Source organism: Propionivibrio soli (assembly GCF_025770765.1).
Taxonomy (GTDB): domain Bacteria; phylum Pseudomonadota; class Gammaproteobacteria; order Burkholderiales; family Rhodocyclaceae; genus Propionivibrio; species Propionivibrio soli.
This window is the reverse complement of record NZ_JANZKY010000020.1, coordinates 1-51091: the sequence shown is the minus strand read 5'-3', so window position 1 is coordinate 51091 and position 51091 is coordinate 1. Positions and strand designations below refer to the sequence as shown.

General features: G+C 59.4%; 51 protein-coding genes. 24 read left to right on the top strand and 27 right to left on the bottom strand.

The features are described 5' to 3' along the window. Positions 1–215: 215 nt before the first annotated feature. The 5 genes from NZ453_RS20135 to NZ453_RS20115 all read left to right on the top strand — a co-directional run bounded on the left by NZ453_RS20135 (position 216) and on the right by NZ453_RS20115 (position 6883). Positions 216–926 (top strand): glycine zipper 2TM domain-containing protein, encoded by a 711-nt coding sequence (locus NZ453_RS20135; RefSeq protein WP_263771397.1) that lies wholly within the window; start codon positions 216–218, stop codon positions 924–926. Between the two features lie 163 nt (positions 927–1089). Then, complete coding sequence (locus tag NZ453_RS20130; protein WP_263771396.1) at positions 1090–2361, top strand: O-acetylhomoserine aminocarboxypropyltransferase/cysteine synthase family protein; 1272 nt, start codon at positions 1090–1092, stop codon at positions 2359–2361. A 113-nt stretch (positions 2362–2474) separates the two neighbouring features. Further along, positions 2475–3383, top strand: coding sequence for a GGDEF domain-containing protein (locus NZ453_RS20125; protein WP_263771395.1), 909 nt, complete (start codon positions 2475–2477; stop codon positions 3381–3383). Positions 3384–3726: 343 nt separating this feature from the next. After that, positions 3727–4716, top strand: a complete 990-nt coding sequence (locus NZ453_RS20120) for an EAL and HDOD domain-containing protein (RefSeq protein WP_263771394.1) — start codon at positions 3727–3729, stop codon at positions 4714–4716. Beyond that, on the top strand, positions 4709–6883 hold the full coding sequence (locus NZ453_RS20115) for a putative bifunctional diguanylate cyclase/phosphodiesterase (RefSeq protein WP_263771393.1): 2175 nt from the start codon (positions 4709–4711) through the stop codon (positions 6881–6883). The genes NZ453_RS20120 and NZ453_RS20115 overlap by 8 nt, the downstream gene beginning before the upstream one ends. A 122-nt stretch (positions 6884–7005) precedes the next feature. Here the strand turns inward: NZ453_RS20115 and NZ453_RS20110 are convergent, their stop codons facing one another. The 13 genes from NZ453_RS20110 to NZ453_RS20050 all read right to left on the bottom strand — a co-directional run bounded on the left by NZ453_RS20110 (position 7006) and on the right by NZ453_RS20050 (position 17908). Then, on the bottom strand, positions 7006–8619 hold the full coding sequence (locus NZ453_RS20110) for a methyl-accepting chemotaxis protein (protein ID WP_263772735.1): 1614 nt from the start codon (positions 8617–8619) through the stop codon (positions 7006–7008). Between the two features lie 287 nt (positions 8620–8906). Next, positions 8907–9296, bottom strand: coding sequence for a DUF2237 family protein (locus NZ453_RS20105; RefSeq protein ID WP_263772734.1), 390 nt, complete (start codon positions 9294–9296; stop codon positions 8907–8909). Beyond that, on the bottom strand, positions 9293–9487 hold the full coding sequence (iscX, locus tag NZ453_RS20100) for a Fe-S cluster assembly protein IscX (RefSeq protein ID WP_263772732.1): 195 nt from the start codon (positions 9485–9487) through the stop codon (positions 9293–9295). Before iscX ends, NZ453_RS20105 begins: the two co-directional genes overlap by 4 nt. Before the next feature lie 11 nt (positions 9488–9498). Further along, complete coding sequence (gene fdx / locus NZ453_RS20095; protein ID WP_263772731.1) at positions 9499–9840, bottom strand: ISC system 2Fe-2S type ferredoxin; 342 nt, start codon at positions 9838–9840, stop codon at positions 9499–9501. After that, positions 9837–11750, bottom strand: a complete 1914-nt coding sequence (hscA, locus tag NZ453_RS20090) for a Fe-S protein assembly chaperone HscA (RefSeq protein ID WP_263772729.1) — start codon at positions 11748–11750, stop codon at positions 9837–9839. Before hscA ends, fdx begins: the two co-directional genes overlap by 4 nt. A 33-nt stretch (positions 11751–11783) precedes the next feature. Then, positions 11784–12311 carry a Fe-S protein assembly co-chaperone HscB gene (gene hscB, locus NZ453_RS20085; protein WP_263772728.1) on the bottom strand — a complete coding sequence of 176 codons (528 nt, stop codon included), beginning with the start codon at positions 12309–12311 and terminating at the stop codon, positions 11784–11786. Between the two features lie 131 nt (positions 12312–12442). Beyond that, complete coding sequence (gene iscA / locus NZ453_RS20080) at positions 12443–12766, bottom strand: iron-sulfur cluster assembly protein IscA (RefSeq protein ID WP_263772726.1); 324 nt, start codon at positions 12764–12766, stop codon at positions 12443–12445. Between the two features lie 37 nt (positions 12767–12803). Next, on the bottom strand, positions 12804–13187 hold the full coding sequence (gene iscU / locus NZ453_RS20075; protein ID WP_263772724.1) for a Fe-S cluster assembly scaffold IscU: 384 nt from the start codon (positions 13185–13187) through the stop codon (positions 12804–12806). A gap of 23 nt (positions 13188–13210) precedes the next feature. Further along, positions 13211–14422, bottom strand: coding sequence for an IscS subfamily cysteine desulfurase (locus NZ453_RS20070; protein ID WP_275983312.1), 1212 nt, complete (start codon positions 14420–14422; stop codon positions 13211–13213). A 49-nt stretch (positions 14423–14471) separates the two neighbouring features. After that, positions 14472–15629, bottom strand: a complete 1158-nt coding sequence (locus NZ453_RS20065; protein WP_263772722.1) for a cysteine desulfurase family protein — start codon at positions 15627–15629, stop codon at positions 14472–14474. Positions 15630–15632: 3 nt separating this feature from the next. After that, positions 15633–16127, bottom strand: coding sequence for a Fe-S cluster assembly transcriptional regulator IscR (gene iscR / locus NZ453_RS20060; protein WP_263772721.1), 495 nt, complete (start codon positions 16125–16127; stop codon positions 15633–15635). A 58-nt stretch (positions 16128–16185) separates the two neighbouring features. Then, entirely contained in the window at positions 16186–16938 is a 753-nt protein-coding gene (gene cysE, locus NZ453_RS20055) for a serine O-acetyltransferase (RefSeq protein ID WP_263772720.1), read from the bottom strand. A gap of 199 nt (positions 16939–17137) precedes the next feature. Then, positions 17138–17908, bottom strand: coding sequence for an RNA methyltransferase (locus NZ453_RS20050; protein WP_263772719.1), 771 nt, complete (start codon positions 17906–17908; stop codon positions 17138–17140). Positions 17909–18047: 139 nt separating this feature from the next. On the opposite strand from NZ453_RS20050, the gene NZ453_RS20045 reads away from it, so the two are divergent. Further along, positions 18048–18857 carry an inositol monophosphatase family protein gene (locus NZ453_RS20045; RefSeq protein ID WP_263772718.1) on the top strand — a complete coding sequence of 270 codons (810 nt, stop codon included), beginning with the start codon at positions 18048–18050 and terminating at the stop codon, positions 18855–18857. Between the two features lie 230 nt (positions 18858–19087). After that, entirely contained in the window at positions 19088–21676 is a 2589-nt protein-coding gene (gene mutS / locus NZ453_RS20040) for a DNA mismatch repair protein MutS (protein ID WP_263772716.1), read from the top strand. An 81-nt stretch (positions 21677–21757) separates the two neighbouring features. On the opposite strand, the gene aroD is transcribed toward mutS, so the two are convergent. Continuing rightward, the gene (aroD, locus tag NZ453_RS20035; protein ID WP_263772715.1) at positions 21758–22540 is read right to left on the bottom strand and encodes a type I 3-dehydroquinate dehydratase; all 783 of its coding nucleotides are present in this window, start codon (positions 22538–22540) and stop codon (positions 21758–21760) included. Positions 22541–22579: 39 nt separating this feature from the next. On the opposite strand from aroD, the gene NZ453_RS20030 reads away from it, so the two are divergent. Further along, the gene (locus NZ453_RS20030) at positions 22580–23620 is read left to right on the top strand and encodes a metallophosphoesterase family protein (protein WP_338051206.1); all 1041 of its coding nucleotides are present in this window, start codon (positions 22580–22582) and stop codon (positions 23618–23620) included. 105 nt (positions 23621–23725) lie between these two features. On the opposite strand, the gene NZ453_RS20025 is transcribed toward NZ453_RS20030, so the two are convergent. Together NZ453_RS20025 and NZ453_RS20020 are read right to left on the bottom strand one after the other, a co-directional pair. Further along, positions 23726–24220 carry an FKBP-type peptidyl-prolyl cis-trans isomerase gene (locus tag NZ453_RS20025; protein ID WP_263772713.1) on the bottom strand — a complete coding sequence of 165 codons (495 nt, stop codon included), beginning with the start codon at positions 24218–24220 and terminating at the stop codon, positions 23726–23728. After that, positions 24217–24687 (bottom strand): peroxiredoxin, encoded by a 471-nt coding sequence (locus NZ453_RS20020; protein ID WP_263772712.1) that lies wholly within the window; start codon positions 24685–24687, stop codon positions 24217–24219. Before NZ453_RS20020 ends, NZ453_RS20025 begins: the two co-directional genes overlap by 4 nt. 211 nt (positions 24688–24898) lie before the next feature. Between NZ453_RS20020 and NZ453_RS20015 the strand changes: the two genes are divergently transcribed. Beyond that, positions 24899–25603, top strand: a complete 705-nt coding sequence (locus NZ453_RS20015; protein ID WP_263772711.1) for an SIMPL domain-containing protein — start codon at positions 24899–24901, stop codon at positions 25601–25603. Between the two features lie 38 nt (positions 25604–25641). Here NZ453_RS20015 and ftsB read toward each other — a convergent pair whose 3' ends face one another. The 4 genes from ftsB to NZ453_RS19995 all read right to left on the bottom strand — a co-directional run bounded on the left by ftsB (position 25642) and on the right by NZ453_RS19995 (position 29917). After that, on the bottom strand, positions 25642–25971 hold the full coding sequence (gene ftsB, locus NZ453_RS20010; protein ID WP_263772710.1) for a cell division protein FtsB: 330 nt from the start codon (positions 25969–25971) through the stop codon (positions 25642–25644). A 98-nt stretch (positions 25972–26069) separates the two neighbouring features. Continuing rightward, positions 26070–27353, bottom strand: a complete 1284-nt coding sequence (gene eno / locus NZ453_RS20005; RefSeq protein ID WP_263772709.1) for a phosphopyruvate hydratase — start codon at positions 27351–27353, stop codon at positions 26070–26072. A 96-nt stretch (positions 27354–27449) separates the two neighbouring features. Beyond that, entirely contained in the window at positions 27450–28286 is an 837-nt protein-coding gene (gene kdsA / locus NZ453_RS20000) for a 3-deoxy-8-phosphooctulonate synthase (RefSeq protein ID WP_263772708.1), read from the bottom strand. Then, positions 28283–29917 carry a CTP synthase gene (locus tag NZ453_RS19995; protein ID WP_263772707.1) on the bottom strand — a complete coding sequence of 545 codons (1635 nt, stop codon included), beginning with the start codon at positions 29915–29917 and terminating at the stop codon, positions 28283–28285. The genes kdsA and NZ453_RS19995 overlap by 4 nt, the downstream gene beginning before the upstream one ends. A gap of 184 nt (positions 29918–30101) precedes the next feature. Between NZ453_RS19995 and NZ453_RS19990 the strand changes: the two genes are divergently transcribed. Beyond that, positions 30102–30764, top strand: coding sequence for an ankyrin repeat domain-containing protein (locus NZ453_RS19990; RefSeq protein ID WP_263772706.1), 663 nt, complete (start codon positions 30102–30104; stop codon positions 30762–30764). Positions 30765–30803: 39 nt separating this feature from the next. Here the strand turns inward: NZ453_RS19990 and lexA are convergent, their stop codons facing one another. Next, positions 30804–31406, bottom strand: a complete 603-nt coding sequence (lexA, locus tag NZ453_RS19985) for a transcriptional repressor LexA (protein WP_263772705.1) — start codon at positions 31404–31406, stop codon at positions 30804–30806. Between the two features lie 173 nt (positions 31407–31579). Here lexA and NZ453_RS19980 point away from each other — a divergent pair, with 173 nt between their 5' ends. Both NZ453_RS19980 and NZ453_RS19975 read left to right on the top strand, forming a co-directional pair. Continuing rightward, the gene (locus NZ453_RS19980) at positions 31580–31996 is read left to right on the top strand and encodes a cyclic nucleotide-binding domain-containing protein (protein WP_263772704.1); all 417 of its coding nucleotides are present in this window, start codon (positions 31580–31582) and stop codon (positions 31994–31996) included. Positions 31997–32126: 130 nt separating this feature from the next. Next, positions 32127–33773, top strand: coding sequence for an electron transfer flavoprotein-ubiquinone oxidoreductase (locus NZ453_RS19975; RefSeq protein ID WP_263772702.1), 1647 nt, complete (start codon positions 32127–32129; stop codon positions 33771–33773). A gap of 51 nt (positions 33774–33824) precedes the next feature. On the opposite strand, the gene NZ453_RS19970 is transcribed toward NZ453_RS19975, so the two are convergent. From NZ453_RS19970 to NZ453_RS19960, 3 genes are all read right to left on the bottom strand, one after another. After that, positions 33825–34682: an HDOD domain-containing protein gene (locus NZ453_RS19970; RefSeq protein WP_263772701.1), complete on the bottom strand. Its 858-nt coding sequence runs from the start codon at positions 34680–34682 to the stop codon at positions 33825–33827. 132 nt (positions 34683–34814) lie between these two features. Next, positions 34815–35744, bottom strand: coding sequence for an electron transfer flavoprotein subunit alpha/FixB family protein (locus NZ453_RS19965; protein ID WP_263772700.1), 930 nt, complete (start codon positions 35742–35744; stop codon positions 34815–34817). A 1-nt stretch (position 35745) separates the two neighbouring features. After that, a complete protein-coding gene (locus tag NZ453_RS19960) occupies positions 35746–36495 on the bottom strand; it encodes an electron transfer flavoprotein subunit beta/FixA family protein (RefSeq protein ID WP_263772699.1) in 750 nt (249 codons plus the stop codon). Between the two features lie 272 nt (positions 36496–36767). Here NZ453_RS19960 and NZ453_RS19955 point away from each other — a divergent pair, with 272 nt between their 5' ends. The 3 genes from NZ453_RS19955 (at position 36768) to NZ453_RS19945 (ending at position 40393) form a co-directional block, all read left to right on the top strand. After that, positions 36768–37883 (top strand): alginate lyase family protein, encoded by a 1116-nt coding sequence (locus tag NZ453_RS19955; RefSeq protein WP_263772698.1) that lies wholly within the window; start codon positions 36768–36770, stop codon positions 37881–37883. Further along, complete coding sequence (locus tag NZ453_RS19950) at positions 37880–38341, top strand: methyltransferase family protein (RefSeq protein WP_263772697.1); 462 nt, start codon at positions 37880–37882, stop codon at positions 38339–38341. Before NZ453_RS19955 ends, NZ453_RS19950 begins: the two co-directional genes overlap by 4 nt. 135 nt (positions 38342–38476) lie before the next feature. Next, positions 38477–40393, top strand: a complete 1917-nt coding sequence (locus tag NZ453_RS19945; RefSeq protein ID WP_263772696.1) for a diguanylate cyclase — start codon at positions 38477–38479, stop codon at positions 40391–40393. A 42-nt stretch (positions 40394–40435) separates the two neighbouring features. Here the strand turns inward: NZ453_RS19945 and NZ453_RS19940 are convergent, their stop codons facing one another. Both NZ453_RS19940 and cysB read right to left on the bottom strand, forming a co-directional pair. Beyond that, a complete protein-coding gene (locus tag NZ453_RS19940; RefSeq protein ID WP_263772694.1) occupies positions 40436–40789 on the bottom strand; it encodes a hypothetical protein in 354 nt (117 codons plus the stop codon). Beyond that, entirely contained in the window at positions 40773–41720 is a 948-nt protein-coding gene (gene cysB / locus NZ453_RS19935) for an HTH-type transcriptional regulator CysB (RefSeq protein WP_263772693.1), read from the bottom strand. Before cysB ends, NZ453_RS19940 begins: the two co-directional genes overlap by 17 nt. A gap of 130 nt (positions 41721–41850) precedes the next feature. Between cysB and NZ453_RS19930 the strand changes: the two genes are divergently transcribed. The 6 genes from NZ453_RS19930 to cysN all read left to right on the top strand — a co-directional run bounded on the left by NZ453_RS19930 (position 41851) and on the right by cysN (position 47965). Next, positions 41851–42627 carry a sulfite exporter TauE/SafE family protein gene (locus NZ453_RS19930; protein ID WP_263772692.1) on the top strand — a complete coding sequence of 259 codons (777 nt, stop codon included), beginning with the start codon at positions 41851–41853 and terminating at the stop codon, positions 42625–42627. A 21-nt stretch (positions 42628–42648) separates the two neighbouring features. Beyond that, positions 42649–44352, top strand: a complete 1704-nt coding sequence (locus NZ453_RS19925; RefSeq protein WP_263772691.1) for a nitrite/sulfite reductase — start codon at positions 42649–42651, stop codon at positions 44350–44352. Next, complete coding sequence (locus NZ453_RS19920) at positions 44345–44863, top strand: DUF934 domain-containing protein (protein WP_263772690.1); 519 nt, start codon at positions 44345–44347, stop codon at positions 44861–44863. Before NZ453_RS19925 ends, NZ453_RS19920 begins: the two co-directional genes overlap by 8 nt. An 11-nt stretch (positions 44864–44874) precedes the next feature. Further along, the gene (locus tag NZ453_RS19915) at positions 44875–45654 is read left to right on the top strand and encodes a phosphoadenylyl-sulfate reductase (protein ID WP_263772689.1); all 780 of its coding nucleotides are present in this window, start codon (positions 44875–44877) and stop codon (positions 45652–45654) included. A gap of 116 nt (positions 45655–45770) precedes the next feature. Next, positions 45771–46685 carry a sulfate adenylyltransferase subunit CysD gene (gene cysD / locus NZ453_RS19910; protein WP_263772688.1) on the top strand — a complete coding sequence of 305 codons (915 nt, stop codon included), beginning with the start codon at positions 45771–45773 and terminating at the stop codon, positions 46683–46685. Further along, positions 46685–47965, top strand: coding sequence for a sulfate adenylyltransferase subunit CysN (gene cysN / locus NZ453_RS19905; RefSeq protein WP_263772686.1), 1281 nt, complete (start codon positions 46685–46687; stop codon positions 47963–47965). Before cysD ends, cysN begins: the two co-directional genes overlap by 1 nt. A gap of 78 nt (positions 47966–48043) precedes the next feature. Here the strand turns inward: cysN and NZ453_RS19900 are convergent, their stop codons facing one another. Further along, positions 48044–49054: an integron integrase gene (locus tag NZ453_RS19900; protein ID WP_263772684.1), complete on the bottom strand. Its 1011-nt coding sequence runs from the start codon at positions 49052–49054 to the stop codon at positions 48044–48046. Positions 49055–49207: 153 nt separating this feature from the next. Here NZ453_RS19900 and NZ453_RS19895 point away from each other — a divergent pair, with 153 nt between their 5' ends. The 3 genes from NZ453_RS19895 to NZ453_RS19885 all read left to right on the top strand — a co-directional run bounded on the left by NZ453_RS19895 (position 49208) and on the right by NZ453_RS19885 (position 50892). Then, the gene (locus NZ453_RS19895) at positions 49208–49726 is read left to right on the top strand and encodes a tetratricopeptide repeat protein (RefSeq protein ID WP_263772683.1); all 519 of its coding nucleotides are present in this window, start codon (positions 49208–49210) and stop codon (positions 49724–49726) included. Positions 49727–49934: 208 nt separating this feature from the next. Further along, complete coding sequence (locus NZ453_RS19890) at positions 49935–50264, top strand: hypothetical protein (protein WP_263772682.1); 330 nt, start codon at positions 49935–49937, stop codon at positions 50262–50264. 40 nt (positions 50265–50304) lie between these two features. Continuing rightward, positions 50305–50892, top strand: a complete 588-nt coding sequence (locus NZ453_RS19885; RefSeq protein ID WP_263772681.1) for a hypothetical protein — start codon at positions 50305–50307, stop codon at positions 50890–50892. The last annotated feature ends 199 nt before the right edge of the window (positions 50893–51091 follow it).

Sequence of the window (51091 nt, the reverse complement as noted above, 5' to 3'; positions counted from 1 at the left end):
GCTTCGCATTACCAAGAGGTAAAAAAAACGCCTCGGGCTATCCGAGGCGTTTTTTTTCGCCGCCGGCCCTTATCGAACTACCGGGTCTCGTACTCACCTCTTTTCAGGCCTCGCCGTAACGGCGGCCCCAAAGTTGTAATCGTTTGTTTCCCCAGTCGTCCTGGGGCTCGGCCTGTTCGTTGTTTGCTCAGTACCAACCACAGCGTGAGGCCACAATGGAAAACCAAACCCGCAGACCGCACCCGATGATTATCGTCGCCGCGACCGCCGTAACGATCGCAAGCTTGACGGCCGCTGCTTCGTTCGCCGGCTGGATTCCCCAAAGCGGAGCAACGACCACTCAGATGGAACCGCTCGCGGCTGCTCCCTCCGTACCCGTCGTTCCGGCCGAGCCACCGGCCAAAGCATCGGTAAAGGCCAAGACAACCGCTCCCGTACGGCAAACCGCCACCCGTGAGCCGATTCGCGAACGTCCGGCTGGCTACGTCCGCACATCCGACGAGCAACGCCCGGCCACGTCCCCGAGCTACCCGATCAACGATAGCGGCATCTATGTAGAAAACAGCACGTCGAATCCGTCGTACGCGAATACTTGCCGCGATTGTGGCGTCGTAGAGAATGTGCGCGAAGTGAAACAGAACGGGGACGGTACCGGCCTCGGCGCAGTCGGCGGTGGCGTTCTCGGTGGATTGCTTGGTAATCAGATCGGCGGCGGTCGTGGCAAGATCGTCGGTGCCGTGGTCGGCGCCGTGGGCGGAGCCTACGCGGGGAACGAAGTCGAAAAGCGTGTGCGCAGCACGACACAATATGAAGTAACGGTACGTCTTGAAAATGGCAATACGCGTCTCTTCACTCAATCGCAGGCGCCGACATGGCAGCGTGGTGACCGCGTACGGATCAGCAACGGCCAACTCGTCGCGCTGTAAAATCGCCCTCGGGCCGCAAGGAGGCCCGAACCGCAAAAAAGCGCCCCAGCGGGGCGCTTTTCCTTTATAGAGGCGGTAATTAGGATATGCATTCTCGTTCTATTTGGACGCGAAACCGAATGCTAAGATGCGGCCCTCCCCCACTTTCGCCAAGGGATGAAGAATGAAAATCGAAACCCTCGCCATCCATGCCGGATACTCTCCCGAGCCCACGACAAAAGCCGTCGCTGTGCCGATTTACCAGACGACCTCGTACTCGTTCGACAACACACAGCACGGAGCCGATCTTTTCGACCTAAAAGTCGCCGGCAACATTTACACGCGCATCATGAATCCGACGCAGGACGTATTGGAAAAGCGTGTGGCCGCGATGGAAGGCGGGGTCGGCGCTCTGGCCCTCGCTTCGGGTCAGGCGGCTGTAACCTACACGATCATGACGATCGCCGAGGCCGGCGACAATGTCATCTCGGCCTCGACTTTGTACGGCGGCACGTACAACCTCTTCGCGCATACGCTCCCGCAGTACGGAATCGCCGTCCGCTTTGCCGACTATCGCGATCCCGCGACGTTCGAGAAACTGATCGACGAGAAAACGAAGGCCATCTACTGCGAATCTGTCGGTAATCCGCTGGGCAACATCACCGACTTTGAAAGGCTGGCCGACATTGCCCACCGCAACGGCATCCCTCTAATCGTCGATAACACCGTGCCGTCCCCCTACCTTTGTCGCCCGTTCGAGCACGGTGCGGACATCGTCGTCCATTCGCTGACGAAATATATCGCCGGGCACGGCAACTCGATTGGCGGCATCATCGTCGACAGTGGGAAATTTCCATGGGCTCAGCACAAAGCGCGTTTCCGGCGGCTCAACGAGCCGGATGTGTCTTACCACGGCGTCGTGTACACCGAGGCTCTCGGCGAAGCGGCCTTCATCGGCCGTGCACGCGTCGTCCCGTTGCGTAACATGGGCGCGGCGATTTCCCCATTCAACGTATTCCTGATTCTGCAAGGACTGGAAACGCTGGCCCTGCGCATGGAAAGGATCTGCGAGAACTCGGTCAAGGTCGCCGAGTTCCTCAAAACGCATGCGAAAGTTTCCTGGGTAAATTACGCAGGACTCCCGGACCACAAGGACCATGGGCTGGTCCAGAAATACATGGGTGGTCATGCCTCGGGTGTTCTCACCTTCGGCGTCAAGGGCGGCTTGGCTGGTGGCGCCCGTTTTCAGGACGCGCTCAAGCTGTTTACCCGGCTCGTTAACATCGGTGATGCGAAATCGTTGGCGTGCCACCCGGCCTCGACGACCCACCGGCAACTCTCTCCCGAAGAGTTAGTGAAGTCCGGCGTATCGGAAGACATGATCCGACTGTCGATCGGCATCGAGCATATCGACGACCTGCTTGAAGACCTCGATCAGGCGCTCGCCGCCGCCTGACGCCGCTTGGCGCTGGGCCCTGCGATGAAGTGCAGACAACTGCACACGCAGCCGGGGCAATTTCGGTTACCCTAGTGCTATTACTAAAGTAATAGCACTAGACGTAATTCTTCATGACTTTGGCCACTCCACCCGAGCCCCTCCCCGGAAAACATGCCGACGATGACGAAATCAAACGCTACGGCATTCTCCTCGACATCCTCGGCATAGGACTGTCGGTCCACGCAGCTGACGCAACTCCCTTGTGGCGCAATGCCACCGCCGAGAAGCTCCTGCACGACCCAGCTCTCGCCTGGGAAAACGAAAAAAACGAATCACTCTCGGACGACGAGATGCCATTGTGTTCGGTTCTACGGACAACACAGCCTGTGCTGGAGAGAATCGTCGCCGTCCGTGACAACGAAGGCCATGTAACCTGGCTCAATACCAATGCCTTACCCATCCTTGACGATCGCGGCACCATCCGGCGAGCCCTGCTCGTGCTCGCCGAGATCACCGAGCAGAAATTCCTGGAGAGCCGACTTGAACGCCTTTCAGTACACGATTCCTTGACTGGCGTATTCAACGAGCGGCAAGTGATGCGTTTGCTGGAAAGCGAAGTCCAGCGAGGGCGCCGCTACGGCACCCCCTTCACGCTCGCGCAAATCGATGTCGATCACTTCCATGAACTCGCGGCTACGCGGGGTCAAAGCGTGGCAGATGGCATCCTAGCGGCACTTGGCTACCTGTTGTCAAAAGCTCTGCGCGAAACCGACATCGTGGGCCGCATCGGAACCGATGAGTTCTTGCTGATTCTGCCCAATACCCATCTTACCGACGCGCTTGGCGCGCTGGAAAGGCTACGTGCGCTCATCGAGACTGAGATACTCGCCAAGACCGGCGAGCGCATAACGATAAGCGGCGGCATCACGGAATTCACCGGCGAACACGGCGCGGCGTTGGTCGAGCGCAGCACGGCCTTGCTGGTTCACGCACGGGATACCGGTCGCAACCGTTTCTGCATCGATGACGGGGCCATATAGCCGCGGTCAGCAAATGACCAAAGATTTTTAGGGCGGGCAACTCGTTGATGCCGAAACGATATTTGCGTTCCCTCCTACACATGTAACCCCTGTTCTTCCGCTCGTTGAACCCCGTTCGTAACTGCTCGTCAGTACACGCGGTACGGTTTGGCGGTTTTTCTTCAAGCGCCCAGGGTCCGGCCAGTGTATATTTGAGAAAAGGAACCAAGCGGGGTGATAGCGAGACTCTACGGTTACAACTTTGAGTTTTTTTGCCGTAGGCGACCGTAACTTGTGTTTCATCGCCCAACCTCATTAACAACGAAGACCGAGACGCGACGGCAGACGCAACTACGAGAGCGCTATGAGCGACGTGCCCATACTTCATGTCGAACTACTGGCTGATCGCAACTTGCAGCCAGCAGCCGCCCTCCTCGACGCAGGAAGTGGAGACCTGAACGAATGGTCGCCGCTTATCGACAATACCCGTTTCTCGGCATTCGCGACCGAGTTTCCCTGCTTCATCGCTCCTGGCCTGATGGCAAGGCTGCCTGAGGGGCTTCTTCACTTGGCAACTGCGGCGGGGTGCCAAGCGCTCAATAAACAATCACTCTATCGCTCCGAAGCACGCGGAAAGCCTACCTTTCCCGATTCCGCCCTATGGCTGGCGGGCAGCTGGCCCTTCAATCCCCCAGTGCATGTATCCAGCGCGCAGAGCGCCTCCCGCATCCTGTCGCTCAAATTGCTGCATCTTGTCGCAACGGACGCGGAGACGGGCGAGATCGAAGCTCTTTTCCGTCAGGATCCTGTCCTCGCTTACCACCTCATCCGCCTTGTAAATTCGCTGGGCGTGAGCATGGCCCGGCGGATTTCCAGCTTTTCGCAGGCCATTCTTATCCTCGGTCGTCAGCAGCTAAAGCGTTGGCTTCACCTCATGCTTTTTGCTGCCAGCCGCGACGATCACCGCTCTGCCATGCTGACCGCGCACGTTGCCGTACGCGCACGCACGACTGAACTCGCCGCTGAATTCGTTGGTCTGGATCGCTCCGCGCAGGAACAGGCATTCATGGCCGGGATGTTTTCGCTCATCGGTGTTTTGTTTGGAATGCCGCTCGCTGATGTGCTCGTGCCCCTGAAGCTGCCAGAGGGGCTGGCCTCCGCCGTGCTCCATCACGATGGTCCGATCGGTCGCCTGCTGAAGATCACGGAGCTCCGTCAGCAAGAGGACCAAAAGCTGGCGATAGAACTGGACCAAGCCGGCATACCCATATCGCGCTATAACGAGCTTGTGCTCTCCGCGCACCTTTGGATGCTCGGCGTGCTGCACGACAAGCGGGACGAGGCCGATGACTGACGCGCGCATCGATCGCTGTCTGGACCTCTGCGCCATGGCCCGGCAAGCGCAAGGCGACGATCTCGCGCAAACGCTCGACTCACTCAAGCAAGAACTCGAACTATTGAGTCACGACCGCAATGGGGTTCCTGCCGAGTTCCTGAGCGGTCCCGAGAAACAGTGGATCAAAGAACCGCTGATTACGACCGACTTGGCCGGCTACGTTACCGGCTGGAATCGTGGTGCTCAGATGCTCTTCGGATACACGCCCGAAGAAGCAATCGGGCAACATATCCTGTTCCTGTATGCCGACGAACCGGCAGACCGTGACAATGGGATCCACGAGCTCTTTCTCGACCACGGCAGTTCGCTGATGGAAGTGCGCCGCCGGAAGAAATCGGGTGAGACCTTCCGGGTCAACCTTTCGCTCGGGCACGTACGCGACGAGAACGGGGAACCCGTCGGCATGACGGCTCACTATTACGAAATCGAGGATCGCCTGTCCGCTGAAGAAAAGCGTCGCCTGCACGCCAGCATTATCGAGAACAGCGAAGAAGGCATCATGATCACCGACACGAACAACCGGATCGTCTCGGTGAACGCCGCCTTCACGCGCATTACGGGATACACGGCCGCCGAAGCCATCGGCCAGACACCGGACCTCCTCCGTTCCGGTGTCCACAGCGCCGATTTCAGGGCCGAGGTAATGTCGGCCATGCGCGGCGCCGGCGCCTGGCACGGAGAGATTATTGGCAAGCGGAAGAACGGCGAACTCTTTCCGCAGTCAGTATCGATTGGCGTCGTGCGCGACGCTGAAGACCGGATTACTCACGCCTTCTCCATTTTCTCCGATATCAGCGTCCTTCGCGCCGCCGAAGAGCGCATGCAGCGGATCGTCAACTACGACAGTCTGACCGGTCTGCCCAACCGTACCCTCTTCCAACAACTCGTCGAGCAGGCGTTGACGACCGCCCGCCGGAATAACGATCACGGCGCCCTGCTGGTCATCGATCTCAATAGATTTGCCACGGTAAATGACACGTTGGGCCACGAAGTTGGAGATGAACTCCTCAAGCAGGTAGGTCATCGGTTCCGTGAAGTGCTGCGCGAAGAAGATATCCTCGCGCGCTTCGGCGGTGATCAGTTCGTTGTTGCGCTATTCACGATCCACAAGCGCGAACACAGCGGCCTAGTGGCCGAAAAGCTGCTCGCGTCGCTGGCAACCCCGTTCATCATTGAATCGCATGCGGTCCATATTGGGGCCAGCATCGGAATCGCGATCTACCCCGAGGATGGACTGCATACCGCCGCCCTGTTGCGCTTCGCCGATGTGGCTATGAAACGCGCGCACGCCAGTGAATCCAGCCACCTCTTCTATAGCCCCGAAATGAATGTGCTGGCGAAGGAGCAATGGCAGTTGGAGACCGAGCTCAGGCAAGCGCTCGCTGCCCAGCAACTCCTGCTGCACTTCCAGCCAAAAGTGAGCTTGCGTACCGGGCGCATTGTCGGGGCCGAAGCCTTGGTCCGCTGGCGCCACCCCAAACACGGTATGGTTCCACCGGCCAAGTTCATCCCGCTAGCAGAAGAAACAGGGCTGATCCTTGATCTGGGAGGTTGGATTCTCGACGCCGCCTGCCGACAGATCCGTACTTGGCTTGATGCGGGGCTCGACTTGGTTCCGATCGCGATCAACTTGTCCGCTCGGCAATTCGATGCGCAGTTGCCTGAGCGGCTAAAGGTGGCGACCGAGCGCTACGACATTCCGTGCGAACTATTACGGCTTGAAATTACCGAGAGCCTACTGGTTCGCGATCCGGAGAAGATGATCCCGCTGATGAACGATTTGGTCGCCCTGGGTTTCACTCTTGCGCTCGATGACTTCGGCACCGGCTACTCAAGCTTGGCCTACCTCAAGAAGTTTCCGATCACCACGCTGAAGATCGACCGCACATTCGTCATCGGTGTCCCCGACGACGAGAACGACTGCGCTATTGCTCAAGCCATTGTGACCATGGGCAAACAGCTACGCCAGGAGATCGTTGCCGAAGGGGTGGAAACACATGCGCAAATGAATTTCCTGCGCAACCTCGGGTGCGATCAGCTGCAAGGCTATCTCTTCAGCCCGCCCGTCGCACCGGAAGCCTTCGAACACCTGTTGCGGCAGGGGCACCGGCTATCGCTCGATTGAGCCCCCTAGCTGGCCCGCCCGCGCGCCGCCCCGTTCCGTAGTCTCTGGCCGTAGGCTTGCCTGGCCGCGGGTTTGGATTTCCCGCGGCCCTTTCGTTTGCCGAGAGTCAGGTCGTCGGTCGTCTAGACCTTATACACCGCCAGGGCCTGGGCGATCTCGCGGCTCATCTCGCTCATGCGATGCACGGCCTGGGCGGTGCTCTCGGCCGCCGCGGTGTTGCGCTCGGTCATCTGGGCGATCTGTTCGATGCGCTGGGAGATGGAGGTGCTGGCAGCGCTCTGTTCGCGCACGGCTTCGCTGATCTCTTCGACGGCGCCAACGACGGAGTTGGAGCCTTCTTTGATGCTTTGGATGGATTCGCCGGCGCGTTGGGCGTTCTCGACGCCGACGTCGACTTCGCGTACGGCGGCGACCATGCTGTCGACGGCTTGTTTGGCGCTGCCTTGCATCTGTTGCAGGAGGGTGGAGATCTCTTGCGTGGATTTGGAGGTGCGTTCGGCGAGTTTGCGCACTTCGTCGGCGACGACGGCGAAGCCGCGCCCTTGTTCGCCGGCGCGGGCGGCTTCGATGGCGGCGTTGAGGGCGAGGAGGTTGGTCTGGTCGGCGATCTCTTTGATGATGTTGGCGACGGAGGAGATGCTTTCGCTGTCGTTGCGCAGGGCTTCGATGCGGCCGGAGGCTTCGCGCACGGAGTCGGAGATGGTCTGGATGCCGTGGACGGTGGAGAAGATGACGTCGGCGCCTTGGTCGGCTTTGTCGCGGGAGGCTTGGGTGTTGTGGCTGGCGTCCTGGGCTTGGTTGGCGACCATGGAGATGCTGACGGTGAGTTCTTCGATGGCGGCGGCCATGCCGGAGGAGGCGTCGCTCTGGGCTTGGGAGTTTTCGGCGATTTCGCTGGAGGTGGTGTTGACTTCGTCGGTGATGGCGGCCATGCGGGCGGCGGCGGCCTGAACTTCGCTGAAGCTGCTGCGTAGGCGGGTGAGGAGTTCGTTGTAGGCGTGCAAGGTGCGGCCGACTTCGTCGTTGGAGGTGACGGCAATGGTGTCGCGGAAGTCGAGTTCGTTGGCGGTGCGGGTGATGGCGCGTTGCATGGCGCCAAGCGGGCCGGTGATGGAGCGGCCGAAGAAGAAGCCCATGACGCCGATGACGGCGACGCCGAGTACGGCGGCGGAGAGGGTGATGGCCAGGGTCCGCGTGAAGGCCGATTCGGCGGAGGCCGCCACGGCGTTGACGTTGGTGACGTTGATCTTCACGAGTTCGTCGAAGGCGGCGGAGAGGCGTTGGTGGAGAGGGCCGAAGTCACGCTGGATCATATCCATGGCAAGTTGGGTCTCTCCCGTGCCGGCAAGCGATCCGATCGAACGCATCCGTGTAACGAACGAAATGAGGCCCATCTTGGCCTCGTCCAGAGCCTTCTTTTCCTCTTCGTTGGTCACATGTTCCCCAAACTCGCCGATCTGCTTGAGGAGGTTCTGATTCCCGGCTTCAATCTTTTCTTGCAGGCCTTTGCCCTTCTCGTCCGCGCCTAGGCTCGCGCGCTCGTACAACTGGGGGATAAGGGCAAGATAGTCGCTCCGCATGCTGCTGACCTTCATCAGCGCGGGAACGGATGTTCCGGCGACCTCGACCATGTTCGAATTGACGCTCTTTAGCCCGTACAGCCCAAACGTCGAAACGGCGCCGCACGTCGCCATCGCAATCCCGACCAAAAGCCATACTTTCCTGCTGATCAACATTTGCAGCCCCCTGTGTTTCCTTGTGAACGCTCGGTTTTTCCCCAACGCGTCGATGGTCTTGATGCCGCGCTGAGCAATCCGGGGCATCGTACCCCATCCATCCGCCGCGCACTAGTCGCGGCAAGCAATTGACACAATCACGACACAAACCGGCCGGACTTTATAGCGCTTGTACCGAATATCCCAACGGCGCAGAGACAGAAGCGGCGGCAGCACAATGCACGCACTTTCGAAATTCGATGCCGAGGAAAGCAAAACGGCAGGACGCCGTCGTGACCCGCTGCAAGCTACGATAAATCGATCGCGTAGCGCTTCAAGTCTTCGAGACGCACGACTTCGAGCGCCGCTTCATTCGTCGCGTTCAGCACCACGCGAGGCGCTTTACCGGCCACTAGCGCTTCTTGCCACCGAGCCGCACACAGGCACCACCGATCGCCCTCTTTCAGACCTGGAAACTCAAACTCAGGACGCGGCGTCGAGAGGTCGTTGCCCCGGGCCTTGGAAAACGCCAGGAACTCATCAGTAAGCAGCACGCAGACCGTGTGACTTCCAATGTCCTGTGGGCCGGTATTACAGCAGCCGTCGCGAAAAAAACCGGTCATTGGCCGGTTACTGCATACGCCAAGCGGACCGCCCAGAACGTTGCGTTGAACGCCGCCAAACTCGTCGGACTTCATGCCACTTCGTCGATCCAGGCTTGCTGAATCGCCTCGAGAATTTTCTCACCGCAGTATTTTGTATCGTCGTTGAATCCAGGCAAGGCGGCCACCCAATTCATGAGGTCCACAAAATTGACTTTGAGGGGGTCGACGTCGGGATGCGCTTCGGAGAGTTCGACGGCAAGCTCTTGAGTATCTGTCCATTTCATCGCTATGACTCCTATCGCTTGCCTTCTTTCGCCATGTTGATCGAGTACCGCGGAATCTCGACAACGAGAGGTGTTTCATTGACGATGGTCTGGCAGGACAACCGCGAATTTGGCTCCAGACCCCATGCCTTGTCCAGCAAGTCGTCTTCTTCTTCCTCGGACGGCTCAAGCCCAGCAAAGCCTTCGCGCACAATCACGTGACAGGTCGTGCAAGCGCACGACATCTCGCACGCATGCTCGATAGCAATTCCGTTTTCCAACAAGTTTTGGCACAACGACTCGCCGGCGCGGGCCTCAATGACCGCTCCTTCGGGGCAAAGCTCGACATGCGGCAATACAACCACTTGCGTCATGCGTGCTCTCCCATGTGTTTGTTGTCTTCCGATTCACTGATCACCCCGATCTCGTCGACCGTCTTGCCGGCAAACGCACGGCGAATCGATTTATCCATTCGCCGTGCAGCAAAGTCGCGCGTCGCGACTTCCACCGCGTCCATCGCCAGCGTTATGTCGCGGCGCTCCTCGCCGAGCATGGCCGCCTGCAATTTGGCGATCGCTGTCTCGATCGCCGACTGTTGCTCGGCTACCAGCAGATCCGCATCGTTCTTCAATGCAGAGCGAACCGCCTCGATCAATCGCTGCGCCTCTACCTGCGCTTCCTTCAAGGCGCGGCGTTGCGCGTCGTCCTTGGTGTGCGCGAGCGAATCCTTCAGCATATTCGCGATTTCGTCGTCTGAAAGGCCGTAGGACGGCTTGACCGTAACGCTCGCTTCCGCGCCCGAGGTCGAGTCGCGAGCGCTGACGGACAACAGGCCGTCGGCGTCTACTTGGAACGTGACACGAATGCGGGCGGCACCGGCGACCATCGGTGGAATCCCGCGCAGTTCAAAGCGGGCTAGCGAACGGCAGTCGGAAACGAGTTCGCGCTCCCCCTGCACGACGTGGATGGCGATCGCCGTTTGCCCATCCCTGAATGTCGTGAACTCTTGCGCCCGGGCAACCGGAATGGTCGAGTTGCGCGGGATAATGCGCTCGACCAGCCCCCCCATCGTCTCAAGCCCCAGCGAAAGCGGGATTACGTCGAGCAGCAGCCACTCATCGCCAGCCGCGCGATTACCGGCAAGCAGATTGGCTTGGGCAGCCGCACCGAGTGCAACGACCTTGTCCGGGTCAAGGTTATTGAGCGGTTCTTGCTTGAAGAATTCGCCCACAGCCCGTTGAATCTGCGGCATGCGCGTCGCCCCGCCTACCATGACCACGCCTTTGACGTCGTCCACAGTAAGGCCGGCATCACGCAGAGCCTTCTTGACCGGCTGGATCGTCTTGGTGACGAGCGTCCGGGTAATCTCGGTAAACACTTCCGTCGTCAATTTGAGATCGACGATTTCACCGCTATTCAGGCGCGCTCTGATCGGGGCCACGCCATGCTGCGTCAGGTATTCTTTGGCTTCACGCGCACAGGTTAGTAGAACATGGGCATCTTCGGCGGACAGCGGCTGCAATTTTGCAGCTTCAAGAATCCAGCAGAAAATGCGCTGGTCGAAATCGTCGCCGCCAAGGGCGGAATCCCCCCCCGTGGACATAACCTCGAAGACGCCGCGCGACAGGTTGAGAATCGATATGTCGAAGGTACCGCCGCCGAGGTCATAGACGGCGTAGACCCCCTCGGCCGCATTATCAAGTCCGTACGCGATCGCTGCCGCCGTCGGCTCATTGAGCAGGCGAAGCACCGATAAGCCCGCGAGCTTCGCCGCGTCCTTGGTCGCTTGCCGCTGCGCGTCGTCGAAATAAGCCGGAACGGTAATTACCGCGCCGACAAGCTGGCCACCAAGCGATGCCTCCGCGCGTTCACGAAGAGTCTTGAGAATTTCGGCGGACACTTCGACCGGGCTTTTGCTGCCCGCGACGGTACGCACCCTAACCATGCCGGCGCTGTCTTCGAAATCGTAAGGCATCGACTCACGGTGGGCGATGTCTTTCAGTCCTCGCCCCATGAAACGCTTGACCGACGAAATGGTATTACGCGGGTCAAGCGCCTGGGCGTCCTTGGCCTCGTAGCCAACCTTGGCAGGAACATCGTCTTGAAGATAACGCACCACCGACGGCAACAACGGTCGCCCGAGTTCGTCGCTGATGACCACGGAGAGTCCACTACGTACGGTGGCGACTAGCGAGTTCGTTGTACCGAGGTCGATACCGACCGCGAGTTTGTGCTGATGCGGCGCCGCCGATTGCCCCGGCTCTGCGATTTGCAAGAGTTCCATGCCGTGTTTTTCTTTCCGATTGTATGCCGCGGTCTACGCTTCGAGCGCGGCCATCGCGTCGTCGATTTCTGCCAGCAGCTTTTCGAGAAACATCAGACGGCGCAGCCGATCCGCCGCCGCCGCGTACTTGCGTTGATCGTCGAGCAGATTGGCCAGCTGCTCATAGCGGCTGTTCATCCGCTGTTTCACACGATGATGAAGTTGCTCGAGCTCGTCCAGGTCCCGGGCAAGGCGCGCCTCGGCCACGGCTTCGCGCCATTCCATCTGTTCCATCAGGAACTCCGGCGGCATCGCCGTATTGCTCTCTGTATCCAGATCGTGCCCCGCCAATCCCAGGAGGTATTGGGCCCGCAACAACGGCTTCTTGAGCGTCTGGTAGGCCTCGTTTACTCGTGTCGCATTCTGCAGGGACAGGCGGCGTTCCGTGTCGCCGGCACTCGCGAAACGGTCAGGATGCACTTGTGCCTGGATTTCGCGATAGCGCTTGTCGAGCCCCGCATCGTCAAGCCGGAAAGTCTGCGGAAGCCCGAACAGCGAAAAATGATCGGCCGAAAAGTCCATGGTCGTATTATGGTGTTATTACTTGACTGCGATCTGCCTCGGTAGCCTAGGCAGGACAAAACGTCGCTATATCCCCGCAGGCTGGACGCGTTGGCATTCTGGTCGCCACCAAACAGCCGCGCTGCGCATCGTCAGACGCTAAAGCTCTCTCCGCAACCGCACGCGTCCTTGACGTTCGGGTTGTTGAATTTGAATCCCTCGCTCAAGCCTTCGCGCGCATAGTCCAGTTCCGTTCCGTCAAGGTAAGGAAGGCTTTTTGCATCGATCAGAATCTTTACGCCATGAGACTCGAACTCGACATCGTCGGGTTCGGCCGCATCGGCAAACTCCAGCTTGTACGCAACACCGGAACACCCGCTTGTGCGTACACCAAGGCGCAGGCCAATCCCCTTACCCCGCTTGGCCATGTAGGAGGCTACGTGTTTTGCCGCCTTTTCGGAAAGCGTTACCGCCATTTGCTTTATCTCCTTATGAAATACCAGCCACCGGGACTTACTCGGTGTGCTTCTTCTTGTAATCCGCAACGGCCGCTTTGATCGCATCCTCGGCAAGGATCGAACAGTGGATCTTCACCGGCGGCAAGGCAAGTTCCTCGGCGATTTGAGTGTTCTTGATTTCGAGGGCTTGATCGATTGTCTTGCCTTTTACCCACTCGGTGACCAGGGACGACGAAGCGATCGCCGAACCACAGCCGTAGGTCTTGAACTTCGCGTCCTCAATCACTCCATCCTTGCCGACCTTGATCTGGAGTTTCATTACGTCGCCACACGCCGGCGCACCGACCATCCCGGTGGCCACGCCCTCCTCTTCCTTGCCGAAAGAGCCTACGTTGCGCGGATTCTCGTAATGATCGAGGACTTTTTCGCTATAAGCCATTGCCAATTCTCCTGTGTTTCAAATCAGTGCGCCGCCCACTGCACGGTGTTCAGGTCGACGCCTTCCTGCACCATTTCCCACAACGGCGAAAGCTCGCGCAACTTGCCGATCTTCTCGCGCAGCAACTTGATCGCATAGTCAACTTCTTCCTCGGTGTTGAAACGGCCGAGCGTGAAGCGAATCGAGCTATGCGCGAGTTCGTCGTCACGGCCAAGGGCCCGCAGGACATACGACGGTTCGAGCGACGCCGAGGTGCAGGCCGATCCCGACGAAACGGCGAGATCCTTGATCGCCATCAGCATCGACTCACCCTCGACATAGGCAAAGCTCACGTTGAGGTTATGCGGAATGCGATGTTCGAGGTCGCCGTTGACGAACACATGGTCGATGTCCGAAAGGCCTTTCAGCAAGCGGTCGCGTAGCGCGCCGATACGTTTATTCTCGACCGCCATTTCCTCACGGGCAATGCGGAAGGCCTCGCCCATACCGACAATCTGGTGCGTCGGCAACGTTCCAGAGCGGAAGCCGCGCTCGTGACCACCTCCGTGCATTTGAGACTCCAGCCGTACGCGCGGTTTGCGCCGCACATAGAGCGCACCGATACCTTTCGGTCCATAGGTTTTGTGGGCCGAGAAGCTCATCAGATCGACCTTCAACTTACCAAGATCGATATCCACTTTGCCAGTCGCTTGAGCCGCGTCGACATGGAAGATGATTCCCTTCTCCCGACAAATCTCGCCGATCTCCTCAATCGGCTGGATAACGCCGATCTCGTTGTTCACGAACATCACCGAGACAAGGATCGTGTCGTGGCGCAGCGCCGCCTTGAACGTATCGAGGTCGATCAAACCATTTTCCTGCACGTCGAGGTAGGTTACTTCGAAACCTTGGCGCTCGAGTTCCCGGCAGGTATCGAGGACGGCCTTGTGCTCCGTCTTCACCGTGATGACGTGCTTGCCCTTGCTCGAATAGAAATGAACCGCGCCCTTGATCGCGAGGTTGTCGGACTCGGTCGCGCCGGAGGTCCATACGATTTCCTTAGGATCCGCATTCACCAGACGCGCCACCTCCTCGCGCGCCTCCTCGACGGCGGCCTCGGCTTCCCACCCGAAAGCGTGTGATCGCGAGGCGGGATTGCCGAATTTCTCAACGAGGTAAGGAATCATCTTTTCCGCGACCCGAGGATCAACCGGAGTCGTTGCCGAATAATCTAGGTAGATCGGCAGTTTCAACATTGTTTTAGCTCCATTCATTATTGGTATTACTTTCCGTTGGTGCGCCCTTTCAGGCCACGAGGGCGGTCATTCCATGCAGTTTCGCCACCGTTTCCCGCAACGTGTCCAAAAAACCCTGTACGTGCTTGTCATTGTTCCCCGCTCCCAGGCTTACCCGCACCGCTCCGCGCGCAAGCCCCGGCTCAATGCCCATCGCCCTCAGTACGTGCGACGGTTCCGGATTGGCACTTGAGCACGCCGCACCGCTGGCTACGGCGTATCCGGCCCGGTCCAACTGGCCAACCAGCGTCTCCCCGTCAATGTTCGGCAACGAGAAATAGGTCGTGTTCGGCAGGCGCAGAGCACCGGACCCGAATAACATCGCCCCCATCCTCAAGAGTCCATCCTCCAAGGCGCCTCGCAGGTCGGACAACTGCCGTTGCGTCACTGCCAAGCGTTCTGCGGCGAACTCGCATGCCGCCCCAAAGCCAACGATCGCCGCGACGTTCTCGGTACCCGAGCGCAAGCCACGCTCATGACCTCCGCCCGCGATAAGTGGTTCAAGCTCCAGCCGTTTGTCCATCACCAAGGCACCGGCCCCTTTCGGACCGCCGATCTTGTGTGCCGAAAGCGTTAGCGCGTACACGCCGGCCGCGTTCAGCGCGCGAAAATCAATCGGAATCTTTCCGAAAGCTTGCACGGCGTCCGTGTGGAATACCGCGCCCGCTTTTCGTGCCTCGGGCGCCAAACTGGCTACGTCCTGCAAAACACCTGTTTCGTTGTTCGCCGCCATGACGGACACCAAGACCGGCTTCTCGGCCAACACGGCGGAGTAGTCGCCGGCCTGAACTCGTCCTTCGGCGCCCACTCCGATCCGGCGCAATGTCCAGCCATGCCGCGCCAACTGCTCAGCGGGTCTCATGACACAGGGGTGTTCAATGGCGCTCACGGCAACGATTCCCGGCCTGTACCAAGCAGCCGCACCTTTGATGAACAGGTTGTTTGCCTCTGAACCACCGCTTGTGAAAACAATTTCGGTGGAATGAGCGCCAACAGCCGCAGCAACCTGCTCACGCGCTTCGTCGATGGCCCGCCGCGCTGCACGCCCATATTCATGCCGGCTCGATGCATTACCGAATTGCTCACTCAGCCACGGTCGCATACGCTCCAGCACCCGTGGATCTATAGGCGTCGTAGCGTTGTGATCGAGGTAAACCGGAGCAAACATGACTTACGCAGCGGCAGCGACCGTCCTGCTGCTGCCGACATTCGGATGCGTTCCGCGTGCGTCCTTCAGGACCGCAACATCACCGCTTACCTTACTCAGTTGTTTCTGCACGAGGTCTGCCAGAGTTACCGAGGTAAGGTATTCGTACATCTTGAAATTGAGGGTCGACCACAGTTCATGGGTCATACAACGGTCCTCATCGCGACAATTCTCCTTGCCGCCGCACTGCGTCGCATCGAGCGACTCATCGACTGCCCGGATGATGTCCGCAACGGTCATTTGTTCCACCGGGCGCGCAAGGCAATATCCGCCGCCGGGGCCCCGCACGCTTTCTACGAGATTGTGCCGACGCAGCTTGCCGAACAACTGCTCCAGGTAAGACAGCGAAATCTTCTGTCGATCGCTGATGCCGGCCAGCGTTACGGGACCGTCGCTGCCGTGCAGCGCAAGATCGATCATCGCGGTAACGGCGAAACGCCCTTTCGTGGTCAACCTCATAGAGTGCCTCCTGTCAATACCCGATAAGACCAGTCAACTATGCGACAAGTTCGACTCATTAGTCAACTATTTTACTCAGGTATTTTGGATCAAACGTGTCGGCTGTTGCCAATTCATCCTCGGTACATACACCACGACTTTCGAGTTTCTTGACCAGAACCTCCAGCCGTCGATCAGTTTCCACCGCGTGGTCGAGCAAACCGTGGATCGCCTTGGCCAGTGGATCGTCATCGTTACCTGAAAGTGCGTACGCGGAAAAGCCCATCTGTGTTGCCTTCTCTTCCCGCTTCTGTGCCTGGCCGGGCTCGATGATGCGGGCCGGGTTGCCAACCGCCGTAGTTCCCGGAGGGACTTCCTTGACCACCACCGCGTTCGACCCAACTTTTGCTCGGGTACCCACCGTTATCGGGCCGAGGACTTTTGCCCCAGCTCCAATCACCACACCGTCCTCCAGGGTCGGATGCCGACGGCCTTTGTTCCACGACGTTCCGCCGAGGGTCACACCGTGATAGAGCGTCACATCGTCTCCGACGATGGCCGTTTCGCCGATTACTACACCCATTCCGTGGTCGATGAAGAACCGCCGACCGATCGTCGCGCCGGGGTGAATTTCTATTCCGGTGAAAAAACGCGCCAGATGCGAAACGAAGCGACCGAGCCAACGCAACCGACGGAGCCAGAACCAATGGGCCAAGCGATACATCAATACCGCGTGAACGCCCGGATAACAGGTGAGCACTTCCCACGTGTTGCGCGCTGCAGGGTCGCGCGCAAATACCGAGCGGATATCTTCACGCAGGCGGCTGAACATGAGTCTGATTCTCCATTTGAGCCTAATGGGTAATTCTAGAATACCCGAGTGATTTGATCAATCATTCCACCGAGAACCGGGGTTAATCGGCCTTGCCGAGAGGGGAACAAGCCATTGGCCGCCGGAATAAGAACGAACAGCACTCGAAAACACGCGATAACCGTCGCCTTTGTCCGCCGGCTTGCTGAAACTATCGAGATCAGTCGGGAAGGCACTTTTCCACGGAGTCGAGGATGCCCCGTAGGATGTTCATTTCATCGCGCTCCACGGCGGCGCGTCCAAAAAGACGACGCAGCTTCGACATCAAGCGCCGTGGCTGCTGCGGATTGAGAAAACGTGTTCTCACCATGACCCGCTCAAGGTGCGCATAGAAACGCTCGAGGTCATCATTACCCGCGAGCGGCGAGGAAAATGGCACAGCCTTCGTAACAATCGGGGGCTTTCCGGCAAATGCCGCCTGGCGGAGTTCATAGCAGAGCACCTGAACAGCGGCGCCTAGATTCAAGGAACTGTACTCAGGGTTGGCTGCAATGAAAGCGGTTTTCTGGCAGCGCTGCACCTCAGCATTCGACAGTCCTGCCGTTTCGTTGCCAAAAACGAGTGCCACGTCGCCTCGCTCCGCGGCGGCCAGCAACTCCGGCCCTGCATCGCGGGCTGACACGGGTTCTGGGCCCAAATTACGGTGACGAGCGGACACAGCGACAGCAAAAATCGTCCCGGCTAGCGCCTCGTCCAGGCTCGCGCAAACGGTCGTGCGAGATAGCACGTCATCGGCACCCGCTGCACGCGCGGAGGCTTGCACATCGGGGAAAGATTTCGGGTTCACCAGAAAGAGACGAGAGAGCCCCATCGTCTTCATTGCGCGCGCGGCGGCACCGATGTTTCCCGGATGGCTGGTATGGGACAAAACGATGCGTACCCGGGCAAAGAGTTCAGAACGGAGGGAGATATTGATGTTGGTGTGCGGCATGGATACGGCTACGGAAACAGCCCAAAGGGTGACCAGAGAGACGAAGGGGGTCGGTTCATATTAAAATACGCGATTCCGCACAACGACTTCGGCAGCCCCGCCCTAGATGGCTGCCAGCGGCTTTTTCTAGAAGACACCCATGCATCCAGCTCTGAACATCATGGTCAAGGCCGCGCGCCGGGCCAGCCAGATCATCAACCGCGCTTCACAGGATGTGGAGCATTTGAAGGTCACCGCCAAACGGCAAAGCGACTTCGTTACAGAAGTAGACAAGGCCGCGGAAGCCGCGATTATCGAGGTGTTGCGCGAGGCGTATCCCGACTACGGGATTCTAGCAGAAGAGTCGGGCAGCGCAGACGGCGTGGGCTCGGGCAGCGAGTATCAATGGATCATCGATCCGCTCGACGGCACCACCAATTTCATTCACGGGTTCCCGCAATACGCGGTTTCAATCGCCCTTGCGCACAAGGGACAGCTCAACCAAGCCGTTATTTACGACACCCTGCGCAATGAAATGTTCACGGCCAGCAAGGGCGGCGGGGCCTACTTGAATGAACGTCGCATCCGCGTGAGCAAGTGCTTAAAGCTCGAAAGCGCGCTGCTCGGTACGGGGTTCCCGTTCCGCGTTTTCGACCATATCGATCCGTACCTCGCCACGTTCAAGGAGTTCACGCAGCGATCCTCCGGCGTGCGCCGTGCCGGGTCAGCTGCGCTCGACCTCGCGTATGTTGCCTGCGGGCGGCTAGACGGATTCTGGGAGTTCGGCCTCATGCCTTGGGACGCCGCCGCCGGCTGCCTGCTTATCACCGAGGCCGGTGGGCTGGTCGGCGACCTTGCGGGCGGAGACACCCACCTCAAGACCGGGAATATCATCGCCGGCACACCGCGGATCTTCTCGCAGATATTGCAGGTGATCGACAACCACCGTACGCCTGCGCTCACGGCTTGAGGCTTTAACGACGCGGACTCTTTGCGCCAGCCATCCCGCGAAGCTTTAACCGTGACGGCTGAGACTTGGCGAGACCGCAAGCGTAGCCGATTGAATACAGCACCGCCTTGCGGCGCGGCTTGCCATTCGAGGTATCGCGGCCAATAATCTTGGCCTTTTTCTCGGCATTCAGGCGGCATGACCCGTCTCTCCCCGAGAGGATCAGGATTGCTCAACGCCAGAAAGCGGCCATGAGGGACAGCGTGCAGAAGCCACAAACCGACGAGTTCGAAAAGCATACGCCGATGATGCAGCAGTACTTGCGGCTCAAGGCGCAATACCCGGGCTTGCTGCTGTTCTACCGTATGGGGGATTTTTACGAGCTGTTCTACGACGACGCGGAAAAGGCGGCGCGACTGCTCGACATCACGCTAACGACCCGCGGGCAGAGTGCCGGTGTGCCGATCAAGATGGCCGGCGTCCCACATCATGCGCTCGAGCCGTATCTCGCGCGGCTCGTCAAGCTCGGTGAATCGGTCGTCATCTGCGAGCAGATCGGCGATCCAGCCACATCGAAAGGCCCAGTCGAACGAGCGGTCTCCCGCATCGTAACCCCCGGCACGCTGACGGACGCCGCGCTGCTGGATGAAAAACGCGACGTACTTCTGCTGGCTGTCGCTTTGTCTCGTCAAACCGCTGGGCTCGCCTGGCTGAACTTGGCGAGCGGCGAATTCCGCGTTTGCGAGGTCGCACATGACAAACTTGCACCGACGCTCGATCGAATCCGGCCGGCAGAAATCGTCATCGGCGAAAGTACGGAGCTGCCGATCGATCCCGATGCAACAGTCACACGCCAACCCGACTGGCACTTCGACAGTGAAGCGGCGGTGCGCGACCTCTGCACCCACTTCCGCACCGCCTCGCTGGCTGGCTTCGGAGCGGACGGTCTGCGCCCGGCGTTGGCAGCGGCCGGCGCACTCCTGCGCTATGCTCAGGCGACGCAGGCGCGGGCACTGCCGCACGTGCAAGCGCTAATCGTCGAATGCGACGGCACGTTTCTCGGCATCGATACAGCAACTCGGCGCAACCTTGAACTGACCGAGACCCTTCGCGGGCAACCCGCACCTACGTTGTGCAGCTTGCTTGACGTTTGCGTCACGTCGATGGGTTCGCGGGCACTGCGTCACGCCCTGCACCATCCTTTCCGCGATCCGGCGATTCCATCCGCTCGCCACGCAGCGATAGAAGCGCTGATCGATGAGAACGGCGTTCCCCTGCGCGAACTGCGGCAAACACTGCGCGGCTTCGCCGACGTCGAACGCATTGCCGGTCGCATTGCGCTCTACAGTGCTCGTCCGCGCGATCTTTCCAGTCTGCGCGACAGCCTCGCACGCCTTGCCGAACTCCGGCGGCCGATCGCCGAAACACCCGCGCCGCTGCTGGTGGAACTGCATGGAGAACTGGCAACACCGGAAAGCGCGCTCGACCTGCTCGGCCGAGCCATTCTTGCCGAGCCGGCGGCGCTGATTCGCGACGGTGGCGTCATAGCCCGCGGGTTCGATACCGAACTTGACGAATTACGCGCCCTGAACGAGAACTGCGGCGCTTTCCTCGTCGATCTTGAAACTCGCGAACGAGAGCGTACGGGCATTGCCAACCTGAAAGTCGAATACAACCGCGTACATGGTTTCTATATTGAAATCACGCATGCCAACACGGCCAAGGTTCCCGACGACTATCGCCGCCGGCAGACGCTGAAAAACGCCGAGCGCTACATCACGCCCGAACTGAAGACCTTCGAGGACAAAGCGCTCTCGGCACAGGACCGGGCGCTCGCGCGTGAGAAGATGCTCTACGACGGAGTGCTCGAGGCGCTGCAAAGCGAACTGCAAACCCTACAGCGTATCGCACGCGCGATCGCGCACCTCGATCTGATTGGCACCTTTGCAGAAATCGCCGTCACGCGTAACTACTGTCGTCCGCTGTTTTCGACTGAGCCGGGACTTTTCGTCGAAGCCGGCCGCCACCCGGTCGTCGAAGGCGAACTCGCAGGCGGCGAGAGCTTCATCGCCAACGATACGAAGCTCGGAGACGGACGCCGCCTGCTCCTTATCACGGGTCCGAACATGGGCGGCAAATCGACGTACATGCGGCAGACGGCGCTCATCGCGCTAATGGCGCATGTGGGGGCCTTCGTCCCGGCCCGTCGCGTCGTGCTTGGCCCGATCGACCAAATATTCACGCGCATCGGCGCCTCAGACGACCTCGCCTCCGGACGTTCGACGTTCATGGTCGAAATGACGGAATCTGCCGCGATCCTGCATCACGCCACCGAAAAGAGCCTCGTGTTGATGGACGAAGTTGGACGCGGAACGTCCACGTTCGACGGCATGGCTCTGGCATTCGCGATCTGCCGCCACCTCGTCGAGAAGAATCGCGCGCTCACGCTGTTTGCCACGCACTACTTTGAATTGACGTTGCTCGCCAACGAATACGCCGAACTCGCCAACGTTCATCTCGACGCGGTCGAACACGGCGAGCGCATCGTATTCCTGCACGCGGTCGAGGAAGGACCGGCTAACCAGAGTTACGGAATTCAGGTCGCGGCGCTCGCTGGTATCCCGGTGTCCGTCGTCAAAGCCGCGCGGCGGCAATTGCGGGAATTCGAACAGCGTGCGTCGATCAATCCATTGCAACCCGATCTATTCGCCGCTGTTCCTGAACCGGCGGAAGAACCGCCGCATCCCGCACTGGAACGGCTATCGGGGATCGATCCCAACGAGCTGACCCCCAAGCAAGCGCTCGACGCCCTTTACGAGTTAAAGAAACTCGCCTCTTAAGCAGAGGAAAAGGGAGCGCGCCTGCGGCAGCGCTCCCCGGCGGAACCAGGACCCAAGGCGAGTCACCAGATAGAAACGGATTCAGGCGCCGGTCACGGCTTTGCGTACCGTCGACAAGACCAAGCGCAAATCCTCGATGGCGACCTGCCCCGGGGCCGAACTGCTCTTGCCGACCGCAAATGTCGCCGCTGATCCGTACACCCATCCCATCATGCGCGAAAGCGACCCAACGCCGCCCATCGACATCGTGATCAGCGGCAGACGGATCGCTTGGCTGGCGCGAGACGTAGCCTCCAGGAGCGCCAGCACATCGTTGGGATTCTGCGGCATGACGGCGACCTTCGCGACGTCGGCGCCGGCCTTCTCTGCGGCGGCAAACTTGCCATCCAGCGTGGCAGCATCCGGCGTCATCTGAAAGTTGTGGTACGACGCAATCATGGTGATGCCATGCGCGGACGATACGTCGCGCAGCCGCTTGAAGTCTTCCTGTGCGTTGGAGAGCTCGTAGTCGATCAATTCGACGCACTCCGCCTCGCAGGCCGCAACGTACATCGCCAACACTTGCGGCTCGCCGATCGGGATAGGGTTGCCCCCCTCCGTCACATTGCGACGCGTGAGGAGAACGGGTATGTCGTGAGCGGCACGGCGTATGGCAAGCGCCGTTTCAACCACGACCTGGGGCTCACCAATCCTTTCAAAGAAATCAACCCGCCATTCGAGCAGATCCGGTTTTTTTGGCACAATGGCGGCGACCTCGTCCAGGATCCCCGCTTGGGTCTTGCCCACGAGCGGCGTAATGATGACGGGCAGCGTCCCATCGCCGAGCGGCCTGCCGCGAACGCAGATCGGTTTTGGCTGCTTCATACCTCGTTCCCTCCCTATCCTCTGTAAATAACGGTCCTGATGTCCGATTCTACCTCGCCCGGATTTGCCACGCGCGCACGCGCCAACGCCATCAAAGAACGTTTCGCTCGATACGGCTCAGCAATCACTCCCCAGGAAATGCTGCGCCTTGCCTTGCTCGCCTTCTGCTTGTGTTTGCCGGTACTGTCTCCGGCCGAGACTTGGCGATTCGCTGCGATTGGGGATATTCCTTATAGCGATTACGAGCGCCGGGAACTACCGCGCATGATCGACGAAATCGCGGCTGAGTATCCCGAACTCATCGTCCACGCAGGCGATATCAAGCACAGCAATGAACGCTGCTCCGACGAGCTTTTTCGCGACCGCCATGCTGTCTTTGACGCTTCGCCCGTTCCGTTCATTTTTGCTCCGGGCGACAACGAGTGGACGGATTGCAGGCGGGTGATCGCGGGCGGTTACGACGAATTGGAGCGTTTGGACAAACTGCGAGAAATCTTCTTCTCGCAACCTTACTCGCTCGGAAAAAAACGTATTCCGGTCACCCAACAGCCCGGAATGCCCGAGCATATGTCATGGCGCCTGGGCCCTGTGCTTTTTGTATCTCTCAATGTTCCCGGGCCGGACAACAATTTCGGGCGGCGGAAAGTGCCCGCGCGTGAATTCAAGACGCGGAACCCGAAGGTCATTGACTGGATGAAGGGCGCCTTCTCGGATGCTCGGGGCGAAAAGCTGGCGGGCATCGTTATTCTGATGCAAGGGAATCCGAGCTTTGATCATTTTGCGGCCGGACTGCCTCATGAAGGCTATCGAGAGTTGCTCGAGACCTTGCGCCGGGAAACCCTCGCGTTTTCAGGACAAGTCCTGCTCATCCACGGCGACACCCATTGGCAACGCATCGATCATCCTTTACGACACCCGGGTACCCACCAACCTATCGCAAACTTCACCCGCCTCGAAACGTTTGGTTATCCGTTCATGGGATGGGTAAAAGTATTTATCGACACCGACGCATCGGGCCTATTCAGATTTGAAGTGCGCAGCTATACGCCGCGCCAAGGTACAGGGGCACGAGCCGACTGAACTGGGTCTGAACGGGCCTAAAAAACGACCCCCTTACAGCTCCCGAGCACCGGCAATCGGGAAGAATCTCCTTTAACCCCAGACGCGCCGGGCGCCGGTCGACGTTCAGTCGTCGTGGTCGCAGTCTCCATCGTGCAGGTGGCCGTGCGCGATCTCATCAGCACTTGCCGGCCGAACCGACGTGACGGTGCACGTAAACACAAGCGCCATGCCGGCGAGCGGGTGATTGCCATCCAGCACTACTCGGTCGTCGGCAATATCGGTTACGCGATAAATGATCGCTTCGTCCTCGTCGCCGCCTTCCGGCAATCCTTCAAACTGCATTCCCACCTGCAGTTCTTTAGGGAAATCCTTGCGCGGCTCAATCTGCACGAGTTGCGCATCGTATTCGCCAAACGCATCGTCGGGCTGCATTTTCACGACAACCGTCTCACCGACCGCCTTGCCTTGGACGGCCTCCTCGATCATCGGAAAGATGTCGTCGTATCCACCGTGCAGGTAGACCAATGGCTCTTCTCCGGCATCAACCAACTCGCCATCCGGGTCGGTCACGTTGTAGTCAAGCGTGACGACCGTATTTTTTGCAACCTGCATATTCATCGATTGAGTTCCTTAACTGCGCGTAATACTTCAAGCGCGTGGCCCTTCGCGTTCACCCCGTAAAGCGCCAGTCGGAGTACGCCCTGTTTGTCGATGACAAAGGTGGAACGGACGATGCCGTGCTTCTTGACGCCATCCACTTCCTTCGCCTGCCATACGCCGTACTTCTCGCACGCTGCCCCATCCTCGTCGGAAAGCAAGCGCACGGAAATGCCGTGTTTGTCGCGGAACTCCGCGTGCTTGATGCAATCGTCCCGGCTGATACCCATGACGACGCAACCATGCCGCGAAAACTCGTCCTCGTGATCGGAGAAATCGGTTGCTTCCAGCGTGCAGGCAGGCGTGTCGTCTCGTGGGTAGAAGAACAATATGACGTTGTTCTTGCCCTGAAACTCAGCAATGTCTACCGACTCCATGTCTGCGTCCGGAAGAACAAACATCGGAGCCGCCTGTCCAGCTTTCAGCATTCTGCCTCCTCAGTGACCCGACCCTCAGCACCACCGGCGGTCGGGTCAGGCGGATTCTAACCAAGCTTCCTGCGGCTGACTATAACAAATCAGCCCGTTTCCAACGCTACAATAGACGTGAAAATTCCGGCTATCCGATTCTCGTTTTTCAGAACCTTCGCAAAGACCGCAGGTCTTGTAAAAGATTCGGCCATCACGCAAAAGGACACCCATGTTTTACCGTATCCTTCGCAACACTCCCCAATTATTCCTGCCGATTCGCGCACTACCCTTACTCGCGATATTTGCCGCCGCGCCGGTCGTCGCAGAACCAACGATCGTCGAGCTAGCCGCCGAAGCCAGTCGACCAGCGGCAAATGATCTGGTTCGCGCAGTAGTTTCCGCGGAAGCTGCTGGAGTGACGCCAGGGGAGCTAGCGGCGCAAGTCAATAGTCAGATTGCAAACGCACTGCGGATAGCGAATGGGTACGCATCTGTGAAAACACAGAGCGGCGGAACCAATACCTATCCTGTTTACGCAAAAAACGGAAAAATCGAATCGTGGCGGATGCGCTCCCAACTCGCGCTCGAATCGCGCGACACGGGCGCGCTATCCGAGCTCCTCGGCAAGCTGCAAGCCACACTCGGGGTCTCCAACCTCGTCATGGAGCCGTCGCCGGAGACGCGCAAGAAGGCCGAGGACGCGGCTATGCTGGACGCTTTAGCCGCCTTTCGCGAACGCGCCAACGTGTTGGCGTCAGCTCTGGGCAAGCCCTACCGGATCAAGCAGATTTCTGTCAATACAGATGGCCGCATCGTCCAACCGATGTTCCGGGCGGCACCGAAGACAATGGCGTCCGAGATCGCGCCTATGCCGGTGGAAGCTGGGGAATCGCAGATAAGCGTCAGCGTCTCGGGGCAAGTCGAACTGCAGTGAGCCTTCGCTGACAACCGACGGAGAAAAGCTGATCGACCTTACGGTTTACCGCCGGTCTGTGGCGATGAAGGTTTTTTTTCAGCTTGCGGCGGCGTTGGTTTCTCGGGTATCTGGACAAACACTTCGTCTTGCCGGGTCATGCCCAGTTCAAAGCGTGCGCGTTCCTCAATCGCGTCGTAGCCCTGCTTGAGGTCACGCACTTCGGCGTCAAGGCCACCGTTGCGGACCTCAAGTTGCTTGTTCGCCTCCTTCTGTTGCTGCAGCTGGTGGTCGACGTCCCAGACGCGAAGCCACCCACCCTTTCCGATCCATAGCGGGTACTGCAACAAGGCGAGCAAGGCGACCAGCGCAACGGAGAGCCAACGCATTTTTGGCGCCGCCTAACGAGGAAGGTGGAGGAAGGTGCTTCCGACGACGCCCTCCGACAGCCCATCTTCGGAGCGGCGCGCCATTATCCTGGAAGGGTTCACCGAAGATTGTAGAAGGCGTCGCGCCCGGGGTACCCAGCGGTATCGCCGAGATCTTCTTCGATGCGCAAGAGCTGGTTGTACTTGGCAATACGGTCAGACCGGGACAACGAACCGGTCTTGATTTGCAGAGCGTTCATCCCGACCGCAATATCGGCGATCGTGCTGTCCTCGGTTTCCCCAGAGCGATGAGAGATGACTGCGGTATATCCGGCCCGCTTCGCCATCTCGATGGCTGCAAACGTTTCTGAGAGTGTACCGATCTGGTTGATCTTGATCAGGATCGAATTGGCGATGCCCTGCTTGATACCTTCTTTGAAAATGCGCGTGTTGGTCACGAACACGTCGTCGCCGACAATCTGAACGGTATCGCCGAGACGCTCGGTGAGAAGCTTCCAGCCCTCCCAATCGCCTTCCGCCATGCCGTCTTCGATCGATACGATCGGGAACGTGTCGGCGAGATTGGCTAGATAATCGACGAGCTGTGCGGAAGTAAGCTGCAGCCCCTCGCCCTGCAAGTGGTACTTGCCGTCGCGATAAAACTCCGAGGCGGCGCAGTCGAGGCCGATGAGCACGTCCTCTCCCGGAAAGTATCCAGCCGCTTCGATCGCCTGGACGACGAGTTGGAGACCCTCGGCGTGGCTACCGAGATTCGGCGCAAACCCGCCTTCATCGCCGACCGCCGTTGGGAAGCCTTTCTTGTCGAGCAGCTTTTTGAGCGCATGAAAGACCTCGGCACCGCAACGCAGCGCCTCACGGAACGATCCCTGACTCACCGGCAGGATCATGAACTCTTGGAAATCGAGGCTGTTGTTCGCGTGCTGACCGCCGTTGATGATGTTCATCATGGGCACCGGCATCTGCATCGGGCCCGACCCGCCAAAATAGCGATACAGCGGAAGCCCGGATTCCTCGGCTGCCGCTTTAGCCACTGCCATCGAGACAGCCAGGATCGAGTTTGCACCAAGGCGCGATTTGTTGTCGGTGCCGTCGAGCTGAATCAGGGTCTGGTCGATGAATGCCTGTTCTTGCGCATCGAGTCCAATGATCGCCTCGGCAATCTCGGTATTGACGTTCTCCACCGCCTGCATGACCCCCTTGCCCGAGTAACGCGTAGCGTCCCCATCTCGAAGTTCGATGGCTTCGCGCGATCCCGTGGAGGCACCGGAAGGCACGGCGGCACGTCCCATGACGCCCGACTCGAGCAGCACGTCGCATTCGACCGTCGGGTTGCCGCGCGAATCGAGAATTTCCCGAGCGACGACATCAACAACAGAGCTCATATGTCTTCCTTTGTTCTAAAGATGATGCACAGCGTAACCGCTTCTCGAACTATTGGCCTCGTTCTTCGAGTGATCCTGGCTTCACAGCCGGCGCGATTATCGCACCTCCTCGAGGGCGCTGCTCTTGACCAGACGATCAAGCGCCACCAAGGTGGTCAAAAGGCTCTCCATGCGCCGCAATGGCCAACTGTTCGGACCGTCCGAAAAGGCTTGTTCGGGACGCGGATGCGTCTCCATGAAGAGGCCGGCAATACCCACCGCCACTGCCGCCCGGGCCAGTACCGGAACGAATTCGCGCTGCCCGCCCGAGACCGACCCCTGCCCGCCCGGCAATTGGACTGAGTGAGTGGCATCGAAAACCACAGGGCACGCGGTCTCGCGCATGATAGCCAAGCCGCGCATGTCGGAAACCAGGTTGTTGTAGCCAAACGACGCCCCGCGCTCGCAAACCATGATCGTATCGGCGCCATGATTGGCTTCTTTGGCCTTCGCAACGACGTGCTTCATATCCCCAGGTGCGAGGAACTGGCCTTTCTTGATGTTCACGGGTTTGCCACATGCAGCTACCGCGTGAATGAAGTCCGTCTGGCGGCATAGGAACGCCGGCGTCTGCAGCACGTCCACTACGGCGGCAACGGCAGCAACCTCATCCTCGGCATGGACGTCGGTCAGTACCGGCACGCCGATTTGGCGCCGGACCTCGCTCAACATGCGCAGCCCCTCGTCGATACCCGGCCCTCGCACCGACTTGCCCGAAGTGCGATTCGCCTTGTCGTACGAAGCCTTGAAGATGTAAGGAACGCCGAGACGGGCGCAGATCTCCTTCATCTGCCCCGCAACCTCGACACACAACTCGAGGGATTCCGCCGTACATGGACCGGCGATCAGGAACAGCGGCTTGTCGAGGCCGACCTCGAAGTCGCCGAGCCTCATGCCCGCGCCTTGTAGTCCACCGCGGCACGCACGAACGATGTGAAAAGCGGATGTCCGGTACGCGGCGACGAGGTGAACTCGGGGTGGAACTGGCAGCCAACGAACCAAGGGTGTTCCGATTTCGGCAGTTCAATCATTTCGCAGAGCTCGGTCCCGGGAGCCCGGCCGGAAACGATGAGACCGCTCGCCTCCAGTTCTCCGAGCAGATTGTTGTTCACCTCGTAACGATGGCGATGGCGCTCGACGATTTCGTTCCGCCCGTAGATTTCCCGCGCCAGCGTCCCGTCACCAAGCTTGCAGAGCTGGCCACCGAGGCGCATCGTCCCCCCGAGATCGGAATGCTCGTCGCGCTTCTCGATCCGGCCCGACGCATCCTGCCATTCGGTGATTAAAGCGACCACTGGATACGGCGACGTTTTTTCAAATTCCGTACTGTGGGCTCCTGCCATACCGGCAACGTCGCGCGCGTATTCGACAACGGCGAGTTGCATGCCAAGGCAGATGCCGAGATAAGGTACTTTGTTCTCCCGGGCATAGCGGACGGCGGCAATCTTGCCTTCCGTTCCACGCCGCCCAAACCCGCCGGGAACGAGGATCGCGTCCATGTTTTTCAACACTTCGCAACCCTTGCTCTCGATCTCTTCGGAGTCGATGTAGTTGATCTTGATTTTGCAACGCGTATAGATGCCCGCGTGCACCAAGGCTTCGCTCAGTGACTTGTACGATTCGGTGAGATCGACGTACTTGCCGACGAACGCGATATTGACCGTGTGCTCCGGATGCTCCAGCGAGTAGACGAGGTTTTTCCAGACCGAAAGATCAGCCGCCCGCGCCAGGATGTTGAGCTTGTGGCAGACGATCTCATCGAGCATCTGGTCGTGCAACATGCCCGGAATCTTGTAAATGGAGTCCGAGTCGAGAACCTCGATAACCGCTTCCCGCTGCACGTTGCAGAAGAGCGCGATCTTACCTTTCTCGTCCTCCGGGATATGTCGATCCGCCCGACAGAGCAGGATGTCCGGCTGAATACCGATCTCGCGCAACTCCTTTACCGAGTGCTGGGTCGGTTTCGTTTTCAGCTCACCGGCGGTCGGGATATAAGGCAGGAGCGTCAAATGCATGAAACAGGCGTTGTTGCGCCCTTCCTGCAACCCCATTTGCCGGATCGCTTCGAGGAACGGCAACGACTCGATGTCGCCCACCGTACCCCCGACCTCGACGATTGCCACATCGGCGCCCTCCGCGCCACGCCGGATGTGGGCTTTGATCTCATCGGTGATGTGCGGGATCACTTGCACGGTCTTGCCGAGGTATTCCCCGCGCCGTTCCTTCTTGATCACAGCCTCGTAGATCTGGCCGGTCGTGAAATTGTTACGCTTGCCCATCTTGGCGCTTGTAAAGCGCTCATAGTGTCCGAGGTCAAGGTCCGTCTCAGCGCCATCTTCGGTTACGAAGACTTCGCCGTGCTGGAACGGACTCATCGTTCCTGGATCGACGTTGATGTAAGGGTCAAGCTTGAGATGGGTAATTTTGATGCCGCGGGATTCGAGGATGGCTCCCAGCGACGCAGCCGCGATGCCTTTGCCAATGGAAGACACCACACCGCCGGTAACGAAGACGTATTTGGTCATGGAAATATCTGCAGCGGGAAAGCCGAATTGTAGCCGAAAAAGGTAAAGCGCCAACACATCGGCCCGGCGAACGGCATCTCACGGTCACCTTCCCGAACAACGCAAGCCGGCCAGCTACGCCACAATCGTTTATGATTGACCCTTGACCCGTGATTGATCCGTGATTGCGCGACACAACAAAACCATGAACTCCAGCAGTCATCGTCGTTGTTCCGGCTTCCCGACAAATCGTTTCCGGGACCCTTTCCGTATCGCCGCTACCGGCGCCACGATCATCCTGACCGCTTTGACGCTGACCGTCGCCGGCTGCGGCAAATCATCGGAAAAAACCCGTTCGCCGGTCAGCAGCGAAGAGCCCCTCCCCGTTGCAGTATCGGAGTTGGCACAGGCCGCGACTCAAGGCGATCTTGCCCAAATCAAAACGCTGCTCGAATCGGGCGCCGACCTAAACGTACGTGATGCGTTAGGACGCACGCCGCTGCATATGGCCGCGTTTTACGGCCGTCCGAAGACGACCGCTTTATTGCTTTCCGGTGGAGCCGATATCAACGCGAAGGATCGCGTGGGAATGACGCCGCTCCACGCCGCTGTCCTCTCAGGGGGGCGGCAGGAAGTCGAGCTGTTGCTTGAAAAGAAAGCCGATATAAACGCCAAGTCGGATTCCGGCCAGACAGCCCTTCACCTTGCCGCGGCAACCGGCCAACCAAAACTCTCGAAAATGTTGATCGACCGCGGCGCAGACCCGGCGAGCAAGGACGCCGACGGCAAGATGCCGCTCTTCTACGCCATACAGAATCGGCACCCGCAGACGACGGCGGTGCTCAAACCTTACACGCCGAAGGAATAGGGCACGCTCCGCGTGACGGCGGAAGCGATTACGCTGACATCACATCCCCTCGCCGCCGCGGATAAGTCCCACGGCGATACCCTCTATCTCCAGAGACTGCTCGCGCGTATCGACGACTATCGGCGCGAAGTCGGGATTCTCAGCGATCAGTTCGACGACGCGGCCGTGCTGACGATAGCGCTTGACGGTCACCTCATCGTCCAGGCGGGCAACCACGATTTGCCCGTTGTGCGCCTCGCTCGTGCGATGCACGGCAAGGAGATCACCGTCGAAGATGCCAGCATTGATCATCGACAGGCCTCGCACGCGCAAGAGGAAATCCGCCCGCGGGGTAAACAGGCTTGCGTCGAGCGCATAGCGCCGTTGCACGTTTTCCACCGCCAGGATCGGGCTACCCGCCGCCACGCTGCCGACGAGCGGCAACCCAAGCTGCTCAACCAGGCGAATGCCGCGCGCCGATCCAGGTTCGAGCACGATGACGCCCTTCTTTGCCAGCGCCTTTAGATGCTCCTCGGCCGCGTTGTGCGACGCAAAGCCGAATGCGTTCGCAATTTCCGCGCGTGTTGGCGGTGCGCCGAGGACTTCGACAGTATTACGGATGAAGTCGAGAATTTCTCGCTGACGTGGCGTTAGCTTGTTCATCGGGCTTCCTTTCTGTTGCTGTATTTTTATACAGCAACAGAAAATAATCAAGGCACTATGGCCCACGGGGCGTTTGAGGCGTAAGCCTACTTTTTCCAAATGCGCTCGCGCGCAGTGGCATTGGATAATGGTTGTCTTGGCAATCGAGGATCTTTTCTGCTTTACTGGCCTTCATGAGCGATGTCTTCCAGTTTCTGACGACCGACGACCTGCGCCTGTTGGCAGAAAAGGCGAAGCGGGTTACGCACCTTGCGGGAGAAATTGTCCTCGGCGAAGGACGCGAGACGCGCGGCATTTACGTGATTCGCTCGGGCCGGGTGAGAGTCGAAAAACGTTCCGGCAAGACGCCCTACCTCGTCACCGCTCTCGCGCCCGGCGAAGTGTTCGGAGAAGTTTCTTTCGTCGATGGCCAACCGGCGAGCGCTACCGTGATTGCGACGGAACCTTCGGAAATCGACGTACTCGAAAAGGCCGATGTCCTGTCCTTGCTAGTTTCCGTTCCTGGGTTGGCAAGCCGCTTCTACCAGTCCGTCGCACTCAAGCTCGCTGAACGGTTGCGCGCCACCACCGACAATCTCGCCGGTCTGTAGCCCCTCGCCGTGACGGCAGCCGCGAGAGATTCATTGACCTTGGCGTGGCATCTTTCTTAGGATGCCGTTCCGGGCGGCATGCCGACCGAGACCATTCCCTTATTCCCCGACCCCTTTTTCAAGGCGCTCCATGCAACGCGAATCAATGCAGTACGACGTCGTGATCGTCGGCGGCGGTCCCGCCGGATTATCCGCCGCGATCCAGCTCAGGCAACTCGCCAGCAGCAACGACAGGGAAGTCACCGTCTGCCTGATCGAGAAGGCCGCCGAGATCGGCGGCCATATCCTGTCGGGCGCCGTCTTCGATACCCGCGCGCTCTCCGAACTAATACCCGATTGGTCAGCAAAGGAAGTACCGATCGGCGCACCGGTGAGCGAGGATCGTTTCCTGATGCTCGACCAACATGGCGCGTCGCGGATTCCGGAATGGTTATTGCCGAAGTGTTTTCAGAACGAGGGAAACTTCGTTCTCAGTCTGGCAAGCCTCTGCCGCTGGCTCGGCCAACAAGCAGAAGAATTGGGTGTCGAAATATATCCGGGGTTCGCCGGCGCCGAAGTACTCTTCAACGACGATGGATCGGTCAAAGGCGTCGCCACGGGCGACATGGGTCGCCTCAAGGACGGTAGCGAGGGGCCGACGTTTCAGCCGGGAATGGAATTGCATGCCCGCTACACCCTTTTTGCTGAGGGCTGTCGAGGCAACCTCGGGCGGCAACTCGAGGAGCGGTTCAATTTGCGCGAGGGCATCGATCCGCAGGTCTATGGAATCGGCATCAAGGAATTGTGGGAAGTCGACGCCGCAAAGAATCTGCCCGGTCTGGTCATGCACACGGCCGGATGGCCACTCGACGCCGCGACCTACGGCGGAGGCTTCATGTACCACATGCAGGACAAGCTCGTTTCCGTAGGGCTTGTCGTTGGCCTCGGCTATAGCAATCCTTTCCTCTCTCCTTTCGAGGAATTCCAGCGCCTCAAGACGCATCCCGCACTGCGCGTGTTTCTTGAAGGCGGCAAGCGCGTGGCCTACGGTGCCCGTGCTATCACGGCAGGCGGACTGCAGTCGTTGCCCAAGCTGGTTTTTCCTGGTGGCGCGCTGATCGGCGACGACGCCGGGTTCCTCAACGCAGCGCGCATCAAAGGTTCCCATTGCGCGATCAAGTCGGGAATGCTCGCGGCCGAGGCTTGTTTCGAGGCCGTCGCGTCCGGTCGCCAAGCGGATAAACTATCGCGCTATCCGGAGTCGTTCCGGGCGAGTTGGCTCTTTGACGAGTTGTACAAAGCGAGAAACTTCAAGCCGTGGATGGCCAAAGGGCTCTATGTTGGCAGCGCGATGTTCGGCGTTGATCAGATGCTCTTCGGCGGTAAAGCGCCATGGACCCTGCAACACAAAACCCCCGACCATCTCAAACTGAAAAAAGCCGCCCATAGTCGCCCGATCGATTATCCGAAGCCCGACGGCGTACTCACCTTCGATCGCCCGTCGTCAGTCTATCTATCGAACACTAACCATGAAGAGAACCAGCCGTGCCACTTGACGCTCAAGGATGCTTCGGTACCGGTGAACGTCAATCTGGCGCTCTACGACGCTCCCGAACAGCGCTATTGCCCGGCCGCGGTCTACGAGATCGTGCGCGAGGGGCCTGAAGCCGCGCCGCGGCTACAAATCAACGCGCAGAATTGTGTGCACTGCAAAACTTGCGATATCAAGGACCCGACGCAGAATATCGTCTGGGTCGTCCCTCAAGGCGGGGACGGCCCGAACTATCCCAATATGTAGTCCTCTGAAACGCTCCGGGTCGATCCCCGGGGCGCAGTCGGCCGAATCAGATCAGCTGTCCAGCGCGATCACGATCGAATAGATTTCGTCGCCCGATGCGGCGATGACTTCGCTCACCGTCGTCTGGTCGAGGCCGAGGCTCGCTGCGCTCTCGGACGCCGGCACGGCGCGCGGATCGAGTTCGTCGAACGGGTCGCGACGCGGTGATAAAGCGGCGGCCACGAACAGGACATCGCCCGCATTAGCCAAAGGCAGCGTGCCGCTAAAGCGACGTGATGACATGACCGCGTCCACAACGGTCGACGGCAGATCGAGTTCGTTCAAGACCATCGCTGCCGCACGATCCGCCAAGTCATTGATCGTCTCGGCGAGCATCGTCTGGTCTTCAAGCAGGGCTGGATACTCGGCCGCCCGTGCCAGCAGGTAGAAGCGACCCAGGTCGCGCACGACACCGGCGAACATGACTTCGTCGGCATTGAGCCGAGTGAGTTTGCGTGCCAGCACGTACGACAACGCGGCCACGTGAACACTGCGTTCCCACAACCGGTTGGAAAGCTCGCGGCAGCCGCTGTGTCGTTGTGTCTGGCGCAACTGATCCATGATCAACGTCATGGCCAGCGCCTTGATCGGCTCCATGCCCACACGGACAACGGCTTGGCGTACATCGCGGACGACCAGGTTGCTTGGGTTGAGGGCGACGGAATTGGCCAGACGGATTACCTTCGCCGACAGCAGGGGTTCGGCAACGACGATCTTCGCCAGATCCGCCATTCCGATGTCCGGATTCTCCACCGCCTTGAGCACTCGGCGGCTGGCATCCAGGCTCGTCGGGAAACTCAGTTCGCCGATCGAAGCCGAACTCACTACGCGGCGCAGCGCTTCGGCGGCTTCATATACGGTTTGACCCACGCGATGCCTCCAGGAACGGAAATTCAGTACGCATTCTAAACGCTTGCCGGAATGCGGGACAAGGAGACGGCAGCGCAAAAAAAACCGAGGCCAACGGAGGCGGGGTCTTTCCCCGGCCCAATGTGCCTTCTCTTACAAAGCGGCTGTCAGCGCCGGGACCACATCGAACAGGTCCCCCACCAGCCCATAGTCGGCAATCTGGAAGATCGGCGCCTCGGGGTCCTTGTTGATGGCCACGATGACCCGGCTATCCTGCATCCCTGCCACGTGCTGGATGGCGCCCGATATGCCAACGGCAATATACAATTCGGGCGCGACCACTTTGCCGGTCTGGCCCACCTGATAGTCGTTGGGGGCGAATCCCGAATCGACGGCCGCGCGCGAGGCCCCCAGCGCCGCACCAAGTTTGTCAGCCAGTGGTTCAAGCAAGGCGTGATAGTTTTCACCGCTGCCGAGCCCACGACCGCCACAGACAACCACCTTCGCCGTAGCCAGTTCAGGGCGCGAGGATGAGGTCAGCTCACGACCGATAAGCCGGCTGACGCCAACATCCGCCGCCGGTTCCAGCGTTTCGACCAGTGCATGGCCGCCTTCGCCCGCAGCTGGAAACGCCGTCGTACGAATAGTCAGCACCTTCACCGGGTCGGCAGACTGCACCGTCGTCAACACGTTGCCGGCATAGGTGAACCGATCGAAGGTATCCGGCGTCTTGACACCCACGATCTCGGAAATCTGCGCCACGTCGAGCAACGCGGCAACGCGGGGCATGAGGTTCTTTCCGGCCGTCGTCGCGGCGGAGAGGATGTGCGTAAACCCTTGAGCGCGGGCGGCAACTAGAACGGCGAGGTTTTCCGGCAGATGATTGCCGTAATGGGGAGCGTCAACGAGCAGAACCTTGGCGACGCCATCGATTGTCGCTGCCGTTTCCGCCACGGCACCGCACCCCGCCCCGGCAACGAGCAGATGAATGTCGCCTCCGATCTGAGCCGCGGCGGTAACGGCATTGAGCGTCGCGGATTTGAGTGCCGCGTTGTCGTGTTCGGCAATTACGAGAATGCTCATGTCAAATCACCCTGGCTTCGTTCTTTAGTTTCTCGACCAACTCCGCAGCGCTGCTCACTTTTATGCCGGCCGCACGTTTGGGCGGCTCCGCGACTTTCAGTGTTCTCAGTCGCGGTGTGATGTCGACGCCGAGCGCTTCGGGAGTCACAACGTCGAGGGACTTCTTTTTCGCTTTCATAATGTTCGGCAGCGTTGCATAGCGCGGTTCGTTGAGCCGCAAGTCAGCGGTCACAACGGCGGGCAGCGCGATTTCGACCGTCTCCGTGCCGCCGTCGATCTCACGCGTAACGGTGGCTTTGTTGCCCGCCACAGCAACCTTCGAGGCAAACGCGGCTTGTGCCCAGCCCATCAGTGCAGCCAGCATCTGGCCCGTCTGGTTGGCGTCGTCGTCAATGGCCTGCTTGCCGCACAGCACGATCTGCGGCTGTTCCTTCTGGCATATGGCTTTAAGCAGTTTAGCCACGGCGAGCGGCTGCAGCTCGGCGTCGGTCTGAATCAGAATGGCGCGATCCGCGCCGAGTGCCATGGCGGTCCGCAGGGTTTCCTGACAATTCACAACACCTACCGAGACGGCAATCACTTCCGTCGCCACGCCGGCTTCCTTGAGGCGGACGGCCTCTTCAACGGCGATTTCGTCGAACGGGTTCATCGACATTTTGACGTTGGCGGTATCGACGCCGGAACCGTCAGCCTTGACACGCACCTTGACGTTGTAATCAACGACGCGCTTGACGGGAACGAGGACTTTCAAATCACATCTCCTTTAACTTGACGCATGCGCCCCCTTCGAGTGCGCAACCCCGCATTCGGTTCTGAGCCAGTAGTTTGACAATGAAGAGAAGCCGACAGGACAATCGGCTTTGTTCCGAGGCACGCCGGAGAATACGGATCGTCAGAAGGCCTGTCAAACCGTGCTCTCAGCGTTTTTCGTTGTGTTGAAGGAGGCTCTGAAGCCCACTGGGCCTCGACGCAGCGGCCAGCGGTCACGTCCCGAAATGGAATATTCGCGTCCGAAATGGAAAAATGGGTAGTCTGCTCCAAGGGTTTCGGCCAAAGGAACGCATCCTCGCACTCGCAGTAGCCCTCGCTGTTGTCGGTGCCTGTACCGCCGACCTCGTCGTATCGTTGTCTCGCGCAAGCGAGAAGGCAGCAGGCGCCGAGGCGAAAGGAATGGCTTCCAATGGAGGCCGGATCATTTTGCTCACCCCGTCCGACATGGCGCAGCTACGCCGCGCCGCGAACGGCGCCATGAACAAACCGCCCGATCCGCTTCCCGTCGTCCATGTCGAAGGAGTCCTGCCCACCACGGCCGAATACCGACGGGCGAACGAGTCAAAGCGTGATTGGACTCGGATCTCGGAACTTGCGGCAGCGTTCGCAGCCACCAACGAACGCCGTTACGCCGAGCGCGCTGGCCAATACCTGACGGCATGGCTGGATACCTACCGGATCAGTGGCAACCCGATCGATGAGACTGGACTCAGCGAATGGCTACTCGCCGACCATCTTATCGGACCTACCCTCGAAGCCGGACTTCGCGCCCGTCTGCGCAATTTCGCCTGCACAATGTCGCAGCGATATTTGCAACCGCAGCCGGCTAACCGCAAGACGTCGACAAACAACTGGCAAAGCCATCGCGTCAAGTTGGCGGTCATGGGCGCTCTCGTCTGTGGCGATAACGAGCGCATCGCCGTTGCGATGGCCGCGTTCAAGGAGCAAATAACGCGGAACCTGCGGCCAAACGGCGAATCGATCGACTTTGACGAACGCGACGCCATCCACTATGTGGTCTATAGCATCGAGCCTCTCCTTGAAGCGGCCTTATTCGCACAGCACGATGGCCAAGCCTTGTTTGGCGTTGCCGGGCCGGAAGGCCAGAGCCTGACTCGCACGCTGGCATGGCTTGAGCCGTATGCGAGGGGCGAAAAGACACATGAGGAGTTCGCCCACTCCACCGTCCGCTTCGACGCCGAACGCGCGGCGGCTGGGGTTTCGGGATTCAAAGGCCCGTTCTCGGCCGAAAGAGCGAGTCTGGCTTTTTGGCTGGCATCTCGGCTGGACCAGCGCTGGGAGGAAACGAGCCGCCATATCGGCCTGCCGCCGACGAACCGTCGTGCACCTTGGGAACTCCTGCAATGAGAGCACTCGAACTCAGCGTTCCTCCACCCGTCATCGTCGTGGGATGTGCGCTTACGATGTGGTGGACCGCCGACTTTTTTCCCGGTTACATCCACCCGGTTCCGGGACAATCCGTCATCGTAAGTGCGCTGATTGCGGTCGCCGGCATTTTTGGCGTTGGCGCCGTGCTCTCCTTCCGCCGATTGCGTACCACAATCAATCCACACCACCCCGAATCAGCCACCGCGTTCGTGACCGACGGCGTCTATCGCTTCAGCCGCAATCCGATGTATCTCGCGCTGCTGCTGATCCTCGTTGCATGGGCGGTCCGTTTGCAGCACCTGCTCGCGGGACTCGGTCCCATTTTCTTCGTGTTTTATATCAGCCGTTTCCAAATTGCTCCCGAGGAAAGGGCTCTGGCCGCCAAATTCGGGCCGGAATACGACAGCTACATGAGGAAAGTGCGCCGCTGGCTGTAACTACCTCGCCGGACTGGCGCTCGTGTCTCGGGCCCCGTTCAGTGAGAACCCGACGAAAAGATACACTTACAGCCGGCGTTGCGATATGACGGGTTCGGATTAAGATGAGCATATGTATGATCGAGAACCCGCTGAATGCGTTTTGTCGACCCGGATCGATATGCTGCACTGAAAGCCACGGGCAAGCTGCCTTCCCCGAAAGGCGTCGCGTTGTCCATCATTCGTCTTCTGCAGCGCGACGACTTCCGGATCGCTGACCTCGTACAACTCGTCCAATCCGACCCGGCAATCGCCGGACGCATCCTCTACTTCGCCAATGCGGCCGCGTTCGGCCGCTCGCGACCGATGGTCTCACTGCCCCGCGCGATCGTCGCACTCGGCTCGTTCCGGGTACGCGACCTCGTCATCGGCCTATCCGTGATGCACAGTCATCGCAGCGGCCAATGCCCCGCTTTTGACTACGACGCTTTTTGGGGCCATTCGCTGGCCACCGGGATCGCCTGCCAGGAACTTGCCCATTTCGCCCAGATTCCGAGTGAAGAGATCTTTACCATCGGGTTGCTCGCCCGCGTAGGCGAACTCGCGCTGGCGGCGATTTTCCCGGAGGAGTATTCCGCGCTGCTGACTGAAGCGCGCGAACGCAACATCGAGATCGGCGGTCTCGAACAGGAGCGTTTTTCGCTCGACCACCGGGAACTGGCAGCGACGATGCTGCAGGAGTGGGGCCTGCCCGATGTGCTCATCCAGGCGGCATTTCACCACGAGAACCCCGACGCGGCGGGCTTTGCGGACGGTTCACGCGTGCTGACCCTAACCCATTCGTTGAGTTTCGCGAGTGCCCTCGCCCATATCTGCATGGTTGACGAGGAATCCCGCTGGAGTCTTTTGCCCAGTTTGCTCGCCCGCGCGGCACGTCTCGGTATCAGCGGCGATACCTTGAACGAGATGGTCGACCGCACCGTCAAACGGTGGCGCGAATGGGGAAGCAAGCTGCAGGTGCGTACGCAGGACATCCCTCCGTTTGCCGAAATTCTCGCGGCAAGCCCACCGTTGCGGCGCATGGGAGTGGGCCCGGACAACGAGAACCGGCGCGTTCGCCCGCCAAGCCTCAACGTACAGCTGATTGGCATCCACGCGTCCGACCTAAATCCGCTGATGCAGCAGATCGACAGCCTGGGACACCAGCCGGTGCTTGTCGACGACACCCCGGACGGGCTCAAGCAAGCGCTGCGCCGCCCGGCGCAGATCATCATCGCCGACATGTCGATGCCGGGTTTCAAGCCGGCCGATTTTTGCAAGACATTGCGCCGCACGCCGCTCGGCAAGGACGGATACATCCTCCTCTTGGCCGCGCCGGAAGACGAAGACCGTATCCCGGACGTGCTTACTGCCGGGGCCGACGACGTTTTGATCAAACCCGTCAACCTGCAAGCCTTGCGCGTGCACCTCAACACCGCCGGCCGCATGCTGATGCTGCGTGAGGAAATTCACCGCGAGCGCCTGGGCGTGCTGCGTTCGACCGACGAATTCGCTTCGGCCCAGAAACGCTTGCTACAGGACGCGCTAACCGACACGCTGACGCAACTGCCCAACCGGCGCAATGGCCTCGACTTCCTCGCGTCGGAATGGCGCTTCACGCAGACCAGCGGCTCCCCGCTCGCCTGCCTGATGCTCGACATCGACCACTTCAAGCGTATCAACGACACCTACGGCCACGCGGCGGGCGACGAGATCCTTCGGCAACTGGCCGAGATCCTGCGCGGTACGTCGCGTTCGGAAGACATGGTGTTTCGTTACGGCGGCGAAGAGTTCGCCGCCATCCTCACCAATGCCAATGTGCGCATCGCCACTCAGATCGGCGAACGCATCCGCGGCATCGTGGAGAAAACCGATTTCCGTTGGCAGGATCAAAGCATCTCGGTCACGCTGAGCGTCGGTGTGGCGGTTTCAACGGGGACGGAAGAAGACAGCCAGGACCTTATCCAGGCGGCAGACAACGCGCTCTACCAAGCGAAGCAGACCGGCCGAAATCGCGTCGTCGCGGCTCGTTAGGCCGTATCCGGTTCTCTCGCGAGGTTGGGAACCGGCAGGTCCTTAACCCCGGTTGCCGCGTTCATCGAGCCGCTTATCCGGTTCAACCACGCGCACCGATTCGCCCTCAATGATGTCGCCACCAGCTTGCGGCCCGGACGTTTGGCCTGTCTTGAAATCACCGCCAGACGACATGCCACGCGCCGCCTCCATCTGTTCGCGGAGCGCTTTGCGCACTGCCCGCGTCTTCCACCAGAAGTAAAGCCAGAAACCGAGACCGGCGACGGCAACGACAGCAAAAACGACGAGCGAAAACATGAAGGCCGCGCCAAGCGCGAGCACGCCAACGATCACGGCGACAACCTGGGCAATCACCCCCTGCGGACCGCCGCGACGCGGATCAAAGTTGGTATTCATCTTCGGTTCCTGCGCCAGCCATCGCCATGTCGACCGCCCGACGCGAGAGGTGTGAGGCAAACAACTCGATGAAATCGTATTCGTACTGGCGGATATACGTTCCGCGCCTCAGCCCGATGCGCGTTGTGTTAGAGCCGAACAGATGGCCAACGTCCATGGCCTGCAATCCGGCATCGCGGGCCGGATCGTACGCCATGCTCGCGATGATTCCGAGACCAAGACCGAGCGTGACGTAGGTCTTGATTACGTCCGCATCGATCGCCGTGAGAACGATGTTCGGCGTCAGTTCGGCCCGATCGAATGCGTGGTTGATCCGTGACCGCCCGGCGAACTGCGGGTCGTAGGTAATCAACGGCCAGTGCGCAAGCGTCGCCAGCGAGAGCGATTTCTCAGCGAGGATCGGGTGGCCCTCAGGCGCGACGACGCTGTGCCCCCATTGGTAGCAAGGGAGCATGACGAGTTGGGGATACTGGTCGAGGGCTTCGGTGGCGATGGCAATGTTCGCTTCGCCATTGACCGTCCACTCGGCGATCTGCGTCGGGCTCCCTTGATGCATCTGCAATTGCACCCTCCGATGACGCTCCATGAAGCTTTTGACCACCGTCGGCAGCGCGTAGCGGGCCTGTGTGTGCGTCGTGGCAATCACCAGGCTACCGGAATCGCCGCCGGCGTATTCCTCGCCCACGCGCTTGATGTTGTCCGCCTCGTTGAGGATGCGCTCGGCGATCTCCAGCACGCGTCGGCCCGGCTCGGTGACCGCCGTAAGCCGTTTTCCCGAGCGCTCGAAGACGATCACACCCAACTCGTCCTCAAGGAGCTTGATCTGTTTCGAGACCCCCGGTTGCGACGTGTAAAGCGCCTCCGCGGCCTCCGAGACGTTGAGGCCCCGGCGGGCGACTTCGACGAGGTATTTGAGCTGCCGCAGTTTCATGACGTGAGAGGCAAGCGGGTCAAACCCGGTTTGTTATAAATAACTAGCAGTTCTAACAATCTAACCCGATATTCTTTTTCGAGCAAGAGACGGCTGTTAGCATGAATTCCAACTTCAGACCCGGTTCCCCATGGACTACCTCTACACCCTCTCTGGCTTCGTCGTCGGTGGCATCGTCGGACTTACCGGCGTTGGCGGCGGCTCACTGATGACGCCGCTGCTGGTACTGCTGTTCGGCGTCCATCCGGCGACGGCGGTCGGCACCGACCTGCTTTATGCAGCGGTCACCAAGGCCGGGGGCACGATGGTACACGCGAGGAAGCGTCACGTCGATTGGCGTATTACTGGCTTGCTCGCCGCAGGCAGCCTGCCGGCTTCCGCCCTGACCATCTGGACGATCTCGCATTTGCCGAAACAGAGCCCCGAGGTCACTAATCTCATCTCAGTCTCACTCGGAGTCGCTCTTCTGCTGACGGCCGTGGCGATCATCTTCCGCCAAAAACTAATAGGTTATGCCTTGAGCCATGCGGATGATGCGGCGCATACGCAATTCCGGGCACCCATCACCGTCGCCATTGGGACGCTCCTCGGCGTTCTGGTTTCGATCTCCTCGGTCGGCGCCGGAGCGCTCGGTGTTGCCGTCCTCTTTTTCCTTTACCCACGTTTCCCGGCCATCCGAATCGTGGGTAGCGACCTCGCTCACGCCGTACCGCTCACCCTGGTCGCCGGCATCGGGCATTGGCTCATCGGGAGCGTCGATCTCTCATTGCTCGCCAGCCTGTTGCTCGGATCGCTGCCCGGCATCTGGCTGGGCAGCCACGCGGCAGCCAAAGTCCCCGAACGCGTCCTACGCCCGCTGCTCGCCACGATGCTGATGCTCGTCGGCGGAAAGCTGATCGCGGCGTAGCCGTCAAGAAAAAGGAATCTCATGTACCGTTACGACGCCATTGACCAACGCCTGATCGACGAACGGGTCGCGCAATACCGCGGCCAGATCGAACGCAACCTGGCCGGCACGCTCTCCGACGACGAGTTGCGGCCCCTGCGCCTGCAAAACGGGCTCTACATCCAGCGCCATGGGCCGATGCTGCGCATCGCCATCCCCTACGGCCAACTCAACTCGGGCCAGTTGCGCAAGCTCGCCGAGATATCGCGGCGCTACGACAAGAGCTACGGCCACTTCACGACGCGGCAGAACATGCAGCTCAACTGGCCGAAATTCGACGAGACGCCAGAAATCCTCGGCGAGTTGGCAACGGTGCAGATGCACGCGATCCAGACCTCGGGCAACTGCATCCGCAACATCACAACCGACCACTTTGCCGGCATCGCTCCTGACGAGCTCACCGACCCTCGCCCGTACTGCGAGGTCCTGCGCCAGTGGTCAACCTTCCATCCGGAGTTCGCCTTCCTGCCGCGCAAGTTCAAGATTGCCGTCAATGCTGCCGCCGAAGATCGCGCGGTTATCCAAGCGCATGACATCGGGTTCGAAGTGCTCAAGGACGAACACAGCGAAATCGGCGTCAAAGTGTTCGTCGGCGGCGGTCTCGGCCGCACCCCGATACTTGGCAAGGTGGTCCGAGAATTCCTGCCACGACGCCATCTGCTCACCTATCTCGAAGCCATCCTGCGCGTCTACAACCGCTACGGACGGCGCGACAACTTGTATAAGGCGCGCATCAAGATTCTTGTTAATGCGCTGGGCATTGAGGAATTCGCGCGCCAGGTCGAGGCGGAGTGGGCTCACCTGAAAGACGGGCCGGCCACGCTGCCCGACGAGGAATTCGAACGCATCGCGGCGCATTTTGCTCCGCCTCCCTACGAGAAGCTGCCGGGATACGATGCGACGCATGCCGATCGACTGGCACAGGACAAAGCCTTCGCCGCTTGGGCTAAACGTAACGTGCATCCACACCGCGTTCCCGGCTATGCCGCCGTCACTTTGTCACTAAAGAAAACCGGCGTACCGCCTGGGGACATCACCGATGAACAGATGGACGTCGCCGCCGACCTGGCCGATCGCTTCGGTTTCGGGGAGTTGCGTGTTAGCCACGAGCAGAACCTCATCCTGCCCGATATTAGCGAGCGAGATCTCTATGCAATCTGGCAAGTCGCGCGCAAGAACAATCTCGCGACCCCGAACATTGGTCTGCTCACCGACATCATCTGCTGCCCGGGCGGCGATCTATGCGCGCTCGCCAACGCGCGGTCGGTGCCGATCGCCGAAGCCGTGCAGCGCGTCTTCGACGATCTCGACTATCTCTACGACATTGGCGACATCTCGCTCAATATCTCCGGTTGCATGAACTCCTGCGGCCACCATCACGTGGCGGCGATCGGCGTCCTCGGCATCGATAAGAACGGCGAGGAGTGGTATCAGGTGACGATCGGCGGCGAACAGGGCAACCATGCCGCCATCGGCACGGTGATCGGCCCCTCGTTCTCGGCCGTCGACGTACCGGGAGTCGTCGAGGCACTTATCGGCGTGTATCTCGAACAGCGTTCGCCAACCGAACGCTTCATAGATACCGTGCGTCGGCTCGGCATCACGCCATTCAAGGAGCGCGCTTATGCCGGCCGTGAAACACGCCGCCCTGTCGCCAGCGCCGAAAGGAGCGCCACCCATGCCTAAGATCATCAAGCACGAAAGCGTCGTCGACGACGCGTGGGAAGTCTTCAAGCTCGGCGAAGGTGAAATCGCCGAAACGGCTACCCTGCCAGCCGGGCAAGTGCTGTTGCCGCTCGCGGTCTGGAAAGCGCGCAAGGACGAAATTCTTTCGGCGCATGCCGACGATAGGCCGGTCGGTGTCTGGCTCGACAGCAGTGACGGCCCCGAAGCGCTAGCTGGTGATCTCGATCGCTTCGCCGTAATCGGCATCAATTTCCCGAAATTCGCCGATGGCCGCGGTTACTCGACGGCGCGGCTGTTGCGCGAACGCTACGGTTTCAAGGGCGAGATTCGCGCCATTGGCGATGTTCTTCATGACCAGCTCTTTTTCATGAAGCGGTGCGGGATCGACGCATACGCCGTGCGGGCCGACAAGGACATCGAAGCTGCACTTGGCGGATTGCGCCCTTTCAGCGAAAGCTACCAGACCGCCGTCGACCAACCGTACCCGCTCTTCCGCCGGCGTGCCATTTGACGGAGATGACAATGGGCATCATAGACCGGCTCAATCTCGACGACCCGCGGCTGTTGGAATCGCTTACCGGCAAGGTCGAACAAGCGAAGGCTCTACTGAATTCGATCGCCACCGACTATGCGCCCGCGGCGCTGGCCAACAGCCTGAGCGCCGAAGACATGGTGCTCACGGACCTCATCCACATCATCGATGTGCCGATCGAGATTTTCTCGCTCGACACCGGCCGTCTGCCGGCCGAAACCTACGAACTGATGGCCGAGACCGAAACGCGTTACGGCCGCAAGCTTACCTTTTACTACCCGCGTCACGACCTCGTCGAAAGCTACACGCGCGAGCACGGCATCAACGCGTTTTACGAGTCGGTGGAGTTACGCAAAGGATGCTGTTTCGTACGCAAGGTGGAACCGCTGCAACGGGCTTTGGCGGGCAAGAAAGCGTGGATTACTGGCATGCGTGCGCAGCAATCCGCGACCCGTGACGGATTGCCTGTTCAGCAATTCGACGAAGCCCACGGTCTGGAGAAATTCAACCCGCTCGCCGACTGGAGCGAGCGCGAGGTATGGGCATACATCCGACAGAACCGCGTGCCGTATAACGCGCTGCATGACCGCTTCTACCCCAGCATCGGCTGCGCGCCATGTACACGAGCAATCACCCCCGGCGAAGACGTCCGCGCCGGCCGCTGGTGGTGGGAAAACCCCGCCACGAAAGAATGTGGCCTTCATGTGAAGGACGCATTAGGCGGAGTTTCGGCGAAGGCCAACCTCCGCGAAGTGGAGGTTAAGGCATGAAATGCCGGCCGAAGCCAAAACGGGGCGCATAAACAAGCATCGCGCGTACAACCGCCTACCACCAGCAACTCATAACGCAAAGCAGAGCCGACACCACCATGATCCGAGAATCGACCATGACGACCGTAACCCGACACACGCTCACCCATCTCGATTGGCTTGAGTCCGAAGCAATCCACATCATGCGCGAGGTCGCCGGCCAATGCAGCAACCCGGTCCTGCTCTTTTCCGGAGGCAAGGATTCCATCTGCATGTTGCGCATTGCTGAGAAAGCTTTCCGGCCCGGGCGTTTTCCCTTCCCGCTGATGCATATCGACACCGGGCACAATTACAAAGAAGTGATCGACTTCCGCGACCGGCGCGCTGCCGAGCTAGGCGAACGGTTGATCGTACGCTCGGTCGAGGATTCGATGCGGCGCGGAACAGTCGTGCTCAAATCGCCCGATGAATCGCGCAACAAACATCAATCGGTGACGTTGCTCGAAGCGATCGAGGAATTCGGTTTCGACGCCTGTATCGGCGGGGCGCGGCGCGACGAAGAGAAGGCGCGCGCCAAGGAACGCATTTTTTCGTTCCGAGACGAGTTCGGCCAATGGGACCCGAAGAACCAACGGCCGGAGTTATGGGACCTGTATAACGCACGTGCTTTCAAGGGCGAGAACATCCGCGTCTTCCCCATCTCCAACTGGACCGAATTCGACGTCTGGCAATACATCGAACGCGAGAAGCTGGAACTGCCATCGATCTATTACGCCCACACGCGCCCAGTGGTACGTAAAGCCGGCGGCCTATTGCCGGTAACTGAAGTGACCCCGGCCAAACCGGGCGACACGGTCGAACACATGAAGGTCCGCTTCCGTACCGTCGGTGACATCACCTGTACAGCGCCCGTGGAATCCGATGCCGACACGATCGCCAAGATTATTGCCGAAACGGCGACAACGACGATCACCGAACGCGGCGCCACGCGCCTGGATGACCAGACGTCCGAAGCGTCCATGGAACAACGCAAGAAGGAAGGGTATTTCTAATGTCAGCGATTGAACCGATTCCGCCCATCGACCACGGCTTGCTGCGCTTTCTCACCTGCGGCAGTGTCGATGACGGCAAGAGCACGCTGATCGGCCGCCTGCTCTATGACACCAAGGCGATTCTGGCCGACACGCTGAATGCGATCGCGCGCACATCCAAGAAGCGCGGCATGGACGCCATCGACCTCTCGCTGCTCACCGACGGTCTGCAGGCAGAGCGCGAACAAGGGATAACGATCGACGTTGCCTACCGTTACTTCACCACCGGCACGCGCAAGTACATCATCGCCGACGCGCCCGGGCACGAGCAGTACACGCGCAACATGGTAACCGCTGCCTCGACGGCGGACTTGGCCATTATCTTGATCGACGCACGCAAAGGCGTGCTGGCTCAGACGCGCCGGCACTCGTACCTCGCCCACTTGATGACCATCCCGCATCTCGTGGTCGCCATCAACAAGATGGATCTTGTCGATTACGCGCAGGATGTCTTTGACCGCATCAGGGATGATTACCTGGCCTTCGCCTCGCAGATCGGTATCAATGACGTTCGGTTTATTCCGATGTCCGCACTCAATGGCGACATGGTCGTCGAACGCGGCAACCGCCTCGGCTGGTACACCGGGCCAACGCTTGTCGAACTACTCGAAAACGCCACCGCTTCGCACGCCGAACACAACGAGCAGTTTCGCTTCCCGGTGCAATACGTCTGCCGACCGCAGGAATCGGCCAACCCCGAACTGCATGACTACCGAGGCTTCATGGGCCGTGTAGAGTCGGGGTCGATCGGCATCGGCGACGCAGTAACGATCTTGCCCGCGGGGCGGGAAACGCACGTAAAGGACATCCGCATCATCGACCGGTCTCTGCCGCGTGCTTTTGCCGAACAGTCGGTCACGCTTTTGCTCGACGACGAAATCGACATCTCGCGCGGGGACATGATCGTAAAAGCCGGCGAGGCGCCGACCGTCGCCAAGGAGATTGACGCAATGCTCTGCTGGCTCTCCGAGACCCCGCTCGACCCGCGCCGTAAATACCTCGTCCGGCATACTACGCGCGACAGCAAGGCGCTGCTCGGGCGCATCGACTTCCGCGCCGATATCAACACGATGGAGCAGCAGTCGGCCGAACGTCTTGTGATGAACGACATCGCCAAGGTGGGCATCAAGCTCGCGCAGCCGTTGTTCGTCGATCGCTATACCGTCAATCGCGGTACGGGGGCTTTCATCGTCATTGACGAATCGACAAACAACACGGTGGGGGCCGGAATGATTCTCTAATCTTTCTTTCCTGATCTTCGGCCGGGCTCAAAGAGCCCGGCCGATGCCCCTGATAATCCCTTCGTCACCAGAAAAGCGTTACCGCACGCTAGCGTTTTCTTTCAGTCGGTCCAGCGGACTCAACACGCCGCGTCCACCGCGGTTGAGTACGTGAGTGTAAACCATCGTGGTCGACACATCGGAGTGGCCGAGCAACTCCTGCACTGTGCGAATGTCGTGCCCGGACTCAAGCAAATGGGTGGCGAAGCTGTGGCGCAAGGTGTGCGGCGTCGCGGGCTTGGCGATGCCTGCATTGCGCACCGCTTGGCGTATTGCTCGCTGGACAGCTTGATCCTGAACGTGGTGACGGTGTACAGCGCCCGAACGCGGGTCCTCAGAAAGAGAGGCCGAAGGAAAAACGTACTGCCACATCCACTCCCGCCCCGCGTTCGGATATTTGCGTTCGAGCGCATAGGGCAAGTACACCTCGCCGCGCCCGCTCTCAAGGTCGCGACGATGTAATTCGCGTACTCTGAGCAAGTGTTCGCGCAACGCAGAAGCAAGGCTTGATGGAAGCATTGTCACGCGATCCTTCGCTCCCTTCCCGTCTCGCACAAGTATCTCTCCACGCGCAAAGTCCACGTCTTTCACTCGCAGACGCAGCGCCTCCATGACACGCAGCCCGGTCCCGTAGAGCAACCGAATAATCAACGCATGCGTTCCCTGCAGTTGATCGAGGAGCGCTGCCACTTCCTCACGCGTGAGAACAACCGGAAGTCGCTTCGACGTTTTGGCCGATTCCACCTTCTCCAGCCAAGGCAACTCCAGCGCAAGAACCTCCTTGTAAAGGAACAATAGCGCGCTTTTAGCCTGATTCTGAGTCGACGCGGAGACCCGTCCCTGTACCGCCAAATGACTCAAAAACTCCTGGACTTCGTCCGCCCCCATGTCTTTGGGATGGCGCTTGCCAAAATGACGTATAAAACGTCTAATCCAATCCAAATAAGCCTGCTCGGTACGGATGCTGTAGTGCTTCAAGCGAATCCGGCTGCGCACATGATCAAGAAGGCGCGGCGAAGCCTCTTCGACCGATGACGGGTTTGCATACATTTTTGGGCCCCACTAAATTCGACATAAGATCATGATCGAACGTAGTTTATCACCCAAAACCTGTATGTCTGTACAGTTATTTGACGGAAAGTTTTCCGTCATGACGCAAAACTTTCCGTCTTTTAGGATGGCTACTTTACGTTAGCCATTCCCATGAGTAATCAATCACACGCATCGCAATTGGCAAAACAGGCTTTTGATTTTTGGCAAGGCGGCCAAGCAGAAAGGGCCGTGCCTCTTTATCAAGAAGCACTTCGCCTAGCTGACCCTCAGCATCTTGGACTACCTGATTATCATGGGGAGTTTGCTGGTACGCTCTCGACTCTTGGCAGGTATGCGGAAGCGCGAGAGCAATACCAGTTGGCTTTGGCCGTTCAGCGGCAACAAGATCAAGACGAATTCACTTCGGGTGTGGTAGTTGCTCGCCATTTCCTTGCTGAGCATTACCTCCATTGCAATGAGCCGTTGTTGGCACTGGAAACGGTGGAGCCTTCTCTGAAAAATGGAGTCACGCTTGAGTGGCTTTTGAGGTACACCAAGGCCGTATCGCTCAGCGCTCTTGGTCGCCCTGAAGAGGCTTGCGCCGAGGCTGCGCAAGCACTGGAGAAAGCTCCGTCCAAAGAGAAGCGCGAAGAGCTTTCAGTATTATTCTCTGGACATGGAGTGTTTTGATTGTGCAGATGGCTAACCCATCATTCCACCGGACCTGCGCGAAAAGCCGCGCAGTCCGGTGAATTCAAACGTTGGGCGTCTAGACATCGTGCCGCGTAGGAAAAGACTCCGTAGCGTATGCCACAGCATTGCTCACCATGCAGTGAGTGGCTTGTCCTATGTGCATCCTCATGTCTTACGCGCCTGCCGCAGCGCCAGCATTGGGCACATGCAAGTCAATCTACTGGCGGCTGACCCTTGCCCACCTCAGTTTGCTGAAATCGAGCCCTTGAGGTTGTCACTGAAAGGGCTTCGCGAGAAATTCGAGGCCATCTTGGCCGCCGAGGGATTCTCCGTTTCCGACCTCTCTCTTGCCACACTTTGTTTCGCGCCTGACCCGGGCAAGGACGACTATTGCAGCATCTGCCACGCAACGCTCAAGAGCAAAGATCAAGAGCCGGTTGAGTACATCGTCAACTATCTTGAGCAAACGCTAGACGCCCAACCCTGCGGTCAATCGGACCTTGCGCATAAAGCCGCGCAAGGCCGGTTACCTTGAACGTTAGAGCTTTCAGGCCACTATGCCCACACTTCCGATCATGACTAATACTGACTGGCTCACACTTGCACTCGTTGTCATCACAGCGTTCTACGCTTGGGCAACACTCAAGATTCTTCGTGCAAACGAATCCATGGTCTCAGCAATGCGGAACCAACAAAACGCAGCGATGCGCCCCTACATCCTCGTATCAGCTACCGTGAGAACGGGAACACAGCTTTTCTGCCTTTCTATCAAGAACGTGGGCAAGACGGCGGCGCTTAGCCTGAGGCTTTCTTTAGACAAAAGCTTCTATCAACTTGGTGAAAAGCGTGACGAACGTAATATTGCTAACAGTGCGGCATTTTCGCGTGTCATAGACAGTCTGCCGCCCGAGGGACAACTCCTTTTTATTTTGGGCAACGGCCCTTCGCTTTTCGGTGGTTCGAATATCGAAGAGCTTTGCCCGTTGCAGTTTCAAGTTACAGCAAAGTACATGTCAGGCTCCGAGTCGATATCCGAGACTTCGATTGTTGATCTCCGTCCGTACATCAACACGGTTGTTCAGACTGACCCGATAGTCGAGGAGCTTGGAAAGCTGCGTGAAGAATTTGTAAAGCTATCCAAGTCGCTTGATAAAAAGCTCTAACATGGCGCTCAACCTCGCTCCCTTCGGTCGCTGGACGCTGCGCGATAAAGCCGCGCAGCGCCGGTTAGCTCTACGTTGGGCATCATGAGCAGCGAGTCGGACTTGTCGTCGTCTGAAGGCGAAGCAGTACGCATTCCACAGAAGCTTTGGAGCGTGATGGAGCCGCGCCTCAGAGCCTCACTTGACGAACTCGAAAGGT

Bases quoted from the DNA above. Each gene is read 5' to 3' on its own strand.
- NZ453_RS20135 (WP_263771397.1), top strand. From the start codon at position 216: ATGGAAAACCAAACCCGCAGACCGCACCCGATGATTATCGTCGCCGCG.
- NZ453_RS20130 (WP_263771396.1), top strand. From the start codon at position 1,090: ATGAAAATCGAAACCCTCGCCATCCATGCCGGATACTCTCCCGAGCCC.
- NZ453_RS20125 (WP_263771395.1), top strand. From the start codon at position 2,475: ATGACTTTGGCCACTCCACCCGAGCCCCTCCCCGGAAAACATGCCGAC.
- NZ453_RS20120 (WP_263771394.1), top strand. From the start codon at position 3,727: ATGAGCGACGTGCCCATACTTCATGTCGAACTACTGGCTGATCGCAAC.
- NZ453_RS20115 (WP_263771393.1), top strand. From the start codon at position 4,709: ATGACTGACGCGCGCATCGATCGCTGTCTGGACCTCTGCGCCATGGCC.
- NZ453_RS20110 (WP_263772735.1), bottom strand. From the start codon at position 8,619: ATGTTGATCAGCAGGAAAGTATGGCTTTTGGTCGGGATTGCGATGGCG.
- NZ453_RS20105 (WP_263772734.1), bottom strand. From the start codon at position 9,296: ATGAAGTCCGACGAGTTTGGCGGCGTTCAACGCAACGTTCTGGGCGGT.
- iscX (WP_263772732.1), bottom strand. From the start codon at position 9,487: ATGAAATGGACAGATACTCAAGAGCTTGCCGTCGAACTCTCCGAAGCG.
- fdx (WP_263772731.1), bottom strand. From the start codon at position 9,840: ATGACGCAAGTGGTTGTATTGCCGCATGTCGAGCTTTGCCCCGAAGGA.
- hscA (WP_263772729.1), bottom strand. From the start codon at position 11,750: ATGGAACTCTTGCAAATCGCAGAGCCGGGGCAATCGGCGGCGCCGCAT.
- hscB (WP_263772728.1), bottom strand. From the start codon at position 12,311: ATGGACTTTTCGGCCGATCATTTTTCGCTGTTCGGGCTTCCGCAGACT.
- iscA (WP_263772726.1), bottom strand. From the start codon at position 12,766: ATGGCGGTAACGCTTTCCGAAAAGGCGGCAAAACACGTAGCCTCCTAC.
- iscU (WP_263772724.1), bottom strand. From the start codon at position 13,187: ATGGCTTATAGCGAAAAAGTCCTCGATCATTACGAGAATCCGCGCAAC.
- NZ453_RS20070 (WP_275983312.1), bottom strand. From the start codon at position 14,422: ATGTTGAAACTGCCGATCTACCTAGATTATTCGGCAACGACTCCGGTT.
- NZ453_RS20065 (WP_263772722.1), bottom strand. From the start codon at position 15,629: ATGTTTGCTCCGGTTTACCTCGATCACAACGCTACGACGCCTATAGAT.
- iscR (WP_263772721.1), bottom strand. From the start codon at position 16,127: ATGAGGTTGACCACGAAAGGGCGTTTCGCCGTTACCGCGATGATCGAT.
- cysE (WP_263772720.1), bottom strand. From the start codon at position 16,938: ATGTTCAGCCGCCTGCGTGAAGATATCCGCTCGGTATTTGCGCGCGAC.
- NZ453_RS20050 (WP_263772719.1), bottom strand. From the start codon at position 17,908: ATGCCGCACACCAACATCAATATCTCCCTCCGTTCTGAACTCTTTGCC.
- NZ453_RS20045 (WP_263772718.1), top strand. From the start codon at position 18,048: ATGCATCCAGCTCTGAACATCATGGTCAAGGCCGCGCGCCGGGCCAGC.
- mutS (WP_263772716.1), top strand. From the start codon at position 19,088: ATGAGGGACAGCGTGCAGAAGCCACAAACCGACGAGTTCGAAAAGCAT.
- aroD (WP_263772715.1), bottom strand. From the start codon at position 22,540: ATGAAGCAGCCAAAACCGATCTGCGTTCGCGGCAGGCCGCTCGGCGAT.
- NZ453_RS20030 (WP_338051206.1), top strand. From the start codon at position 22,580: ATGTCCGATTCTACCTCGCCCGGATTTGCCACGCGCGCACGCGCCAAC.
- NZ453_RS20025 (WP_263772713.1), bottom strand. From the start codon at position 24,220: ATGAATATGCAGGTTGCAAAAAATACGGTCGTCACGCTTGACTACAAC.
- NZ453_RS20020 (WP_263772712.1), bottom strand. From the start codon at position 24,687: ATGCTGAAAGCTGGACAGGCGGCTCCGATGTTTGTTCTTCCGGACGCA.
- NZ453_RS20015 (WP_263772711.1), top strand. From the start codon at position 24,899: ATGTTTTACCGTATCCTTCGCAACACTCCCCAATTATTCCTGCCGATT.
- ftsB (WP_263772710.1), bottom strand. From the start codon at position 25,971: ATGCGTTGGCTCTCCGTTGCGCTGGTCGCCTTGCTCGCCTTGTTGCAG.
- eno (WP_263772709.1), bottom strand. From the start codon at position 27,353: ATGAGCTCTGTTGTTGATGTCGTCGCTCGGGAAATTCTCGATTCGCGC.
- kdsA (WP_263772708.1), bottom strand. From the start codon at position 28,286: ATGAGGCTCGGCGACTTCGAGGTCGGCCTCGACAAGCCGCTGTTCCTG.
- NZ453_RS19995 (WP_263772707.1), bottom strand. From the start codon at position 29,917: ATGACCAAATACGTCTTCGTTACCGGCGGTGTGGTGTCTTCCATTGGC.
- NZ453_RS19990 (WP_263772706.1), top strand. From the start codon at position 30,102: ATGAACTCCAGCAGTCATCGTCGTTGTTCCGGCTTCCCGACAAATCGT.
- lexA (WP_263772705.1), bottom strand. From the start codon at position 31,406: ATGAACAAGCTAACGCCACGTCAGCGAGAAATTCTCGACTTCATCCGT.
- NZ453_RS19980 (WP_263772704.1), top strand. From the start codon at position 31,580: ATGAGCGATGTCTTCCAGTTTCTGACGACCGACGACCTGCGCCTGTTG.
- NZ453_RS19975 (WP_263772702.1), top strand. From the start codon at position 32,127: ATGCAACGCGAATCAATGCAGTACGACGTCGTGATCGTCGGCGGCGGT.
- NZ453_RS19965 (WP_263772700.1), bottom strand. From the start codon at position 35,744: ATGAGCATTCTCGTAATTGCCGAACACGACAACGCGGCACTCAAATCC.
- NZ453_RS19955 (WP_263772698.1), top strand. From the start codon at position 36,768: ATGGGTAGTCTGCTCCAAGGGTTTCGGCCAAAGGAACGCATCCTCGCA.
- NZ453_RS19950 (WP_263772697.1), top strand. From the start codon at position 37,880: ATGAGAGCACTCGAACTCAGCGTTCCTCCACCCGTCATCGTCGTGGGA.
- NZ453_RS19945 (WP_263772696.1), top strand. From the start codon at position 38,477: ATGCGTTTTGTCGACCCGGATCGATATGCTGCACTGAAAGCCACGGGC.
- NZ453_RS19940 (WP_263772694.1), bottom strand. From the start codon at position 40,789: ATGAATACCAACTTTGATCCGCGTCGCGGCGGTCCGCAGGGGGTGATT.
- cysB (WP_263772693.1), bottom strand. From the start codon at position 41,720: ATGAAACTGCGGCAGCTCAAATACCTCGTCGAAGTCGCCCGCCGGGGC.
- NZ453_RS19930 (WP_263772692.1), top strand. From the start codon at position 41,851: ATGGACTACCTCTACACCCTCTCTGGCTTCGTCGTCGGTGGCATCGTC.
- NZ453_RS19925 (WP_263772691.1), top strand. From the start codon at position 42,649: ATGTACCGTTACGACGCCATTGACCAACGCCTGATCGACGAACGGGTC.
- NZ453_RS19920 (WP_263772690.1), top strand. From the start codon at position 44,345: ATGCCTAAGATCATCAAGCACGAAAGCGTCGTCGACGACGCGTGGGAA.
- NZ453_RS19915 (WP_263772689.1), top strand. From the start codon at position 44,875: ATGGGCATCATAGACCGGCTCAATCTCGACGACCCGCGGCTGTTGGAA.
- cysD (WP_263772688.1), top strand. From the start codon at position 45,771: ATGACGACCGTAACCCGACACACGCTCACCCATCTCGATTGGCTTGAG.
- cysN (WP_263772686.1), top strand. From the start codon at position 46,685: ATGTCAGCGATTGAACCGATTCCGCCCATCGACCACGGCTTGCTGCGC.
- NZ453_RS19900 (WP_263772684.1), bottom strand. From the start codon at position 49,054: ATGTATGCAAACCCGTCATCGGTCGAAGAGGCTTCGCCGCGCCTTCTT.
- NZ453_RS19895 (WP_263772683.1), top strand. From the start codon at position 49,208: ATGAGTAATCAATCACACGCATCGCAATTGGCAAAACAGGCTTTTGAT.
- NZ453_RS19890 (WP_263772682.1), top strand. From the start codon at position 49,935: ATGCAAGTCAATCTACTGGCGGCTGACCCTTGCCCACCTCAGTTTGCT.
- NZ453_RS19885 (WP_263772681.1), top strand. From the start codon at position 50,305: ATGACTAATACTGACTGGCTCACACTTGCACTCGTTGTCATCACAGCG.